The organism is Clostridium sp. CTA-5 (assembly GCF_054768135.1).
On record NZ_BAAAAT010000003.1, the window covers coordinates 230,686 to 288,356 of the forward strand.

A 57,671-nucleotide genomic window follows, 5' to 3' on the forward strand; every position below is an offset into this window, starting at 1 on the left:
ATGATTGTAGGTTCTCCATCTATATATTTTGAAGCATATCTCCATTTTAATGTAATATATTCCATAGAGTATCCTAACAGAGCCCAGACTAAAAGTCCTATAAAATGAGGCCAAGCTCTACTGGATAAATCTGTTGTAAGACTTGCAGCAATGGATCCAATTGTTATTCCAAGTACATAATCAAAAAAACTTAATTGACTTATTTGTTGTTTGCCTAATATTTTAGCAAAAATAAGTAAGGAGAAAAAACCAATAATAGAACGCACTAAAACTACTAATCCTTCATTCAATTTTTTTATACCTCCCAATATTAATAATATATATTTATTGTTTGATTTAAAGTAAATTTTATACTATTAAAGTTATTTATATTTAATTATGAATAACTTTAATAGTATAAAATTTAATAAAAAAATTAAAAAAAATTAAAGTATAAATATATACTTATAAAGGTTTAAAACAACATAAAAACTAGGTTAATTACTAAACAATTATTAATGATGGGTAAAAATTTCAAATTTAAATAATAAATATAATGCTAAGTAAATTGACATAATAAGATTTATTAAATATAAATTAGAAAAGGAGTTTTGTTATGAAAAAGAAAATTAGTCTAATTATTACTTTAACTCTAATGATGTCATTATTTAATATCATTGGTTTAAATTGCTATGCACATGCACAAGTTACAAATTTAGAACAGAAGGAAGAAGCTGATGAGTTAAAGGATATTGTTGATATTGCCAGTGGTGACAGCAGATTTAAAACTTTAGTAACTGCCTTAAAGGCTGCTGGATTAATTGAAACACTTAAAGGACAAGGTCCATTTACAGTATTTGCACCAACAGATGATGCATTTGCAAAAATTCCTAAAAATACACTTGATGATCTTTTAAAACCTGAGAATAAGGAAAAACTTGCAAAAATTTTGACTTATCATGTTGCACCAGGAAAGTTAACAGCAGAAGAAGTAGTAAAACTAAATGGTACGGAATTAAAGATGTCAAATGGTGAGAAAGCAAAAATAGAAGTAAAGAATAAAGAAGTATATATTGATGGAGCTAAAATTGTAGTTACTGATATTAAAGGTAAAAATGGGGTAATACATGTAATAGATACAGTAATGATGCCATAAATTAGTTCTAAAAATTAAAAGTTCTCTAAAAATATTTTAGAGAACTTTTTAAATTTTATCGTTTAATAATATTAGTAATTTATAAAATAATTATTTATGATATTGGATACTTTCTTAAACGTACACCATGAACAGGAAATTTATATTGTTTGGCAGTAGGAATTGCCTCATAGAGTAAATTATCTATTTTAATAACAGGAACTTTTCCTTCATGTATCACACTAAATGTATGTCCATAATGTTCTAAACGTGTCTTTAAATCTATCAAACGGTTTTCTTTATTAGAAAAAAATGTTTCTGTTTCAATAAAAATTGATTGAGAACGCTGAAAAATAGGAAAAACAAAATTTATACCTGAACCAATGGGAGTAGACATAATTTTCTTTTTCTTAGTTAGAAAATTTTTAATTGATATTTCTATTGATTTATGAATATTTATAGGCAAAAAGTATTTTGCACATGAGTTATTTTGAAGTAATCTATTTATTAAAATATTTATCTTTTCTAAATTTTCTTTAGAGAAAATGTCATGAAGGCATCCGCTTTCATGTAATAACCAAAGCATAAGAATGTTTTCATCTTTGAGAGACATATTTTCTAAAATTTCAGTATGAATATTTTTTATTAGGCTTGTATAAATTTCAGAATTACTTCTATATTCTTTCATTAAAATGCCAGATGTATGAAACTCCAAATCACATCCTAGTAGACTTGGAATTTCTTCTAAAACGTCAATTTCTTTAAGAGAATCTACAAAAGCATGTTCGATTTCTTTTAAATCTTTATTTGACAATTTTATAACATAAGTTAGATAATTTTTAAGAGTGTCACTTAATGATTCTTTACCACCTAGAATAGATTTTAGAACTGTTTTTTGACATAAGGTTATTGAAGAATATTCTAAATCATTTCTAGTTAAGGTGAGTACCTCTCCATTTATCGTAAATTCATGATTTAAATATAATTCTAAAATATATGCAGCAGCAATACAACGTAAGGAAACTTTCTTTGTTGTAGTTAAGTGAAGACTATCTTGTGAATTAAGTGATATAAGAGAAAACTTTTGAGCAAAACTAAGTTTCATTATAATAAATCCTCCTTATTCAGAAATTTAAATATAGTTTAATAGTTAAGATAAAACTTAATTACAATATTTTAACATATTAAACATTATACAACAAAAAAACAGAGCTTATAATTAAATTTATTTAATATTGTGGGAATTTGTTTTAGTTATAGAATATTACTAAAAGTAAAATATAGTGTATTATATTAATTAGAATTAGGCAGGTGGTGAAATATATGATATCACGAGAGAAAATAATTAAGAATATTAATTTACAAATAAAAATTAATAGTCATATTATCGGTGTTGCAACAGGATCTGGAGTTACAGCTAAATATGCTCAAAATGGAGGAACAGATTTATTACTTACTCTTAATTCAGGGAAATTTAGACAAATGGGTAGGAGTTCACTAGCAGGATTATTACCATTTTCTAATAGCAATGATATGGTAATGGAATTTGCATCAAAAGAGGTTATTCCACTTATAAAAGATATTCCTGTTATATTTGGGTTAAATGCAACAGACCCAACCAAAAAATTAGATGAATATATAGAGTTGATTAAATGCAAAGGATTTTCTGGAATTAATAATTATCCTACTGTTGGAATAATAGATGGAAAGTTTAGAGAAGCTTTAGAGGAAAATGGATGTAGTTATAAACTGGAAGTCGAAGCTATTAGAATTGCACATGAGAAAAATTTATTTACTATTGCTTTTGTTTTTAATGAAGAACAAACAAAAGAAATGTTAGAAGTAGGAGCAGATATTATATGCGTTCATTTAGGATTAACAGAAGGCGGGATTCTTGGCGCTAAAAAAATGTTATCTTTAGAAGCAGCTAAAGATAAGGCAAAATTAATTTTTGATTTATGTAATGAAATCAGACCTGATGTAATTAAGATGATATATGGTGGACCAGTTAAAACACCAATAGATATTCAATATATGTACAATAATTGTGATGTTATGGGGTATATTGGGGGGTCAGCTTTTGAAAGAATCCCATCTGAAAAATCTATAACTAATATAACAAGAGAATTTAAGTATTCGGGAAACTTAGAGAAAGATGATCTTTTAAATAAAATGTTAGATGGAATAACAAAGCATTATGATTATGTAGAGTTTGTAAAAGAGTATGTAGCAAAAAATTATATGAATGATATATCATTTGTGGAATTATCTATGGTTGCCCATATTTCTAGAACACATTTAAGCTATTTATTTAAAAAAGAAGTTGGATGTAGTTTTCCTGAATATTTAGTTAAATTTAGAATTAATAAAGCTGCGGATATAATAAAAAGGGAAAATATACGATTAGTAGATGTTGCAGAATTAGTTGGATATAATGACTACGCACATTTTAGTAAAATGTTTAAAAAATACATAGGAAAATCACCAAAAAAATATAGAGAAAATACATAAACACAATTTTAAAATACATAACTACATTTACTGTTGCTTTAATAAACGTTATCATTAATTTGTAATCGATAACGTTTATTTTTATCTAATAAAAAATAATTTTATATAAACAAGATTTTATAATATATAAATTAAAATTAATTTATGGGGGAGGAGCTTAATAATGACTAAAACAATAGCAATTGCAGGGACATTTGATTCAAAAGGTGTTGAGTATACTTATGTAAAAGAGTTAATTGAAAGCTTAGGATTAAAAACATTTACCATTCATACTGGTGTATTTGAACCCAAATTTAAGCCTGATGTTTCAAATGAAGAAGTAGCTAAGGCTGCTGGAGCAAATATTCATGAAATTGCATCTAAAAAAGATAGAGCATTAGCAACAGAAATTCTCTCAAAGGGAATGGAAAAATTAGTACCGGAATTATATAGACAAGGAAGATTTGATGGAATAATTTCATTTGGTGGCACTGGTGGAACATCACTTGTTACACCAGGGATGAGAGCATTGCCAATTGGAGTACCAAAACTTATGGTATCAACAATAGCTTCAGGAAATACAGAACCATATGTTGGGGTAAGTGATATAGTTATGATGCCATCAGTAGTTGATGTGGCTGGGCTTAACTCAATATCAACTAAAATATTCACAAATGCAGCATTTGCAATAGCTGGTATGGTGAAGTTTGAAAATAAAAAAGTTATAAAGAAGAAACCATTAGTAGCTGCAACCATGTTTGGTGTAACAACACCTTGTGTAAATTATGCAAGAGAATATCTTGAGGAAAGAGGATATGAAGTATTAGTATTTCATGCAACTGGAGTTGGTGGGAAATCAATGGAACACTTAATTGAAGGTGGATTTATCAAGGGGGTTTTAGATTTAACAACTACAGAATGGTGTGATGAAATAGTTGGAGGAGTATTAAATGCAGGACCTAATAGATTAGAAGCTGCTGGTAAGAATCATATTCCACAAGTAGTATCCGTAGGAGCATTAGATATGGTTAATTTTGGTTCGATAGATACTGTTCCTAAAAAATTTGAAGGAAGAAACTTTTATAAACACAATCCAACTGTAACGCTTATGAGAACTACAGTTGATGAAAATAGAATGCTTGGTAAAAAAATAGCTGAAAAATTAAATATGGCAACAGAAAAAACTACATTATTATTACCTTTAAAAGGCGTATCAATGTTAGATGAAATAGGTCAACCATTTTATGGAGAAGAAGAAGATAAAATGCTTTTTGACACTTTAAGAAATGAGGTAAACACAGATATTGTAGAAATAGTAGAACTTAACCTTACATTAAATGATAAGGAATTTGGAGAAGCAGCAGCTCAAAAACTTATTGATCTAATGACTAAATAATATGTAATTAAATTTATAATACTAAATAGTATTTTTGCAATATTGTTGAGATGCAAATGAAATATTATTCGGCTAAAAAATATTATTAGTATTTAAAAATAATAAAAAATAGAAGTAGGAGAAATTAATTATGAAAAGAACAGAAATTATTAAAAAATTTAAAGAAGAAGTAGCTAATGGAAAAATTTTATTAGGTGTTGGAGCTGGTACAGGAATTACAGCTAAAAGCAGTGAAGCAGGTGGAGCAGACATGCTTATTATTTATAATTCTGGAAGATACAGAATGGCAGGTCGTGGCTCATTAGCAGGGTTATTATCATATGGTGATGCAAATCAAATTGTTGTAGAAATGGGCTCAGAAGTATTACCGGTAGTAAAACATACTCCAGTACTTGCAGGAGTTTGTGGTACAGATCCATTTAGAGTAATGGATGTATATCTAAAGCAACTTAAAGAACAAGGATTTTCAGGAGTTCAAAATTTCCCAACTGTTGGTTTAATTGATGGTGTTTTTAGACAAAATCTTGAGGAAACAGGAATGGGTTATGATTTAGAAGTAGAAATGATTAGAAAAGCACATGAACTAGATATGCTTACAACTCCATATGTATTTGATCCAGAACAAGCAAAAGCAATGGCTGAAGCAGGTGCAGATATTTTAGTAGCACATATGGGATTAACTACAAAAGGAACAATTGGAGCTAAAACTGCGTTAACACTTGATGATTGTATTGAAAATATTGAAGCTATTATAAGAGCTGGTAAAGCAGTTAATCCAGATATAATGGTTATATGTCATGGTGGCCCTATTGCAGAACCAGAAGATGCTCAATATGTTATTTCTAAGACAGAAGGAATTGATGGATTTTTTGGTGCATCAAGTATTGAAAGATTTGCAGCTGAAAGAGGAATTAAAGGACAAACAGAGGCTTTCAAAGATATAAAAAAATAAATAAAACTTACAAAAAGTAATAAAATTTACCCTATAGTATGGATATTAAAAAATCTATCTATAGGGTATATTTTAATTGTAAAATAAAACTGTAGGTTATAAGTACACGTAATAAAGTTATATATTTAATTATAGTTTTTTATAAATATATTTTTCTAGCTGTATATAAGTTATTATCTAAAATATTTTAAAAAAGAATTATTATGATTTTTTTGGTAAAGATAAATCATGAATATAGCTATAAAATTTTAATTGTAAGGAGTAATTTGAAGATATGAATAATGTTTTTATGATGACTATTATAAAAGGAATTGTAGTATACTTTTTAGCGTTATTTTTAACTAGAAGAATAGGAACAAAACTTATTTCTCAAATGAATTTTTTTGATTTTGTAATGGGAGTTTCTATGGGATCTATAATTTCTGCGACTATAGTGGATAAAGATTCATCAACAATGTCTGGGATTACAACATTAATACTATTTTCAATTTTAACGATATTAACCAGTTATGTAAGTATAAAAAGTTTTATATTAAGGAAAATAGTAAATTCAAAACCAATTGTATTAATTGAAAATGGAAGAATTATAGATAAGAATATGAAAAAGCTGCGAATAACAATAAACGAACTTATGATGAAACTTAGAGAAAAGGATACTTTTAATTTATCAGATGTTGAGTATGCGATAATGGAAAGGAATGGACAATTATCTGTACTGATAAAGGCAAATAAGAAGCCGATAGTTCCTGATGATATGAATATAGAAGTAAAAAGTGGAGGTTTATTAAGAGATATAATAATAGATGGAAATATAATAGAAAAAAATCTATCTGTAGCAGGTATAAATAGAAAGTGGTTAGAAGATAACCTTAAAATTAATAATATAAGCAATATTTCAGATGTGTTTTATGCAGGTATAGATAAAAATAAGAAACTTAATATATCAAAAAAATATTCTAGTAATTGCCTTAATAATGATAATTATGGAATAGATTGATATAATTAATATTATAATGATTACTTATTAAAAAAAGTAAGTAAATGTTTTACAGTTTTATCAACTTACTTTGGCTTCATCGCCAAAAAAGCCGTACTGTGAGTATAGTACGGCTTTAACTATTTACAATTGTAATTATCTGTAAGGGTACATTCATTACAGGTTTTTTCACAAGGTTCAAAATGTATCAATATTTCAGTATTTTTTAAAAATTTCTCTATATCAGTTTCTATTTCATTACATAAATCATGTGCAATCTTAATAGACATATCTTCAGGAAATACTAGATGTAAATCAATATATTTTGTAATTCCAGATTTTCTTGTTCTGAGATTATGAAAATTACAAAAAACAGAATTATGTTTATTAATTTGATCAGTAATAATTTTAATTTCTTCTTCAGATAATTTAACATCTAAAAGAGGAGTAAAAGCTGATATTAATAAATGATAAGCTTCTTTAAGGATAAATAGTGCTATAAGAATAGCAACTACAGGATCAAGATAATTAAGTTTTGTAATCCAAATTAATAAAAGTCCTACACCAACACCTAAAGACGTATAAACATCTGCTTTAAGATGAAGAGCATCTGCTTCAAGAGCAATAGAATCCTGTTCTTTAGCTACCTTATATAATTTTTTAGAAACCATATAATTTATAAAGGACGATATAAACATAACAATAAATCCCAGACCTATAGACTCTATATCTTTTGGATGAAGGATTTTATCAATACCTTCAACTATTATCCATATAGAAGCTACAAAAATAAGCAAAGCTTCTATTACACCGGATACATTTTCATATTTACCATGTCCATATGGATGTTCTTCATCAGCCGGTTTAGATGATGCTTTAACTGAGAAGAATGCTATAATAGCTGCTAGTAAATCCATTGTTGAATGTATTGCTTCAGAAATAATGCTAACGGAACCACTTATAAGTCCTACTATTAGTTTTAATATAATTAAGGTTGTATTAGAATAGATAGACAATCGTGCAACTTTTAATTTTTCATTCATAAAAAATTATTGCCAAAAGACTATAGTATTTTAATTTTGGCAAATTTTCCTCCTTATCTATGTAATAGTGCATATTAAAATATACGTAAATTCCATCAATTTCTTAAGTGCTCTGTAAAATAATTATAATATATTAATTTAGTTAATTATTTTTCTTTAATAAATGTAGTTTTGACTATAAAATAATATAGTTATTTTATCCTATTTTTTCTTATATATTCTATACTAACATTATCTTCTTTTTTATTTAATGAATTATTATATATGTTGCAATAATAATTGTTCAATAAATTAAATAATTGTATATTTTTTTGTTAAATATTTAAATTTGTAATATGTAAATAAACTAAATATATAAGTTCCAATAAAGTTTGTTCATTAACATAAATATTAGAATATTTATAAAGAGTATGCCTTACCAACATAGTGAGGAATTTATATAGAAAATTTATGATATATATGATTCTAAGTTGATATTATCTCTTTGATTATAAATGTATTAACTTAATTAGAACATATATAATGTAGAATTATTTTATAAATAAAATTAAAAATACCCGTATATAGTTTTAATAAAATTAAATCATATGCGGGTTTCTATACTAATTAAATTTTTTGGGGAACTGTTTAATTATACCATCAGAAATTTCATCAGCAAACATAATCATGTGATCTTCACCTTTATCAAATGCTTCAATGTTTACTTTCCAGTCTTTGTTTAATCGAGCCACTACCTCATCTGTAATTAGTTTCAAGTGTTTATGTAACATGTCTTTTAAAGTTTTATTTGAATAATTAGAGTTAGCAGAACTTAAAAAATCAGCTATTTTATCTGCATTTTCGTACCATAATTTATTATATTTGTCTAAGTCATCTTTATTATTATTTTTTGCAGCATCAACAACTTGTCCGGCTATTTTTATATGTTCCTTTAAAAGAGTAGAAAGTTTATTTCCAGCTTCTTCTCCATAATATGGTTTTATTGAATTACCAATATCGTTTTGATTTTTAAGAAGCCTTTGAAGTACAGCATCTTTGTCTTCAAGTGAAGCTAAATCACTTATAATAAAATTTCTAGTCCATAAAACATGCTCTATCCAAAGCTTCCTCTCTAACATTTTTAAATCACATGTAGAGTTCTTAGATGCAACACAATTACAAATTGTATTTTCCATAGCATAAGTTTTAAATGGCATTAAAACTAAAATTAATAAAAGTAACGATGAGATTAAATTTTTAAAAAGTTTATTCATTATTATATACTCCTTTGTCTTATTAAAATTTAGTTTTAGTTTGTTCAAAATTATATATATGTATACTATTAATTGAAAGTAACATTATACTCATAAGAATTACTAATGTTTAAAATAAATTCATAAAAATTTAAACTATTTATAGATGAGTAAAAGGAGTAGTAGTAATAGGAAAATGATTATTATATAATGATTATTATAAAAATAGGAATTTTTGTTAGGAGGATATTTATGTTAGGAACTATTGTAAATGTAAGTGCTATCATTTTTGGAAGTACAATTGGAGCATTATTGAATAAAGGTATTAAGGAAGAATATAAAGTAACAATTACCCAAGCTTTAGGACTAGTAGCTATTTCATTAGGAATGACTTGGATAGTAAATAATATATCTAATAGTAAAGAACCATTATTATTTATAATTAGTTTAGTATTAGGAGGATTAATTGGTGAAATATTAAATTTAGAAGAACGGGTAAATAGGTTAGGAGAAAAATTTAATAAAAATTCATCTCATAAGAATAATTTTATTGAAGGTTTAGTTACAGCAGTATTACTTTTTTGTATAGGCACCATGTCAATTTTAGGTCCTATAGAAAGTGCATTAAAAGGGGATAATACTCTTTTGTTTACAAATGCACTTTTAGATGGAATTACATCGTTAATTTTAGCATCTACATTTGGAATTGGAATAATTATAGCATCTTTTATATTATTTTTATGGCAAGGAAGTATATATTTATCAGCACAGATTATAGCACCTTTTGTTACATCGGAAATTTTAGGACAAGTATCTATAATAGGTGGAATCTTAATTTTTAGTACAGGAATTAATATTTTAGAAATAAAAAAAATTAAAACTTTAAATTTATTACCCGCATTAATAATTCCAGCATTATATTATATTCCTTTTATTAATAATATGTTACATAAAGTGGTCTCCATATTTAAGTGATTTTAAAGTATATAAAATAAGGGCTTTCATATTAAAATAAGTTAGTTTCTTATGAGATAAAATAGATAAATAAAGAAAGTATTCATATTAATTAAAGTTATGACATTTAATAGCGATAATATATAATGAATTTATAATTAACTTTAAAAGGGAGATGTATAAAATGGATAATGATTGGGAATTTGAAGTAAAGAAAATACATAGAGTAAATTATATTACTATACTAGCAATATGTTTACTTATGACTATTACTACTCTAGGAATTGAAAATTTTAAAGTAAACATTGATGATTTATTACCATTCATATTAGTATGTATAATTTCAACAATAGTATATTTTTCACCTATAAAAGATATGATAAAAGCAGTAACATTTAGTACAGTTATAATACTTTCGAATTTTGGATATTTTTTATCTTCAAACTTTAATGAAACAACTATAGCATCAGATGTACTAGTTTTTATTGCAGGGGTTGTATGTGCAACATTATATTTTAGAAAAAAGTTAATAGTTATAAATGCAATAATTTTAGACATTTGTATTATCAGTTTATTTTTTATTAATCCTAGTAGTATTTTAAGTGCAAATTTCTCATATTCTAATATGTTAAACCTTTTTGTAATTTTAAATGGTATTATAATTTTAATTTATTGTCTTACTAGTTGGGGTGGTAAATTAATTGAATCGGCTAATAATAAATCATTAGAGAGCAGAAAATTAGTAGACAAGTTAGATATACTTTTATCAAATATTAAAGACACTAGTGATAATTTAGATAATAATATAGAGATTTTCTCTGACGATATTAAACTTGTAAATAGAAATAGTGATGATATAAATGATTCTATGAAGCAAATAAATATTGGAGTTCAAGAAATAGTAAAAAGTATATCAGATATAAATATAAGAATAAATAAGTCAACGTCTTCATTAAATAAGACTAATAATATATCTAATCAGGTATCTATAATAACAAGTGAAATGAATAATGATGTTAAAGATGGAGCTGAGAAAATCAATTCTATGAATAGTACTATGGAAACCATAAAATCAGCTGTAGGGGTATCTTTAAATACTGTTAATACATTAAAAAATAGTATTGATAAGATAAACTCTGAAATTAATAGTATATATGAAATTTCATCTCAAACTAATTTATTATCATTAAATGCAAGTATCGAAGCATCTAGAGCTGGTGAACAGGGAAGAGGATTTGCAGTCGTTGCAGAAGAAGTTAAGGAGTTAGCAGATCAAAGTACTAAAATAGTAAAAAATATTTATGAGATAATTACTGAAATTAATTCAATTACTGATGATGCAGTCGTTAAAGTGTCAGAGGGTAACATGGCGGCTGAAGATGGAACTAAAGTTGTTAATGAAGTGTGCAATTCTTTTAATAATATTGAAGAACATTTTAAAGGAATGAATAAGTATATAGAGGAAGAACATACTCTTATTAAAGAGGTTGTAGAGAACTTTATTCCTATAAAATCAGAACTTGAAGGTATAGGAAGTGTAACAGAAGAACATTCAGCATCTACAGAAGAAATTGATAGGACAATTAATGAGCAAAGTCAAAAGATTAACTCAATGACTTTATCTGTAGATGAAATTAAAGAATTAAGTAAAAATTTAAAATTACTTTCTTCTAATAGATAATATTAAAACAGAAAAAATCATTAAGCTAAGTGTAAAAACGCTTAGCTTTTTTTGTATAAAAAAATATTCATTATAAGTTGAAATATAAGATGAAAATATTTTTTCTTAATATTATAAATTAATAAATATATTTATTAATTTATATAGAATAATTTGTTAAATAAATTTCAATATAATAACAATTCATTATAAATAATATAAAAATGTCATCAAAATAACTGTAAAGTTATTAAATTATCGATACGACAATTAATTACAAATAAATTAATGTCGCAAAATATTATGATTAAGGAAGTGAAAAAATGAAGAGTAAGAAAAAAATTTTTTGGGGAATGAGAGCTAAATTAATTTCTAGTTTAATGAGCATATGTTTAATACCACTTATTATTTTCAGTTTAATAACTTATTTTAAATCAGCCCAAATAGTTAAGAATAATTTGGAAAAAACAAGTCAAGAGAATTTAAATCAGATAAGTATTAGATTAGATAATTATTTTATATCTATTCAAAATCCAATAAATATATTAAGTAAAAGTTATGGTTTTAAAAATATAGATAAAGATATTAATACTGAGGCATTAGTTAAAGAACAACTACAAGAATTAAAAAATATAGATAAGGATATAATGGGAACATATTTTGGAACGGAATCAGGTAAATATATAAATTACCCTGAACAAGCTATGAGTAGTGATTATAATCATAAAGTAAGACCTTGGTATAAGTTGGCTTTAGAAAAGAAAGGTGAGGTTGTTATAACAGATGTGTATACTGATGCATCTACAGGAAAGTTAGTATTAACATTAGCTAAAACAGTAGAAAATGAAGCAGGAACAGTAGGGGTAATAGGATTAGACTTATCATTAGATAGTTTAACTCAAAGTTTATCTTCAATAACAATCGGAGAAACAGGATATATATATATAGCTACTAAAGAAGGAAATATGTTACTTCATAAAAATAAAGATTATATAAATACAGATATAATAACTAAACAAAGTTATTGGAATGAAGCAAAAAATAGTGGAGAAGGTATAGTTGAATATAATTTTGAAGGACAAGATAAATTAGCAGTATATAAAGATAATAGTGTAACTGGATGGAAAATATTTTCAAGTTTAAACTCAACAGAAATAACAAAAGATACAAATTCTATTATGCTAGTAATGGCTTTAATTATGTTAATAGTATCAATTATAGCAATAATATCAGCAATTATTATTAGTAAAGGGATACTTAAAAATTTAAATACCTTAAAAGAAGCATTTTCAAAAGCTGCAAAGGGAGATCTTAGTGTTGATGTAGAAATTAATTCAAAAGATGAATTTAAAGAAATGGGACAATATTTTAATTATATGATTAATAATATTTCAAATCTTGTTAGTAATGTTAAAAAATCTTCTAATATAGCATTACAAACATCAAGCCAATTGGCATCTATGTCAGAAGAAACTAGTGCATCCTTAGGTGAAGCATCAAATGCAGTTAATGAAATAGCACAAGGTGGCACAAGACAAGCACAAAATGCATTAAATTGTGTAGAAAATATGGATGATTTATCTAAGAGATTAAACAATGTTTCTGATGTAACTATGGAACTTTCAAATACGTCTGATAGTACTAAAAATTTAAGCACTGATGGAATTGAAATGGTGAAAACTCTTATAGAAAAATCTATGAGAACTAAAGAAGCATCTATTGAAGTTGGAAAAATTGTTATAGATGTTAATGAGAATATGGAAAAGATAAATAAAATATCTGAAACAATAGCAAGTATAACAGAACAAACTAATTTATTATCTTTAAATGCTTCTATAGAAGCGGCAAGGGCAGGAGAGGCAGGAAAAGGATTTGCAATTGTTGCTGAAGAAATAAGAAAGTTAGCAGATGAATCAAGTAAATCAACAGAAGAAATTAAAAAGATAATAGGAGAAATTAAAGGTAAATCAAAAGTTGCTGTTAATGCTATTGAGGAAACAAAAGATATTGTTGAAGAGCAAGAAACAGCAGTTTCTAAGACAGAAGAAATATTTGATAGCATAACAAATCAAGTAATGATTTTAATAGATAAGATTCAAGAGATAAAAGAACATACTATAGATATAAATGGAAGAAAAGAAGCTGTGTTAACTGAAGTTGAAGAGATATCAAGTATATCTGAAGAAACTGCATCTGCTAGTGAAGAAGTTTCAGCAGCTACACAAGAAATAACATGTTCTATGGTTGAATTTACAAAATGTGCAGATGAACTTCAAAATACAGTTAAAGAATTAGAAACTGAAATAGGAAAATTTAAAATTAAATAATAATGGTGTATTAAATAAGTACTTAGATTAAATAAAAATAGATAGATTTGTGTAAAATAAAACTAATAATAAAAGAGTATCATTTTGAATAAAATGGTACTCTTTTATTTATATATATGTTCTAATTAAGTTAATACATTTATAATATTTTATATAAAGTTATATATTTAATTAACAATATTGATTTAGAAGCATATACAGAATAAATTTTATATATAAGTTCTTCACAATACTGATAAATAATATCATTTATAAATATTCTAAGATTTGTATTAATGAACAAATTTTATTGAAACTTATATATTTTCTATTTTAAATTAAATAAAGATAGTGGTTAATTTTGTTTTTACACAAAATTAACCACTATCATATTTTAAGAGTAAAGTTATATATAAATAAGATTTGTATTATAATATAAATACTATTTTAAAACATAGTTTATATTTTAAATCTATTTACATTTTGAGTCATTTCATTACTCATATTATTTAATAATTCCACAGAATTTGATAACTCTTCAGTAGACTTATTCATTTCTTCAGTTGATGCTGCTATTTCTTCAGCAGAAGCAGAAACTTCTTCAGCAATTGAAGATGATGTTTCTATTTTAATTAAAATACTTTCCTTATTTTCGTTTAAATCATTAACAGAATTATTAGCTAATTCAATTTTAGGTGTTATATCATCAACTGCAACTGTAATTGTTTCAAAAGATTTCATTGCAGTGTATATGTTATTTTCTTGAGCTTTAAGTTCATCTTTCATAGTATCAGTAGTATTAATCATAAGGTTTGTGTCTATAGATATTTCTGATATTAAGTTAGAAATACTTAAAGAAGAATCTTTACTTTGCTCAGCAAGTTTTCTTATTTCATCTGCTACAACAGAAAAACCTCTACCAGATTCACCAGCTCTTGCGGCTTCAATGGCTGCATTTAATGCAAGAAGATTAGTTTGCTCAGATATACTATTTATTAAATTAGTTATTTCATTTATTTTTGTAACATTAGAACCAACACTTTGTATTTTTATAATTAACTCATTAAATGCATTATTAACATTATTAACAGATTGAATAACAGTTTCCATATCTGTATTACTAGAATAAGCCTTAGATTTTATATTATTTGTATTAGAGTCTATATCATTTATAACTTTAACCATATCATCTAATTTAGCACTGAAATTTTGTAATATAGCAGTGATATCTACTAAATCTTGAGCTTGTCCTACAGTTCCTTTAGCAACATCATTAGTAGCAATTGAAATGTTGTTACTTGAACATGACATTTCATTAGATAATGCTAATAAAGTATTACTTTGGGTGTCTATGTTAGAAGAATTTGATTTTATATTATCAATCATATCAATCATAGAAGTTTTCATAGTTTCTATAGATTTTGCCATTTCTCCAAGTTCATCAGTTCTATCTAAAAGTTTTTTTGAAATATTTAATGTTAAATCACCTTCAGATATAGATTTTAATTGTTCCATTGATGATTTTATAGGTTTTATAATAGAAGATGATAGAAGTAATACTATAAAACAACCCAATAAAACAAATATAGTTAGGGTTATTCCTATAACTAATTTTAAAAGACCTATTTCACTTAAAACTTCATCTTTTTCAGCAACAATAGCTACAGACCAACCCGTAGTTTTAATAGGAGCATATCCAACATATTTATTTTTTCCTTTGTAAGAATAATCTCCAGAACCAGCTTCACCATTAACCATTTTTTTCTCTATTTTAACTATAGATTCTAGTGAAGGATCGCTTTTTATATTTTCAAAATCATTATCTTGATTAATTACTAGTTCTTTGTTATTATGTGCAATTATAGTACCTTCTTTATTAATCATATAAGCAGTACCTGTTGTTCCAAATTTAATATTATCAGTATACCCACTTAACTCATTACCATCTCTAACGGCAGTTAAAACACCAATGATAGTATTATTATTTTTTATAGGTACACTATATACAACTACTAAACTATTATCAGCTTTACTTATTATTGGATCAGATACATAGTTTATGCCAGAAATAGCTTTTTTAAAGTAGTCTCTATCACCTAGACTTAATGGTTGCTTATCAGTATTAAAACCATTTCCATGAGCATCTAAAATAGTCATCTTTAAATAACTATTTTGTTTTGCAATTTCTGAAAGTAATACTAATTTTTCTTCTATTGGTGTAGTTTCATTTTTAATTTTATCGTTATTAGCTAAAGTTTCTAAAATCTTAGTTTGAGTAGTAATTGCATTTTCTACAGAAGAACTTGCTTGTTTAGCAACTTCAGGTAAAGTAATATTAACAGTTGAAATTAAGGCTTGTTTTGATATGTACATAGAAATTAATGATATGCCTGTACACATAATTACTATTAGTGCTATAAAACATAGTAACAATTGATGTTTTAGGCTTTTAAATTTAAATTTTTTCATTAAAGTTTCCCCCTGCTTAGTTATTTAATAAAGTATACAATTATCTATCGTAATATTTAATAAAATCTTAATTAAATACTAGAATTTTAGAAAAAATATTTTTAAAAGTATCCTTTAAATACAAAATATAGATTAGTATATAAAAAAAATTATAAAATTGCAAATAAAAAGTCGAAATATGCATTGCATAAAATAATGAATTATACTACATATTTGGAAATTTATTATAAAACATTTTTGTGCCACAAATATAAAAAATATTTCCTTTTTACTGGAAAAAAATGGTATAATATAAAACATGAAATTAAAATAATATTTATATTAATGAACAAACTTTATTGAAACTTATATTACTTTTAATAATTACTGTATAGTTAGTACTAATTTAATTTTTGGGGGGATATTTAATGGCAAGGATAACAATATTTAATAAAATTTATAAATGGAGTATAGTTTTTATTTTTAGCACATTTTTTATATTTAACCTGTCTATTTTAACTAATACTATTGGTGTTTCAGCTAAAACATTAGATAAATATAATGATGAAATATCATCAGAATCATATACATTGACATTAGAAGAAAGGGGAGGAATAATAGAAGAGATTCATGGAAATGATATAGGATTAAAATATAGTGAAGATATTCCTAAAGTAATTTCTTATGATGAAAATTTATTAAATCAATGTTTAAATAAACTATCTTGCTTTGATAATAATAAAATAATTCAACCTCAAAATGCTAAACTTGAATATAATAATAATTCATATGTACTTACAAAAGAGATTTATGGGAATAAAGTTAAAAAAGATATACTATATGCTAATGTAGTAAAAGCAATTTTAAATGGAGATACATCTATAAGTTTAGAATATAGTGATTGTTATGAGAATCCTAGATTTGTTGAAAATTCTCCAATAGTTTCATATGCATATAATGTTCTTAATAAATATATATCTTCAAACATAACTTATAATTTTGCTGGAAATACTCAAATTTTAGATGCTTCTATAATAAAAGATTGGATTGGAATAGACGAAAATTTTCAAGTTATTTTTGATGAATCTAAGGCAAAAGCTTATGTAGATGCTATGGCATATACTTATACTTCATTGTTAGGAAATACAATAAAGGTTAGTGGAGGATATGATGGTAATAACCATAGTTGGAAAATTGATAGTGAAGAGGAAACAAAAGCATTAATTGAGAATATAAAAGATGGACAAACTATATCAAAGCATCCAATATATTATCAAACATCAGCAGCAAGTTATTTTAGTAATATTGGAGAAACATTTGTAGAAATTAATATGGCAAATCAACATTTATGGTATTACAAAGACGGATATCTTATTGTAGAAGGAGATATTGTTACTGGTAATTTAAGTAATGGATGTGCAACACCAGATGGAGTTTATAGATTGTATTATAAACAAAAAGACACTGTTTTAAGAGGCACTGGCTATGCTTCACCTGTTTGTTTTTGGATGCCATTTAACGGAGGTATTGGACTTCATGATGCAAGTTGGAGATCAGAATTTGGAGGCGAGATTTATAAGACAAATGGTTCACATGGATGTATAAATGCACCATACTATGTAGCAAAGGCAGTATATGATAACATTAGTTCAGGAACACCTATTATTTGCTATAATTAGCAATAGAAAAATAAACATTTAAAATATAAAAACATTGTACAAAAAAAGTATAATGTTTTTTTATTTCTTAAATATTAGTAAGGATTTGAATATTTAATTATATAAAAAATATAAGAACTGTTTTGAAAATCTAATTTTAAAACAGTTCTTTAATTATGTATTTTGAAAACTTAGATAAAATTTAGTTATAATGTATTAAGTATATAAGTTCCAAAATATAAATATTAGAATATGTATAAATGTTTTAACTCATCAGTATAGTTAGGAACTTATATAGAAAATTTATTATATATATGCTTCTAATTAGATATTATTAATTAAAGATAATATTTTCTATAAAAATTATATAAAATATTATAAATGTATTAATTTAATTAGAACATATATATTAATTACATAGAATATATATCTGAAAATTCTACATTGAATCTCTCAATTTTTGCATCTAACACCTTAGTTTCAAATTCTATGCCATCTTGATTTTCAATTTCTTTAATTGGAAGGGTAAATATTATTTCAGCACCTTCTTTAAGCGTTGTATTAGCCCAAATAGTACCGCTATGTAATTCAACTAAAGATTTCACTAGTGATAAGCCAATACCACTACCTTCACATTTTCTATTTAATAAATTTTCTACTTGGGTAAATCTATCAAAAATAGATTTTGCATATTTTTCATCAATTTTAACTCCATTATCTTTAACAGATACAAATATTTTTTCTTGTTCTTTGTCTACATTTAAAGTAACATTAATTTCACCATTTTTCTCTGTGTATTTTACTGCATTTGATAATAAGTTTAATATTATAGTTTCAATTCTTTCAGGATCACAAGCAAGTATTAATTCTTCCTCATTTGTATCAAATATTATAGTTCTACCTTTGTTACCAATGTGGTCAGCAACTGATAATACTATTTCTTCAATAAGATCAATTATATTGCAATTTTTTAGTTTTAATTCATAATAGCCACCCTCTATTTTGGTTATATCTAATAAGTTATTTACAAGTTTTAATAATCTGTAAGCATTTTGTTTTAAGCCTTTTATATATTTTATTAATTTTGCTTTTTCTTTAAAGCAAGTACAATTATTATGTAAATTAACAGAAAGCAATTGGACAGTAGTAAGTATTATGTTGATTGGAGTTCTAAATTCATGCGATATATTAGCAAAAAATTCTGTTTTTAAGGTTTCTAAAGCAATAGCATCTTCTAAAATCTTTTTTTCTTCTTCTAATTTTTTTTGTTCGGTTCTATCTTTTCCAGTCAAAATAATAGAATCAGATTTCTCTATATAATTCCAACTCCACTCAATAATTTTATATTCTCCATTTTTACAACGAAATCGATTTGTTAATACAGAGCTTTTATCTTTTATAGAATATAGGTCTATTATTTCAAGTGATTTATCTATATCATCTTCATGAATTAAATCTGTAAGTTTCATTTTTAATAATTCATCTTTATTCCATCCTAATGTTTTTGTCCATTTACTAGTAACTTTTTTATAAGCTCCATCTGTAGATATTATTCCACATAAATCAGTAGCAGTTTCTAAAAATAATTCTAACTCTTTTTCTGTTTCAAGACCTTTTTCAATTTCAGATTTTAGTATATTATCTACTTTTTTATATAAACTTATTTCCCTTGAAAAAGACATAATCCAATCAGAATTTTTATCTTGTGCTTTAAACGGGAGTTTATGAACTTTAAACCATTTTTCATCTCCGTTAATATTTAATTTATCTTCTTGTAAAATACGTATTTTATTGTTTATTACTTTTTGATCATTTTTATTAAATGTTTGAATTATATTATTTTGTTTAAAATCTATATCTTTTTTTCCTATAATTTCTTCTTTAGAAAGTTTTACTCTTTGAGCAAAAGCTTTATTAATAAATTTATAATTTCCGTCTGTATCTTTAAGCCATACTTCGTATGGAATATTATCTAAAATATTTTCTAAATCATGCATTGTATAATCTTTTTTCATATGTATCTTTTTATGATCCATAATTTCACCTCAAAATTGTTATTAAAAAAGTATATTTATATATAATTATATGGTAATTTTTGTAGCTTCTCAATAATATATTCGAAATTATGTAATATTATGTACAAATTAAGAAAAATTTTAAGTTATTCAAGTAATTTATTATAAAATTATAATCTATTTAAGTAATTTGGAATGTAGTTTATTATTTTTATTAAATAATAAATGGAGAAGACCATATTAAAATAGAAAATATAAAAGGGATATTTATACAGATTTTAAATAAAGCAACGTATATTTCAGCTATATCAAAAGAGAATTCTGCATTTATATAAGAAACATTAGCTATAACTGAAGAACAAAACCAAAGAATAAATAAAATTTCTATATCAATCAAAGATATGCAGTGATTAAATGAAAAATTAAGAACAGTAATACATTAGAATTAGCTATATACTTAATGGATATTATATCAAAATATTGTAAAATAAGGGAAACGAAATAATGCTTGACCTTGGTTGTTGACACTGATATATTTTTATGATAAAATAATAATTTTATAAAAATAATTAATTGTGTTATACTATAAGAATAGTATATAAGGAGGTTGATTATTTGTTTAACGTAGGAGATATAGTTGTTTATCCAAATCAAGGTGTAGGAATGGTTGATGTAATAGAGGAAAGAACGTTTAAAGGGGAAGCTCAAAGTTATTATAAAATACATTTATTTAATAATACAATGAAATTAACATTACCATGTAGTAAAGCAGAGATATCTAATATTAGATTGATAAGTGATTCAAAAATTTTAGATAATAATTTAAAAAACATAAATGAATTTGTAACTAACATAGATGACTTAAATAAATCTAATTTTAAGGAAAGAGCAGCTATTAATAATACTAAAATAAAATCGGGAACTTTGGAGGACTATCTAGAAGTTTTCTGTAATCTTACTCAAATAAAAATACAACATCAATTAAATTCAAGTGAAAAAGATATGTTACGTAAAACAAAAAGGATGTTAATTGAAGAAATAAGTCAATCTAAGAATCTTTCTAATGATGAAGCAAGTAATTTGTTAGATAAATCTGTTGCATTTTAATACTAACGTATATAAAATAAAAAAAGCTTGCTATTTATTTTATATATGTTAGTATAAGAGTACAGATGAAATATAAAAAGGTTTTTTATAGATATGTAAATTTCTCCTTTTAGAGAATTATATGAATCAATATATTAATCTTTGATCAAAAGGAGGAACTTAATATGACAGATAAAACTTTAGTATGCAGAGATTGTGGCAAAGAATTTGTTTTTACAGTAGGTGAACAAGAATTCTATAAAGAAAAAGGATTCACTAATGAACCTGTAAGATGTGTAGATTGTAGAAGAGCTAAAAAAGAACAAAATAGAAGATAATTTTGTTTAGTATAGGGTTAATTCTTAATGGAAATTGATTTTTATTAAGAATTAACCCTTGTTTTTGTTATAAGAAATTATATTATTAATAAAATTTAATTTGTTTCTAGAATAATAATATATAATTTATTTTTATAAGTATAAAGTATTAATGACTATATGAATTTTAGATTATAATTGTAAAAATAATAGATAAGATTATTTATGATTATATTTAAAGCAAATATAATAAATTTCACAATTATATAAGTGAATTTAATAAAAAAAATATAGCATTTTACTTAATTAATATAAACTTATTATCTTTAATATAAAATTTTAAGTTAATTTGAAACTAAGAAATAGTTATTTATGCTAGTTTAGCAATGATATATTACTTTGATAATTAATAGGATTGCTTAGAATAAATATATAATTAAATTAAATATGTAAAGAATTGGTTAAAATATTCTAATTTGATAAAAAAAGGATTTGTTTTAACTTGAAAAATATATAAAAACTAAAAAAGAATATAATTTTTTATGAAAATATTAAAAAAATAAGCGCAATATTGACAGTGAGTCAATGAAGGTGTATTCTAATTACAAATTAAAAACAAAATTCTAAGAAGAGAAAAAGTAAGTAATATTTACTGTTCTACAGAAAGTTAGCGTATGATGAAAGCTAATGTTCAGGGTATAACTGAAAATCATCTCGGAGAAGTGAGGCTGAACTATGTTTAAAGTAAGTCTCAACGGAATTTCACCGTTAAAAGAAAGGCGTATTATTTAGTACGTTACTAAGAGCTATAAAATGATTGAGTTTTTATATAATTATTTTATAGAATTAGGGTGGTATCGCGATTAAACCTCGTCCCTTTTATTGGGACGGGGTATTTTTATATTTAAGGGGGCATTTATATGAGTATTGAAAGTGACATTAGAAAGAAGTTAATTATTATAAAAAAAGAGGTTATTTATTATAAAAAAGGGGGATTTTAAAATGAAAAATTTATCAAGAAAAGATTTAGGACTTATAAGCTTAATGCTTTTTTCATTATTTTTTGGAGCAGGAAATTTAATATTTCCACCATTTCTTGGACAATCAGCAGGGGGGGCAACTTGGGTAGCTATGCTTGGATTTTTTATAACTGCAGTTGGTTTTCCAGTTTTGGGAGTAATTACAGTAGCTAAATCTGGTGGGTTAAAAAATTTAGCAAGTAAGGTTAATCCAATTTTTGCAATAGTATTTACTGTATTAATATACTTATCAATAGGTCCATGTTTAGGTATTCCAAGAGCAGGAAGTTTGCCTTTTGAAATGGCTGTAGCACCATTTTTACCAGAGGGATTAATTTCAATTACATTAGCAAGATTTATATATACATTAGTATTTTTTTCAGTAGCTTATTGGTTATGCTTAACACCATCTAAATTAGTAGATCGTATGGGTAAAGTTTTAACACCTATTTTATTAACTTTAATATCAATAGTATTTATAGCTGGTGTATTTAAACCGCTAGGAGGTTATGGGGCTGCTAGTGGGGAGTATTTATCTTCACCATTTGTTAAAGGATTTTTAGAAGGATATTTAACTATGGATACTATTGCAGCATTAAACTTTGGAATAGTAATTGCTTTTGCAATAAGGAGCAAAGGGATAAGCGAGGAAAAAGTAGTTATTTCAACATCTATAAAAGCGGGAGTAATAGCGGGAGGATTATTAGTAATAATTTATTCTATGTTAGGTCATTTAGGAGCAACATCAGGAGGTAGATTTGGAGTAACTGAAAATGGAGCTCAAACTCTTACAAATGTTATGACTTATTTATTTGGAAAACCAGGAGTTATATTACTTGCACTTATTTTTACAGTAGCTTGTTTAACTACTTGTGTTGGCCTTATAACTTCTTGTAGTGAATATTTCACAACATTAACATCAAAAATAAGTTATAAAACTTGGGTTAGAATACTTTCTATTTCAAGTATGGTGCTTGCAAATATGGGATTGACAAAAATTTTATCAGTATCAGTTCCAGTATTAAATGCAATATATCCAATAGCAATAATGCTTATAGTACTTGGAATAACAGATAATATTTTTAATGGGAGTAAGATTGTATATTGTTCAGCAATTTTATTTACAGGAGTAGTAAGTGTTATTGATGCATTAAGTCAAGCAGGTGTTAACGTAGAAGTTATGGTTAAAATATTTTCTAATTTACCTCTTTATTCTAAAGGACTTGGTTGGGTAGTTCCAGCAGTAATAGGGATTGTTTTAGGTGTTGTAGTTAAATTTGTTAAAGAGTATTTTGATAATAAAAAGTTAATAGTTGAATAAATTAAATTAGTGTAGTAGTGTATAAAGAAGTACTATTTCAAATTATTATAATGTATTTTGAATAGTACTTCTTATTTATACAGCAAGTTATAGAATTTTCAGTAACTAAAAGATTGATTTTATCTAGCTTTAGGATTATCTTGTTCTATTTTGAATAGAAAATAATTATTAATATAAAACATAGTCAAAACTATAGATTTAGTAGTAAATTTTTTCTACATTGGTTAGGAGGCTTCTTATTTTTAATATGGAAAATATAATAATGAAAATTAAAGAAAATGAATTTTTTAAGGGTATTAGCGAAGAGAATATAGAAAATGTAATATCTAATATACAATATTTTTTAAAGTCATATGTTAAGGGGGAAGTTATTGCATCAGAAGATGATAAATGTAATACTTTGGGGATAATTTTAGATGGAATAGTTGAAATTCAAAGAATATATTTAAGTGGAAAGTATATTGTTTTAAAAAGATTAAAGAATAACGATGTTTTTGGAGAAGCTTTAATTTTTTCAAAAAAAGGTAGTTATCCAGCTACTATAATGGCTTTTAGTAATTGTACAGTATTATATATAAAAAAAGAAGATATTATAAAATTGTGTTTAAAAGAAGAAAAATTTTTAGAGAATTTTATGTCTTTATTAAGTAATAAAGTATTGATGCTTAATTCAAAAATAAAAAATATATCATTTAAGAGTATTAAACATAAGGTTATAAATTTCATATTAGAAGAATCTAAAAAACAAAAAAGTAAAACTATAGTATTAAAAGAGAGTAAAGAAGAAATATCATCTAATATGGGGATACCAAGACCATCTTTATCAAGAGAATTAATGCAACTTAGAGATATGGAATATATAGAATTTGATAGAAATACAATTAAGATTATAAATATAAATGGATTGGAAGAAGAATTATTTAATTAAGTGTCTGTTTAGTTATTATCATAAAAATAAAGATATTTAAAAATAGCCTGATATTTGTAATATAAGATCAAAAACCATGCATAAATAGGAATCTAAACTCCTGTATATGCATGGTTTTTATTTATAAAAATTTATAAATATCTGTTTTGTAATATTTAATTGTATGAAATTAAGAATGTTATTTATATGATAATGCTGATATCTAATTAAAATATAGTATAATCTTAGGCACAATAAAATTTGGACTTGTTATTTACTTCGATGTGCCCTAAACAATAATTAATTTTATTCCTAGATTTTGAATATGTTCAATCCATTCTTTAGGAATATTAGAATCAGTTATAATAGTATTAAATTCATTTAAATTAGCAAAATACGAAGATTTCACTATGCCAAATTTTTCAGAATCAACAAGCAATATTTTTTCTAAAGAAGATCCTATTATAGCTCGTTTTGTTGGTACCTCATAATTATTTGAACAGGTTACACCTAATTGTTCATGTATACCAGCAGCAGAAATGAATACTTTTGTTGCTCTTATATTTTTAATTAAAGAAATTCCTTCTGTACTTTCAAACATTTGAGTATTAGGATGAAAATATCCACCAGAAAAAATTAATTTAATATTTTGTTTATTCTTTAATGCTAATAATATATTTATATTATAAAATAAAGCCGTTAATTTTATATCATCATTAATACTTTGCGCTAATTTTTCAGTAGTAGTTCCAGCATCTATAATAATGATATCACCTTCCAGTATTAGGCTTGCAGCAGCTTTACCTATTTTAGCTTTTTCCTTTTCCTGTCTTATTAATTCATTATTAATATCATAAGAAGTGCTTAATTTTTCAATATTATTTGCTGGATTATATATAGTAGCACCGTATACATTGCTTACAATATTATTTGCTTTTAATACATTCAAATCACGTCTAATAGTCATTTCAGAAACACCTAATATTGCTGCTAATTCTTTGACAGAAGCTCCGTTTTTTTCCTTTAATATTTCTATAAGCTTATTTGCTCTTTGAAATTTTTTATTCATTAATTAATCACCATTTCTTCAAATATTTAATGTTAATTATTATTTAAATATAAGTAAATTTGTTTATATTCTAACATTATTTTATGTATAATACAAAATATTTAGTATATCTTATAATTATTAAGAATAAAAACATGATAATTATAAGATATACTTTAACAAATGTTTGAACTTTAACAAAAAATGTTGACGTTATAACATTATGATATTAAAATAAAGTTAAAGAGAATTATAATATATTACGATTAAATTTTAAAATTAATATATTAATAAATCATTATATGACCAGTGACATATAAATAAAATAAATTTTAAGTTAAAAATAATTTGATATCACTGGAGAAGTGAGGGTATTTATGACAAATTCAGAAATTTTAAAACATGTAGATCATACACTATTAAAGGCAGTTGCAACATGGGAGGATATTCAAAAAATATGTGATGAAGCTATTGAATATAATACAGCATCAATATGTATCCCAGCTTGTTATATTTCTCGTATACATGAAAAATATGGTAATAAGGTTAATATATGTACTGTAGTTGGATTCCCTTTAGGTTATTCTACAACAGAAGCTAAAATAGTTGAAACTAAAAAGGCTCTTGAGGATGGAGCTAGTGAAATTGATATGGTAATTAACATTACAGATGTTAAAAATAAATTATATGATAAAGTTACAGAAGAAATAAGAGCATTAAAAGAAGTTGTTGGAAATAAGATATTAAAGGTTATAATAGAAACTTGCTATTTAACTGAAGAAGAAAAAATAGCTATGTGTAAATCAGTAACAGATGCAGGTGCAGATTATATTAAAACATCTACTGGTTTTGGTACAGGTGGAGCAACACTTGAAGATGTAAGATTATTCAAGAAACACATTGGTCCAAATGTAAAAATTAAAGCAGCAGGTGGAGTAAAAAGTGTTGAGGATCTTGAAATGTTTATAAGTGAAGGCTGTGACAGAATTGGTACAAGTTCAGCAGTTAATATGATAAAAGGAAAAGAAGTATTAGGATATTAAGTTACATTAAAAATAATGAACTAATATAGAAAATTAATGATATAGATGCTTCTAACTATATATTATTAATTAAAGATATAATTTTATATAAAAATTCTATAAAATATTATAAATGTATTAACTTAATTAGAACATATATATGTATAGTTTATATAATTATATGGAGATGTTTAACTAGTTTTTAAATATCTCCATAAATTATATTAATTTTAGGACATCAGAGAAAACGTTTCCGTTAAAGGAAAAATAGACTTATGGGTTTGGGAGGATTAAAATATGCGTTTTGTAGATATTATTGATAAGAAAAGAGAAAATTTAGAATTAAGTAATGAAGAAATACAGTTTTGGATAGATGGTGTTGTAGATGGTTCTATTCCAGATTATCAAACTAGTGCATTATTAATGGCTATTGTATTAAATGGCATGACTGATAAAGAAACTGCATATTTAGCAAAAGCTATGATGCATAGTGGAGATGTTATAGATTTAAGTAGTATAGAGGGAATAAAATCGGATAAGCACTCAACTGGTGGTGTAGGAGATAAAACATCTATGGCTTTAGGACCAATGGTAGCAGCATGCGGATTAAAAGTTGCGAAGATGTCAGGAAGAGGGCTTGGACATACTGGTGGTACATTAGATAAATTAGAATCTATAGAAGGATTTAATTGTTTTTTAAGTGAAGAAAAATTTATTAAACAAGTAAAAGAAATAGGGGTAGCTATTATCGGTCAAACTGGTGATTTAGTACCAGCAGATAAGAAATTATATGCATTAAGAGATGTTACATCAACAGTAAGGTCTATTCCATTAATTGCATCATCTATAATGTCTAAGAAACTTGCATCTGGATCAGATACTATACTTTTAGATGTTAAATATGGAGAAGGAGCATTTATGCGTACTGTTGAAGAAGCAACAGAACTTGCAAATGCAATGATTTCAATTGGTAATAGTCTTGGAAGAAATACAATGGCTATGATAACTGATATGAATCAACCTCTTGGTAACACTATAGGTAATTCGTTAGAAGTAATTGAAGCAATAGATACTTTAAAAGGAAATGGTCCAAAAGATTTTACTGAATTATGCATGCAAGCAGGAGAAATTATGCTAATGCAAGGAAAGATTTGTAGTACTAAAGAAGAAGCACGTAATATATTACAAGATGCAGTTAAATCAGGTAAAGCATTTGAAAAGTTTAAAGAAATGGTGACTTATCAAGGTGGTAATGTGAGTATGGTAGAAGATACTACACTACTTCCAAAATCAAAATTTATAACAGAAATTAAATGTAGAAAAGAAGGATATGTAGAAAAGATACATTCTGAGGAACTTGGAATACTAGCAATGTTGCTAGGTGCAGGAAGAGCTAAAAAAGAAGATAGTATTAATTATGGTGTAGGCCTTAAAATTAATTGTAAAAAAGGTGATAAAATTACTACAGAAGATACTATTTGTTATGTACATCACGATGAAGAATTACAAGATGAATGGATTGAAAGATTATATGAGGCATTTTTAATTAGTGATACTCATGTAGAAAATGATCCTCTTATTCAAAAGATATTAAAATAATATAGTATTTCAATTTAAGACTATATTTTAAAATATATAAGACAAGCCTGATAAATATAGAAATTTTAAATTTACTTAGAATACAGAGAAATAAAAAAGAATTAATTCGAAAGAGTTAATTCTTTTTTATTTTACGCTATGTTTTAAAACAGTGCTGATATTCTAGAGTTCTTAAAGCAAATTCCCCTGTCCATGAGCTTTATACTACAATATCAACATTCACTTAAAACATAGCCTTATTTTAAAATATTTTAATTTTTGTAACGTATGTTACCGAAGTTTAACTTATTTAAATATAAAATAAGCACATAAAGCAGATTTCAAGAAATTAATAAATTTTATAAATATATAAGATAAAGGAGATTTAAATTATGGATAATAAAATGTTTTGTTTTCAATGTCAAGAGGCAGCAGGTTGTACAGGCTGTACAATAAAAGGGGTATGTGGTAAAACGCCAGAACTTGCAAAACTTCAAGATTTATTAATATATGTAACAAGAGGTTTATCAGAAGTAGCAACAAAAGCTAGAGAAGAAGGAATAAAGGTATCAAGAGCTATTAATACTATAGTAACTATGAATTTATTTACTACAATAACTAATGCTAATTTTGATAATGAAATTTTTTATGGAAGAATTAAAGAAACATTAAATTTAAAGGAAGAATTATTATCACAATTAAAAAACAAAGAGAATCTAAGTTCAGCAGCAATATGGAATGCTGAAACTAGACAAGAAATGGAAGCCAAGTCAAGTTCAGTTGGTGTATTAGCAACTGAAAATGAAGATATAAGAAGTTTAAGAGAACTTATAACTTATGGATTAAAGGGATTATCAGCATATATGAAACACGCTAATGCACTGGGATATGAAGATGAAGAAATATGTGCATTTATGCAAAAAGCATTATCATTAACAGCTGATAATAGTGTAACTATAAATGAATATATAGCTTTAACATTAGAAACAGGTAAAATTGGTGTTAATGGAATGGCATTACTTGATAAAGCAAATACAGAAAGCTATGGTAATCCAGAAATAACTAAAGTTAATATAGGAGTAGGTAAAAATCCAGGAATATTAGTTTCAGGTCATGATTTAAAAGATTTAGAACAATTATTAATACAAACTGAAGGAACTGGAGTAGATGTATATACTCACTCAGAAATGTTACCAGCTCACTACTATCCAAATTTAAAAAAATATTCGCATTTAGTAGGAAATTACGGAAATGCATGGTGGAAACAAAGAGAAGAATTTGAAACTTTTAATGGTCCAATACTTATGACTACAAACTGTATAGTTCCACCAACTGATAAGGATAACTATAAAAATAGAATGTATACTACAGGAGCAGCAGGATTTGAAAGTTGTGCTCACATTCAATCTGATGAAAATGGAAATAAAGACTTTTCTGTAATTATAGAACAAGCTAAGAAGTGTTTACCACCTACTCAAATTGAAGAAGGAGAAATAATTGGAGGATTTGCTCACAACCAAGTATTATCATTAGCTGATAAGATTGTAGAAGCAGTAAAAACTGGTGCTATAAAGAAATTCTTTGTTATGGCTGGATGTGATGGAAGACACAAGACTAGATCATATTACACAAATTTTGCAAAAGCATTACCAAAAGACACTGTTATATTAACAGCAGGATGTGCAAAATATAAATACAATAAATTAGATTTAGGTGACATAGGTGGAATTCCTAGAGTTCTAGATGCAGGACAATGTAATGATTCTTATTCATTAGCATTAATTGCATTAAAGCTTAAAGAAGTATTTGAACTTGAAGATATAAATGAATTACCGATTGCATTTAATATTGCATGGTATGAACAAAAAGCTGTAATAGTTCTTTTATCTCTATTACATTTAGGTGTAAAGAATATTCATTTAGGACCAACACTTCCAGCATTCCTTTCACCAAATGTAGTTAATGTTTTAGTAGAAAACTTTGGTATTGGTGGAATAACAAATGTTGAAGATGATATAAAAATGTTTTTAGATTAGGCTATGTTATAAAAAATAAATTCCAATGTTAGTTCACCCTGATACTATAATATTAACAATATTAATTTAAAATATAGCATTAAATTCATATAAAATAGAGGATGAGACTTTATAAGTACTTATCCTCTATTTTTATATTATTTTTTTGAATGTGCCTTAAGTAAATATAATTAATTTATGCAACTGATTATATAATTAAGATTTATAGATTTGATTAATTTTATAAGATAGTTACTATAACTTAGTTTTAAAAATATATTTGCAAAAATATAGTGTTATTAGCTAAAATATATAAATAACTTAATATGAAACGAGGTATGTATAAATGGAGGATAATTATATAAATGCTTTAGAGGCTGCAAAAGAATATGGTTTATATTTAAAAGTGGTTACTTCAATAAAGTCTTTTGAAAGTTATAATAGCTTTTTTAATATTTTTGCTGAACAAGATGAAGCATGCAGAAGAATTGTGGTATTGACAAAAGATAAAGAATTAGAAGAAGTTTATGATCAAGACTCAACAAAAGAAATAGAGTCTAATATTATAGTTGATGGAGTTATATGGCTTAAAAGTGTTTCACTTCTTACTAATCCTGAGAAAATTGATCTAAATAATATAATGGTATCAAGAAGTTTAATTGAAAAAATAATTTAATATATATTTGAATTAAGTTAATAGATTTATAATCTTTTATATAATTTTTATAGAAAATTATATCTTTAATTAATAATAATAAGCATATATATCATAAATTTTCTATATAAGTCCCTGACTATAGTGATTAGTAGTATGATTTATAAATATTCTAAGAGTTATATTAATGAATAAACTTTATTGGAATATATATATAAATTCAATATATATATAATACTATTAATTTAGAATTATATATAATAAACTTGCCAATTTATATGCAAAATATTTTTGCTGATAAATTGGCTTTTGTTTTATAAATATTAAGTTTACTAGGAGATAAAATTTTAAAAAAATATATAAGATAAACAATATCAATAAAATTATATTTTAAATTTATTATCAAATTTAGAAAAATATGGTAAAATAATATTAAGGGTATAATATAGAGTAATTTAAGGGAGTGGGATTATGTTAGGAAAGAGTTTTTGTAAGAAAAATGATGCTGAATTAGAGACAGCAAAAATGTTTAATGAGATAAGTGAAAAAAAAGAAGTTGAAAATAAAGAATATCAAAACAATATAAAGAATAATAGCTTATGTATACTTGATAAGGAAACTATTAAATATATAATTAATAAATTTTCACCAATGTCTGTTGAGATTAAAGAATCATTAAATGGTTTATCTAAGACATTAGAAAATACTATAGATTATATTGAAGACAAATCAAGTAATATAATAAAGACAGAAAGAAATTTTGAATTAAGTAATTATTATAGAAAAATATCTGTAGAAGTCTATGATATGATTAAAAATATTAATGAGTATGTAAAATGGATGGAAACAGAATATGAACATGAAAATAGTAGTATTAAAGAAACTATAATTAATGGTGTTGAAGAGATAGATGAGAATGTAGAAGAAATTGGAAATAAAAATATAGATAATGATCTTAATTTTGAAAATGGTATAGAAATATATAAGGATTTTTCAGCTAAAGAACCTAAAGCATTTAAATTAAATAATGATATAGTTAAAGTTGATGATTGGGATGATTTATTAGTAAAAACAGCTGAAATATTAACAAAAAAATATAAAGAAAGTAAACATAGTAATAAAACTGTTAATAAAAATATTAAAATTTCAGAAAAGAAATCTAATGAAAATACATTTAGAAATACAGTTATAGAGATGCTAAATGAATATAAAATAAGTCTTAACGATTTTCGACTTTATTGTCAATAAAAATTTAAAAAATGGCTTTATTTTCAAGTAATCGATTGAATGAAAATGATTACTTTTGAATGTTTTTGACAAATTCAGTCTTGTAATGTAAAATACTTTTATGCCTATATAAATATAGAAAAGAAATATAATATTAAATGTAATATGGTTAAATAAAGGGAATTTTGAATATTAGTTGTAATAAAGATTTTAGAAAAGGATGGAAAGTATGAACAAAAAAAACTTAATAACAAGACTAATTTTATTTTTTTTAGGAATGACAATAATTCAATTTGGAGTAGGTCTATCACTAGTAACTAATATAGGATCGGATTCGTTTACTGTTTTTACTCAAGGGTTATCTAAAGTGTTGCATAGTACACCTGGAATGGCTAATATGTTAATATTATTTGTATTAACTGCTATAATTTTATTGGTTGATAGAAAACGTATAAACATTGGAACATTTATTTGTCTTATAGGTGTAGGGCCAGTTATAGATTTTTCAATAAAAATATTTTCAATGTTACCAATTGATTCTTATAATATAATTATAAAAGCTTTATTAATTGTTTTAGTACAATTTATTATAGCGGTAGGTTTTTCAATACTTTCAGCAACTAATTTAGGAGTTGCGCCTAATGATATAGTACCATTTATTATACAAGACAAAACAAAATTCCAATATCGTTGGATTCGTATGAGCTTAGATGCAACATACTTAATAGTAGGATTTTTACTAGGTGGGAAAGTATGGATTGGAACAATAATATCTATGTTAACAATCGGACCATTTATACAATTATGTCTTCCTTATGGAACTAGGTTAGTTGAATTTATTGTTAAAACTGAAGACAAAGAAACTATTGGACAAGTAATTGAAAATTAAATAGATATTTGTTTTTATTAAGGTGTTTATTATTAATAATAATAAGCGCCTTTTTTATGTCTAGAAAAGTATAAAATTTAAGGTAAAAGAGATATTTTTGAATTGACAATGGACGATTGATAATTTAAGAGTGAAATCACCTTGTGATTTCTAAAATATATATTTTTAAGAAAGCTGTGGTTTTCAACCAGAATTATCTAATATAAATCTTAGAATATTTATAAATCCTATCACTAACTAGTTTAGTAATTAGAAGATATATATTTAAAAATTGTGTGTAATTTAAATATATAATTTTAATAAAAGTTAAGAATTATCTCCTAAAGAGTAAAAGATTATTATATGTTATACGAATAAATTCAAAGTATTTTAAATAAAGTATTTTTTTACTTAAAATGTATAAAAAATATAGAATTTCAAGAAAATTGTTGTATTATATTGAATAATATGTAAAAAAAGTATACAATATAACATAAGGATAAAAAATAGAAAAGATGGTAAAAAGAGTAATGGTGAGACAAGTTATAAAAAAAGGTGTAAAAAATATATCAGATTACAATGGATATGATAAAGAACAATGTGAGCAAATGCAATATATAGCTACACTATTGTTTTTTGAATTAATAAAATTAATTTCTATAATAGTTATATTCTCTATATTAGGATATTTTAAAGAAAGTGCTATCATTATTGGAATAATGTGTGTTACTAAGCCTTTTATAGGAGGATATCATGAAGAAACTCAAATAAAGTGTTTAATAGCTTCATTGCTAATAACAACTGGAGTTATAGAATTAAGTTTACATTCTAAACTTAGTTTTATAAGTAATTGTATTTTAATTGCAATCAGTCTATTTTGCATATGGAATACAGCTCCAGTAATAAATTCTAAAATGCCAATTACGCGTCCTTCAATTATTAAAAAAAATAGACTATTAGGAATTACAATTTCCACAATGCTTGGAATAATATCAATAAGTTTATATAAATATAGTAATTTATATGAACTTATAACATGGACAATCCTATTTCAAGCTATGCTAATGTTTAGTAAAAGACAAGTTTAATAATATTTATTAAACTTAAAAAATTATACTTAACAATATGATTTATACTTAAAAAATTTAAAGTTTATAGGGGGAAAAAACAATGATAAGAAAACTTTTAGGAAAATTTTTAATGATGATGACAGAAGGTATGGTTACTGCTAGCCCAGCATCTATGGCTTCAGTAGGTGTTGAAGAAATGCCAGAATCAATGAAAAAATTAAGATAATACAGAAATAATAAGGAGGACTTGTTTTGGCAATAACTATAATTGACGCTGTGAACTCATTTATACAAGCATTATTGTTTGTTTATATATGTGATTATTGTTTAGAAGATGTATATAGAAAATCTAAAGTGGAAAAGTCAATTATTATTTTAATAATGTTTTTAATCATGGGATTTTTTACAAATATAATTGGTAATTTATCAATATGTGTTTTTTTTGTACATATATTTGAAATAATTATAATTGGATTATTTTACAAGAAAAATTTCAATAGTATATTGATTAGTTGTACATTAATTTATTTTTTTATAGTAACTAATTTAACTATATTTGGAAATCTGTTTTTCGGGTATTTAAAAAATATAATATATATACAAAGTATTGAAAACTTAATGATTGCTATTGTATATATTCCACAATTTATAATGGCAATTACATGCTTATTGTTTAAAAAAAATATTTTAGATATTCATAATTATATTAAAAGTATTGGCCCATCAATGAGTACTTTAATTATAATAAATTTTTCTCTTGACTTTGTAGTGGCTTTTTATTTGATTTTTTATAAAGAAGAATCAGAGTTATTAAAAAATATTGCACTTGTAAGTTCTTTGATATTTGTAGGAATGATAGTAACATATTTTTTAAAAATACAAATGAAATCTAATAAAATTTTGGCATTAAATAAGGTCTTAGATGAAAAAAATTCTGAACTTAGAAAAATAAAAAATAATTATTCAAATCAGATTTCGTATATGTATGATTTATATTCTAGAGAAAATTTAGATGAGGTTGGACAAATACTAAAAAATATAATAAATAAAAGTAATCCCAATATTAATAATGAAACATTAAATAATACTTCAAATAATACTTTAATAAGTTCTATCATAAAAAATATAAAATCAGAAGATCTTAATGTAATAATTGATGAAACAGGCTCTATGGATAAGATTGAAATGCAAGAAATAGAATTATATAGAGTTATTTCAAATATTATAAATAATGCTATTAAAGCTATGGATGGAATCGGAATTATAATTGTTAAAACATATAATAATATTGATAATTTAATAATAAGTATAGAAAACAATGGTCCTAGAATTGAACCAGAACATATATCAAAAATTTTTGAAGCAGGTTTTACGACTAAAAAAGATTTAGATAAAAATCATGGATTTGGTTTAAATATTGTTAAGGAATTAATAGAAAAATATAATGGAAGAATAAGTGTAGAAAGTACAGATGCTTCTACAAAATTTGAAATAAAATTGCCGTTTTTAAAATAAAGTATTTAAGAATATAAGGTGTTAAAATAAACACCTTTTTTTAAAATTATTAGGTGATTAAAATTGAGAATAGGAGGAAGTTTATGCTTATAAGAATAGAGAGTATAATTGATATAGTTCTACAATCTATAATGACAATTATTATTATAAACTCCTGTGTAAAAGAAATACATAGAAAAAATAAAAAAGAATTAATAATAATTACTGCAATATTATCATTATCATTTATATTAATTAAAGGTTATAATCATAGTAATTATATATATATGGTATATAATTATATAATTTATGTCTTTGGAATACTTATGTTGTATAGAAAAGATATTGTAAAAGCAGAATTGGCTTATTTAATAATTTATATTCTTATAAGATTATCGGATTTAGTAGCAGTTAATATATTAACTCCGTGTATTGATTCTCTTATATTTTCAGAAAAATATATAATGATTACAAATTTCTCAATAATATATATAGTACATTATATTGTTATATTTTATTTACTAATAAAAAAAGAATATGTGCTTAAATTACATAAATTTATAATTGATGATAAATTACTTATAGGAGTAATTACATTAATTAGTATAATTAGTAATTATGATATAATTTTTTATTATAGAAATATGGAGTTTAGTTATCCATTAGTAAAAAATATAATAATAATAAATATTTTTGTATTATTTACATTAAGTACATTTTATTTTAGTAAAATGAAAAAAGAAACAGAACAAATTAATAAGTTAAATGAAGCATTAGATACAAAAAATGGTGAACTTAGGAAAATTAAGCATGACTATGGGGCACAAATTTCATATTTATATGGTTTATATCTTATGAAAAGAAAAGAAAAATTAGGACAATCATTAAAATCTATTATGGATTCAAATAATAACATAAAAAGTGCAGTACAAGTTAATTATAACATTAAAAATAATGTTATTTCTAATATTATAAAGCCTATTATGGATAAGGGAATACACATTATTATAGAGGATAATGCTGATATAGATATACTTAAAATGCCAGAAAATGAATTATATAAGGTATTAGATAATATAATAGAATGTGTTGATAATGTTAATGGATTTATAATAATAAAAACATATAATACATTAGATAAATTAATTATTAATATAGAAAATAATATACAGGGAAAACGTAATTTTTTATTTAGGAATAATAAAATTAATAGAGATTTATTGATAAAGTCAAAAGAGTTAATAGAAAAATATGATGGTTGTTTATATATAAGTAAGACTAATTTGTTAACAGAATTTGAAATTATTTTGCCTATAATTAATGGTATATAATTAAATGAAAAATAATTTTAATTAGTATTGACAAATATGAAATATAGATTTATAATTCTAAAAAAGACGTTAAAATTTAATAATTGATATCTTATCAAGAGTGGCGGAGGGACTGGCCCTATGAAGCCCAGCAACCGATTTATTGGTTCATTTACCAATTCTACGGTGCTAATTCCTGCAGTTTTTTATAACTGATAGATGAGAGGGTAAATTTTATGCCGCTATTTATGCGTTAGAGATTTATTCTCTAACGCTTTATTTATTTTATCGCGATAAATTATATAAATAGAATTTTTACTTTTAGTTATTAATCTATATATATTATCTTCTAATTAAGTTAATACATTTATAATCTTTTATAAAAAATTATATTTTTAATTAACAATATCTAGTTAGAAGCATATATATCATACATTTTAATTAAATATTGATATTTCAAAATTTGGTTAAAAATAACAAAGGGGGAAGTGTAATTGATAGAAATTAAAAACATAGTAAAAAGTTTTGGGGAAACACAAGTTTTAAATGATATTTCAATAAGCATAAAAAAAGGGGAGATTTATGGAATAATTGGACATAGTGGGGCTGGAAAATCTACTTTATTAAGATGTATAAATGGTCTTGAGTCTTATAATGAGGGATCTCTTAAAGTAATGGGGCATGAGGTTTTAAGTTTAAAAGATAAAGATTTAAGAGAATTTAGAAAAAATTTAGGGATGATTTTTCAAAATTTTAACCTTATGAAAAGAAAAAATGTTTTTGAGAATATTGCACTTCCACTAGAAGTATGGGGATATGATAAAAAAGAGATTAAAACTAGAGTATTAGAACTTATTAAACTAGTAGGCTTAGAACATAAATTATATAGTAAACCATCAGAACTTAGTGGAGGACAAAAGCAAAGAGTTGCTATTGCAAGAGCCTTAGCATTAAAGCCAGAAATACTTCTTTGTGATGAAGCTACATCAGCATTAGATCCTAAGATAACTAAAGATATTTTAGCTTTGCTTTCTCAAATAAATAAAGAACTTGGAATAACTATAGTTATGGTTACACATCAAATGGAAGTTGTTAAGGAAGTGTGTCAAAAAGTAGCTTTGATTGAGGGTGGAATTATTAAAGCTGAAGGAAAAGCAGAAGATTTATTTTTAAAACCAGGATTATCATTAAAGAAATTTTTAGGGGAAGAAGAGGAAGAAACTCTTCCTGAAGAAGGAATTAATATTAAGTTATTTTTCCCAAGTAATTCTTCAGAAAATGCTATTATCACTAAAATGGCCAGAGAATTAAATATAGATTTTTCAATTGTATGGGGTAAGCTCGAAAAGTTTAGAAGTAAGATTTTAGGTGGGCTTGTAATTAATATAAAAGAAGAATATAAAGAAAGAGTAATAAGTTATTTAGAAAGTAAAGATATATTGTTGGAGGTAGTTGAATAATGGGAGATATAATTTTAAAAGCATTATGGGAAACATTAATTATGGTTTTTGCATCAACAATATTCTCTATAATTATAGGATTTATACCAGCAATTTTACTTACAGTTACTTCTGGTGATGGATTAAGACCCAATAAAGTAATTTATAGTGTGTTAGATTTTATAGTAAATACATTAAGGAGTTTTCCATTCATTATATTAATGGTAATAGTTATGCCTTTAGCTAAAATATTAGTTGGAAAAACTACAGGTACATTTGCTACAATAGTACCACTTACAGTAGCAGCAGCACCATTTGTTTCAAGAGTGATTGAATCTTCTTTAAAAGAAGTTGATAAAGGCGTAATTGAAGCAGCAAAGGCTTTCGGGGCATCTGATTTTCAAATTATATTTAAAGTGATGTTAAAAGAAGCAATTCCTTCAATAACATCAGGAATAACTCTTATATTAATAAGCATTGTTGGATATTCTGCAATGGCAGGAACTCTTGGAGCAGGAGGTCTTGGGGATGTTGCAATTAGGTATGGATATCAAAGATTTGAAACAGATATTATGATGGTAACTTGTATAATTTTAATAATAGTTGTACAAGCATTACAATTTTTAGGTAATTATTTTTATAACAAATTATCAAAATAATATATTTATATTATTAAAAAGTTTAAATAAGTAAATAATCATTAGGGGGTAACAAATATGAAAAAGAAATCAATTTTATCAATAGTTTTAGCAGGAGTACTTACATTTGGACTAGTAGGATGTGGGGCATCAAATGGTTTAAGTAATACATCAAAAGATGATAAAACAATAAAAATTGGGGTATCACCAGTACCACATAAAGAGATAGTGGAAGTAGCAAAACCATTACTTGAAAAAGAAGGCTATAAAGTAGAAATAATAGAATTCACTGATTATGTGCAGCCAAATACTGCTTTAGCTGAAGGAGATTTAGATGCAAACTATTTTCAACATATACCTTATTTAGATGAACAAAATAAATCAAAAGGGTTAAATTTAACTTATACTGCACAAATTCATTTAGAACCTATGGGATTATATTCAAAGACAATTAAAAGTTTAGATGATATAAAAGAAGGAGATTCAATTGCTATTCCTAATGATCCATCAAATGAAGCAAGAGCTTTAAAATTATTAGCTTCACATGGTGTGATTAAAGTTTCAGATGGGGAATTAATTACTACTAAAGATATAACAGAAAATCCTAAAAATTTAAAATTTAGCGAATTAGAAGCTGCAAGTATTCCTAGAGTATTAGATGATTTCAATGCAGCAGTTATAAATGGTAATTATGCACTTCCAGCAGGATTTGAACCAGCAAAAGATGCAATTATAATAGAGGATAAAGACTCAGAAGCTGCAAAACCATATGGTAATATACTAGCTATAAGAAAAGGTGACGAGGAGAAAGAAAAGATTAAAGCATTAACTAAAGCTTTAACATCTTCAGAGGTTAAAGAATTTATAGAAACTAAATACAATGGAGCAGTTATTCCAGTTTTTTAATAAAATAGTTATGCTTTAAGTGAATGCTGATATTGTAGTATAAAGCTCATGGACAGGATTGAAATAGGAAACTCGACTCATGTACATTCGCTGAGTAAGTTCGAGTGGCAAAATATAAAATTTTGACTCTTACTTAAGAGTTCTAAAAAGCAAATTCCAATGCCAGTTCGCTCTTATACAACAATATCAACACTGTTTTAAAACATAGGAAATAAAAGAAAAATTTTAAAGAACTGAAAAAAGCTAAGTGTTGGAGGAAGCCTCTAAATACTTAGCTTTTTACATTTAGGATAAAACTTTAATGTTATATTAAAATAAGGTATACTTTTAGTTAGGCACATAAAATAATAAATCAAATGCAGTATATGGGTCTATTATTTTTTGAATGTACCTTATATAGATTAAAAGAAATGCTTTTAAAGGGGAATATATTATGAGAGTATCAAGTGTAAAGGTTAAATTAGTTGGAGAAGATATATTAAGTATTATCAATGAATTCGTTAAGATAGATGGATTAAATTTAAATAAAATTACTATATCTGATGGAATTTTAATTGAAGGAAATTTTAAAAAAGGGTTTAATGTGGATTTTTCTTTAAAAGTTAATATATTAGAATGTTCAAATGGAAATATTATTGGAAAGTTATCTAATCTTAAAGTTATGAAATTAGGATTATTTAGAATGATAAGAAGTTTAATATTAAAGAAATTAATTAAAGAGTTTAATGATAAAGGGATAATTACTGATAGAGATAAAGTTATTATTGATATAAAAAAAGTGTTAAAAGATGTACCTTTTGTTGATATAGACTTACACGATGTATTTATTAAAAAAGATGAATTATGGGTAGAAGCAGAAAATATTAATGTTTCATTAAAAGGTGAATTAGTAAAAGAAATAAATGCAGAGGATAAAGTAGAGGATATAGAAGAATCTAAAGAAATTATTACTATTAATAAAGTTAACGATAATTATTCTAAGGGAAGAGAATTTCTAGTAAATAATCTTCCTGAAAAGTCAAAGAACTTTAAGGACTATATATTTCTTTTACCAGATATTATTTCTTTAATATATAGATTATTAAAAGATGAAAGAGTACCATTAAAAACTAAGGTGATTTTATCATCATCAATTGCATATATAGTATTTCCAACGGATATAATTCCTAATAATATACCATTTATAGGAGTAATTGATGAATTAGGAGTTGCTTTTTTTGCATTAAATAGTGTAGTTAATGATGTGCCTATGAATATTATTATGGAAAATTGGGAAGGGAAAAACAATATTCTTTTAGTTCTAAAGGGTGGTCTTGAATATTTAATTAATTTTACAGGAGCAAAAAATGTTGAAAGATTATATCAAGTTGTAAATGAAATGTCTACGTTATAGGTCATAGATATTTATTATAAATAGAGTTTTTAGGCAAAGGGACTTGTTATTTTTTTGATTGTGCCTTAATACCAAGTATATATGTTGCAAATTTAAATCTTCAAAAAAAGAATATATAGTTCTTTAATTTATTGAATAATTATTACAATATATATAAGTTTATTTTAAATTTTTAAATCAGTATTATTTAAGGTGAGATATACTAGCATTAAATAAAAATATTATTTTATTATGAAAGGAAAAATAATGTGGGTAAAAAAGTTTATGCAATAAAAGAGGGATTTGATTCTAAAAATAATTTAAAAGTAGAAAATAAGATAGTTAATACATGGGCAGAATGTTTAAGTTATGTTAAAGGTGTAAAAGGTGCAAAATATAAAAGTTTTGAGAGTATAGATGAAGCAAAAAAGTTTTTGGATGATAGTGGAGATTTGTTAAAAAAAGAAGATAAAAATTATCCTGAAGATTGTTTACATATATATGTTGATGGAAGTTACAATATGGATACACAGGAATATTCATATGGAATAGTAGCTGTTAAAAATAATGTTGTAGAGTATATTGATAGTGGAATAGGAAAAAATGATTCAGATAAAAATATAAGACAAATAGCTGGAGAATTAAAAGCTGCAATAGAAGGCGTTAAATATGCATTAGAAAACAATGAAAAAAAAGTTGTGATTTTTCATGACTATGCAGGAATTTGTTATCATGCAACTGGATTTTGGGAACGAAAAGAAGAATCATCAAAAAGATATTATGATTCTATGCAAGAATTTATGAATAATGGAATAGAAATTATTTTTGTTAAGGTTGATAGTCATACAGGTGATTTTTTTAATGAACTTGTAGATGAAAAATGTAAAGAGGTATTATTTATAAAATCAGATAAAGTAGTTGAAAAATGGCTTAAAAAGAACCAGTTAAATGTAGCCAATATATCATTAAAAAATCAAATATTAACAATAGCTGCTAATTGTGAAGAAAATATAGTAGTAATAAACAATTCGGATTTAAAGATTGATAAAAAAGAAGATATAAAAAATGATTTTGAATATATAATTAAAAGTTATAATGATAATAAAAGCCAGGGAAAGAAACTTATATCAAAATTATTAAATAAAGAAAAGGAAAAATTTATTTTATACTTATTAGAAAAATAGTTAAAAATATTAATTTGTTAGGCACATGAAATAAAATAATAGATCAAAGAGGCGTTGTATATTTTGTGTCAGACAAGGAAGTAAATTTAGTTAATTTTAATTATAAAAAAGAACTAATAAACCAATAATTTCATAGAGTAAATTTTCTTAAATTACATAACTTAACTATATAAGTAGGGTTCTTAGTTTTATATGAAATTTTAATTTCATTTTAGGAACATGAAATTAAAATAATAGTTCAAAGATGTTCAGTATATTTTGTTTTAGACAAGGAGATAAATTTAGTTAATAGGGGCTATTAGCTAATTCTCTGATGAAGTATATGACAAAATATACAAGCGTACTCGGTTATTATTTTTTTATGTGCCTTAAGACTTAGAATTCATTATCCGAAGCCTACTGCTGTTGGCTAAGGATAAAAATATAATATATGTTAAAGAGGTGTTTATTATGGGAAAATTTACAAGAGGAGTTGCAGCAGGAGCACTAATTGGAGCTACAGTCGGAATGATGGTTATGCCTCAATTAGATAGAAAAACTAGAAGATCTATGAGAAGAACAGGCATGAAAATGAGAAATATGGCAGAAGATGCATATGATGATATGATGCATCATTGGACAAAATAAAATAATTGTAAAAAATATCTTATCTATAATAATAAAAATAAAGTTCATTTAATGAATTTTATTTTTATTAGATAAGGTATTTTTTTTTTATTTATAAATATTTATAATTTAAAATATTTATAAAAAGTTAAATTTTTTTACAATTTATACGACAATATAATTATAAAAGTAGATAGATAGCATATGAGAAATATTTTATATTAATTTATTTAGATATATATGGAAGATAAATATAAATATTACTAAAAATTAATATTTTGGTGTAGTTTATTGTGATTTTATGCTATAATTATTAATAAAATAATTCTTAATATAGAAAAGAGTTGAAAATTGTGGAAATTCTGTCGTTGGGAGAAAAAATAAAAACAAGAAGAAAAGAGCTTAATATGACATTAAAAGATTTAGCTAAAAATAGAATAACACCTGGTCAAATAAGCTTAATTGAATCTGGAAGATCAAATCCTTCAATGGATTTACTTGAGTATTTAGCATTAACATTAAATATAAGTGTAGAACATCTTATGGAATCTGAAGAAAGTCAAGCAGAGAAGATAAGCATTTATTATGAACAAGTTGCTGAATCTTATATATTATCAGGTAATTATGATATTGGACAAAGATATATTGATAATGCATTATATTATTCTGAAAAATATAATTTAGAATATAGAAAAGCTAGACTTTTATTTATAACTGCTCAAATACATGAATACAAAAAAGATTTTCCAATGGCTCAAAAATTCTTTTTATCTTCTAATGTAATTTTTATTAAAAATAATAATTATGAAGAAATAATAAGAACTTTTTTAAACTTGGCAAAGATCACAATAGATTTAAAAGCTTATCATTCGGCTAGCAGTTATTTAAAACAAGCTGAAAAAGTGTATTTAGATAATAATATTGCAGATGACTTTTTACTAGGAGAAATATATTATAATATGGCTAGAACATATTTTAATATAGAGGACTTTGATAACGCTTTAAAGTACTCATATCTTTCTAAAAGTAGTCTTGAAAAAACATACAGCAATAAAAGTTATGCTAAAACTTTACTTATGTTGGCAGAAGAATTTAATAAAAAAGGTGATTTAGTTAAGGCTACTCAATATTCTAAAAAATCTTTAGAGGTTTATAGAAAAATAGAATATAATAAGGATTTGTCTAATATAGAACATAACTTAGGAAAATTATTTTATGAATTAGATGACCTAGATGAATCATTTATACATTATGAAACATCTAAAAAAATAAGTAATCAAAATGAGATAGACAATGAACTAGATATACTTATAGATATGTGTAAATCTCATTTAAAACTTAAGAATATAGAAGAATGCAAAGTTATAGTAAAAAAATTAAATAATCTTATACATTCAAATGATAATAATAGAATGATAGAATGTAAAATCATGGAATATACAATTCTAAATATTTTAGAAAAACATTTAGAAGCAGAGGAAACATTAATAGAAGCATATAATATAGCTAAGGATAGCGGAGATTTATTAAAAGCAGGCGAACTAGCTATGAAGATAGGTAAACATTTTATGGACAAGAAGGAAGAAGAAGAAGCCAAAAATTATTTGGAACAAGGAATTGTGTTTTTTGAAAAATTAGGGCTGATTAAATAGTATCTTATAAAAATAGAGAAATTAATAAATGTAAATGGGTGATGTGAGTGGAAATATTATCTACAGGTGAAAAAATAAAAAGAGCCAGGATATTTAAAGGTATTACATTAAAAGATTTATGCGGAAATAAAATATCAATTTCAAAAATGAGTTGTATAGAGAATGGTAAAGTCAAAGCAGACAAAGATTTATTAACATATATAGCAGATAAAATAGGTATTGATTTAAATTATTTGACTGAAGATGTATATGAACAAATATACAATAATTTAGAGATGATAAAAAAGACAATATCTTCGGATGCTGAATGTGAAAACAAATTAAAATATAATTTAGAATATTGTATTAAATATGAATATTATGATTTGGCATTTGAATTAATGCATATATTATTTTCTTATTATATTGAACAAGGAAAGATAGAAAATATTCAATTAATAGTATCACAATATTATGATTTATATCAACGTAATAATACAATAGAAAATACACTTATATACTTTAAGGATATGGCTAGGTATTTTTATGAAAATAAAGAGTATATGGAATCAATAACATATTATAATAAATTACGAGAAATATTAACCCAAGAGAAAAAAGCATTAGATAAAGAAGAATATTGTTTAATAGCTTATAATGAAGCGGTATGTTATCAAAAGTTAAATAAAGTAGAAGAAGCATATGAACTTTTATCAAACATAATAAAAGATGTAGATAGTATTAAGAATGATGCAAGTAAAGGAAAAGTTTTTCATTCTTATTCAACTCTATGTATTAAATTAAAAAAAGATTTTGCAGATCAGTATAAGAAGAAAGCTTTTGAATATCAACAGCATAATCCTATAGTTTTAGCATTATCTAAAGGGGATTACGGAAAATATTATTTTGAAGTAAATGACAGAGAGAAAGCTATTAATGAAATAAATGAAGGAATAAAGATATTTCCAAACTATAATAGTGAAAAATATGTTGAATTCCTTAACTCATGCACTAAGATTTTAATAAAAAATTCTGAATTCGAAATTGCTTCTGAAATAGCAGATGAATCTTTAAACATTGCAATTTCAACTGATAATATAATACTATTAAAAAAATCGTATTACTTAAAAGGAACTATTCTTCAAAGGCTTGGAGATTATTCACAAGCGGAAAAATACATGAACATATCATTAGATGCTTTATTTAAATCAGGAACACGAGAAGAACGTAAAGAAAGATATATAGATATGGGGAATATGTATTATAAATTAGGCTCAATATCAGATTCGTTAAAATATTTTAATTTGGCTTTTGTTGCAAATAAAAAAATATAGAGCTATTATTTCTAAATGTAGCAGAAATATAAATCTGTCTCAAAAATTTAATTTGAGACAGATTTTTTTGTTTATAGAACCTCATTAATCAGTATTAATATAGCACCATATCCTTTAAGTCTAGTAACTATGTTTAATATAGAACTATTTTTACTATATTTAAACTCTATTTTAGGAAAAGAAGCTTTATATAGAATTTCCTTTTCTTCTTTATTTAATCTATTAGGTTTTCCCATAGCTATCCAATAATTAAATGAAGAACCGATTTTTTCATTTATTTCATAAGTTGTAGCTCTTGTAGCGGAATTTATATCAGAAATATTTAGTGAAAATTTTTTTTGAACAGGCTTTTTTAATCCACGTTTAATTGATATATCATCGATGTCAATTAAATCCATAATATAATCATCATATGAATATAGAAGTATACTATAAGAATTATTTTTTTTAGTTACAATATATCCATTTTCCTTTGCGACAATATCACCACTCATTTTACTTAGTAAATAATATGCATAATAAGAAGGTTTTTTAATTCCCATATCATTAACAAGACCTGATGCACCAATAAAAACTTCATTAGTTAAAAAGACTTGTTTTCCTAATACATCAAAAGCATTTAAAAAATCTAATTCATCTTTATTCCATATATAATTATGAATTATATATGGAAGCATATACGCTGTATCATAAATTTTATTTAGTATTTTTTTTGAAGTAAAACTTTTTTCGATAATATGGAAATTGTATTTTTCTTTTAGAATTTTAGATAAATATAATTTGGTGCTTTTATTTATTTTAGAAGAAAACTGAAATTGTAAGTCTTTTAAATCTACTATATCAGATGAAGAAAAATATTCATAAAAACTTTTTAAAATATTTTCAAAATCAGAAGATGAAAATATTTTAAAATCATCAATAACAATTAAGGGTTTTAAATCTATATAGTTCAAAAATTCTAAAACAGAATTTATTTTATTCCAATTAAAAAAACTATTTTCAGGGAAAATTCCCATATCAGGATGAAAAAAATTTTCTAATCGTCCATAATTAAAATGGATTTCTTCTTGAATTTCTTCTAGAATATCTTTATTATCTTCTATTAATAAATCAAATGCCTCTCCTAAGCCTATAGTTTCTCTAAAATTTTCATTAAATTCTCCCAGTGAATCATTCATGTTTATATGAATTTTCCAAAGCTTATTTTCATAGTTAAATCTTTCATAATCTTCTAAATACCTTATAACTAAGTTAAGACTTTCTTTTACTGGATAGTAATCTACATCTTTAAGTTTTTCAAGAGTTTTCTCATCAACTTTATATTTTTTTCTATATTGAAATGGTGTGCAATTATAATAGAATTTAAAATTTTTATTATAATAGCGTATATGAGAAAAACCTATTTCATCTGATATTTCTGATATACTCATATCAGTATCTAAAAGTAACTTTAGTGATTCTTCAACTCTAGTTAAGTTAATTAAATTAGTGAAGGTATACCCTGTAGCAGATTTTATTTCATGAGATAAATAATGAGGACTTAAAAATTCTTTTTTAGCGATTTCTTGGAGTGTTATATTATTATTGTAGTTATTATATATATATTTAGATATTCTGTGATATCTCTCAAGTTGTTCACTATTTTCTTTAAGATCTTCTTTTTCATAAATCAAATAATGGAAATGATTTAGTAAATGATAAAGAAGATTAATTAAATTAGATTCTATTTCTTTGTTGAAATCCTCTTGTTTTTGAATAAACTCACATAAAATTCTAGATAAGAGTTTTCTAAGTTCTTCATATTCTTCACCTTCTTGTGCGCTATCATCAGAAGAGTTTGTATAAAAGAACATATTTTTAATATCTTTATAATATTTTTCAAAAAATGTAGAATCTATTTGAAATATTAAAACTTTATTATTTTCATCATTGCTATAAATACTATGAGTTTCTTCAACATTTATTATTTCTAATTCATTTTCGGTTAATTGGAAATTGTCAGTATCAATAGTAATATTTAAATGTCCTTTTAAAACATAAATAATTTCAATACTATTGTGCCAGTGGAGAGGATATTCTTTTATTGATACATAAGAAATAAGTATAGGTAGATTCTTTTCGTAAGAAATATATTCTCTTCTCATTTTTGTTCACCTTTCACTAATATATAGTATGAATAAATTATAACAATTTATTTATATTATATAAACTTATTTAGAATTATGATTTAATAAGAAAAAATTAACGATAATTATAACAATGTGAATTAAATAAAAAATATATTCATAGATATAGATTAAGAAATGATAAAATTAAAGGAGCGATTGCATGAAAATGATTTCAGTTTATCCTTCATCTATATCTGTTATTAGTAAAAAATTTAATAAAGAAAATTTTTATGAAAATAAGTATTTACCCATTGGGAATACGAAAGGGGCTGATGGTAATGTTTTTAGAACACTAATGAGTTTTGATATACGAGAAAATATACCATATAATGCTAAAATAAAGAGTGCTAAATTAAATTTATATGTAGAAAAGAATATATATACTCATTGCACATTAAATAGCAATGAAGTATATATAAACTATAATACAGAGGAATATAATCCTTTAGGAGTAAATTGGGATAATGCACCTAATTTTATATACTTAGGGCAGAAGGCAAGTATAAAGGGAAATAAAACTGAATATTTTATAACTATAGATCTTATGGATGAATCAAATAAATGGACAGATTATTATAAAGACAATTATGGAATAACATTAGCAGGAATAGAAAATATGAATAACTCTATAAGCATATTCTCGTATAATCATAATAGAAGAAAACCATATATAACGTTAGAAATTGAAGACTAAATAAAATCTTTGGGGTAATTAGTTTAAAATTTTATAAAAGTCATGTGAAAACTTTTTTAGTTTTAGCATGACTTTTTATATTTGTTTTTGGTTAGATTTTAAGTGAATGTTGATACTGTAGTATAAACAAAGTTCTTAGTCTCAGTGAAACTTGCTTTCAACTGAGGGTTAGAAATTGTTATCCAGGAGCGTGTAGCTGTTATGAAGTTACAGATGCTAGCTATCGGATAACGCTCATGGACAGAAGTGTAATAGGAAACTTGACTCATATACATTCATCCAGTAAGTTCTAGAAACAAAATATAAAATTGCACTCTGTGAAAGTTCTAAGAACCAAATATAAAATTTGGATTCTCACTTAAGAGTTCTAAAAAGCAAATTCCAATGCCAGTTCGTTCTTATACCACAATATCAATACTGTTTTAAAGCATAGCCTTGTATATATTGCAATTTAGATTCTACATTTATTTAAATCATCTTGTTAAAGATAATTCCAAACTAAATTCTAATACTAATTTACCTTTATATTAAAATATCAAAATTTATTTAGAAGATAAAGATAAATATGCAAATAAACTTTGACTTTCTTTGACCTTTGTATTAATATATATTTATACAGAAAAAATATATATGTTCTAATTAAGTTATTACATTTATAATCTTTTATATAATTTTTATAGAAAATTATACATTTAATTAACAATAGCTATTTAGAATCATATATATCATAAATTTTCTATATAAGTTCCTCACTAGAGTGGTGAGTCATATCATTTATAAATATTCTAAGATTTATATTAATGAACAAAGTTTATTGGAACTTATATATATTTTTTTAGGAGGTAGAAGAATGAATATCGATAAAATGACTTTAAGAGTACAACAAGCTTTAAATGATGCAAATGTTACAGCCGTTAAATATAATCATCAACAAATAGATATAATTCATCTTTTTTCTGCCCTTGTAGAACAGGATGATGGATTGGTACCTAATATTTTAATTAAAATGGGTATTGCGATTAAGAGTTTAAAGGAAAGTTTGAATAGAACTCTTGATTCTATGCCAAAAGTATTAGGTGATGGTGCCTCAAATTCTGGAGTTTATATCACAAGAAGAGTAGATGAAGTACTAATTAGAGCGGAAGAAATTTCAAAAAAATTTGAAGATTCATATATAAGTGTTGAACATTTGATGCTTGCAATAATGGAGATTGATAATAATGGTGATGTTTCAAAAATATTAAATAAATTTAATATTACAAAGGATGGTTTTTTAAAAATTTTATCTGAAGTTAGAGGAAGTCAGAGAGTTGATTCTCAAGATCCAGAAGGAACATATGACGCTTTAGCTAAATATGGAACTAATTTAGTTGATCTTGCGAAAAAACATAAATTAGATCCTGTTATCGGAAGAGATGAAGAAATAAGAAGGACTATAAGAATACTTTCTAGAAGAACAAAAAACAATCCTGTACTTATAGGAGAACCAGGTGTTGGCAAGACAGCTATAGTTGAAGGATTAGCAGAAAGAATTGTTAGAGGAGATGTTCCAGAAGGACTAAAAGACAAAATTATATTTTCACTTGACATGGGGTCACTTATAGCAGGTGCTAAATATAGAGGAGAGTTTGAAGAGAGATTAAAGGCTGTTTTAAAAGAAGTTCAAAATAGCGAAGGTAAAATAATTTTATTTATAGATGAAATACACACTATAGTAGGTGCAGGAAAAACAGATGGTGCTATGGATGCAGGAAATTTAATAAAACCTTTATTAGCAAGAGGAGAACTTCATTGTATAGGTGCAACAACTTTTGATGAATATAGACAATATATCGAAAAAGATAAGGCTTTAGAAAGAAGATTTCAACCTGTAATCATAGAGGAACCAAGTGTAGAAGATACTATTTCTATATTAAGAGGATTAAAAGAAAGATTTGAAATACATCATGGAATCAGAATTCATGATTCAGCAATAGTTGCAGCAGCCAAACTTTCTAATAGATATATTCAAGATAGATATTTACCAGATAAAGCAATTGACTTAATTGATGAAGCTGGAGCAATGATAAGATCTGAAATTGATTCTTTACCAACAGAATTAGATATTATAAGAAGAACTATTTTTAAACTTGAAATTGAAAAAGAAGCTTTATCAAAAGAAAAAGATGATGGATCAAAAAATAGATTATTAGATTTAGAAAAAGAACTTGCTGAATTAAAAGAAAAAAATGATGAGATGACTGCTAAATATGAAAAAGAAAAAGAACATATTGTGGTTATTAAAAATACTAAAAAAGAATTAGATGAAGCAAGAGGAGAGTTAGAAGTAGCTCAAAGAAATTATGAATATAATAAAGTTGCTGAAATTCAATATAGTAAAATTCCTGCTTTAGAGGAAAAACTTAAGAGTATGGAAAGTGAAGTAAAAGAAAACTATGAAGGAGCTCTTTTAAAAGAAGAGGTTACAGAAGAAGAAGTATCACAAATTCTTTCTAAATGGACAGGAATACCTGTAAGTAATATTCTTGAAGGGGAAAGAGAAAAACTTTTAAGATTAGAAGATGATATGAAAGAAAGAGTTATAGGTCAAGATGAGGCGATTGAATCAGTTACAAATGCAATTCTTAGAGCAAGAGCAGGACTTAAGGATATTAATAGACCAATAGGATCATTTATATTTTTAGGACCAACAGGAGTAGGTAAAACAGAACTTGCAAAGACTTTAGCGAGAAATTTATTTGATTCTGAAGAAAATATTATTCGTATTGATATGTCGGAATATATGGAAAAGCATTCTGTATCTAGATTAGTTGGAGCACCTCCGGGATATGTAGGATATGATGAAGGAGGACAATTAACAGAAGCTGTTAGAAGAAATCCTTACAATGTAATACTTTTTGATGAGATTGAAAAAGCTCATGAAGATGTATTTAATATATTTCTTCAAATATTAGATGATGGTAGATTAACTGATAATAAAGGAAAAACTGTAGATTTTAAAAATACTATAATTATTATGACATCAAATATAGGAAGTAATTATCTGTTAGAGAATAAAAGTGAAAATTATATTGAATCAAATATAAAAGAAAGTGTTATTAATGAATTAAAATTAAGATTTAAACCAGAATTTTTGAATAGAGTTGATGATATAATTATGTTCAAACCATTAACAGAAAATGGTATTAAAAAGATTATTGATATATTTTTACAAGAGGTAAAAAATAGATTAAAAGATAGGAATATAGAATTAGATGTAACAGATGAAGCTAAAGTAATAATGTCAACAGAAGGATATGATCCTATATATGGAGCAAGACCTTTAAAGAGATATATACAAAATACTCTAGAAAATAATCTTGCAAGAATGATAATTAGAGGAGATTTAATTTATGGATCTAAGGTCAGAGTAGAAGGAAATGATGAGAAAATAATATTAAATCCTATAAATAATTAAATATTATTTATTAATGTAAAGACTATCTTAAAAATATTTAGGTATTTTGAGTAGTTTTTACTATAAATAATTTCTTGTATTGATTAATTAGAATAAAAGAAAGAGATAGGATACTTAATATTTCATAAATATCCTTGATGTCCCTTATTTTAAATAAGAATTTATTATTATCTGAAAAATTTTCAGTTTTTATAATTCTATGTGTAAAACAAGAAATGATCAATTAATTCATTAATATTATAGTATACCTATCTCTCCCTTTGGTACATCAGTCAGAATACTATTTTATGCCAGATTCGTATTGTTGTACCATTCTTTTTACCATTTCTCCACCAACGCTTCCACATTGTTTAGAAGAAAGGTTACCATTGTAATCAGTGAATGGAACACCCATTTCGCTTGCTACTTCATTTTTGAATTTTGCTAACCCGTTTTTTGCTTCTGGTACTAATGAATTTGCCATAATATATTCCTCCTTTATTTAATAATTTTTATTTGCTAAGCATTTCTGCTTTGCATTATTATTGTGTGCAATAGTGAAATTTATAATCTATGTAATGTGAGGAATATAAGTAAAAAAAGAATAGATAAGGAAATTTATTCTTTTTATGTTTTTATAAATTTTTTATCTCTGAATAACTAGGAACTCCAAATAAAGATTTGGCAGATTTAACCCCTCGTAGTATAGCTTTTTCCATAACATTTGCTGCAATCATTCCAACTGTAGTAACATCAGATTTAACTTTATTAGTACACATTGTAAATATAGTATCGCCATCGAACATTGTATGAGCAGGACGCATAGTTCTAGCATAACCATTATGAGCCATAGAAGCTACCTTATTTGCTTCAGCTTTTGTAAAATCAGCATTAGTTACGATAATTCCTATAGTAGTATTGCCTTTAAATGGATTTTTAGGATTATTTAAATTAGATAGAATAATATTTTCAGTATTAAAAAAAGTATTATTTTCTCTATCATAAGCTCCAGAAATTATATTTAAATTTTCTGGATTAATTACATCACCTAAACAATTTACAGCAACAATAGCACCTACTACAAGATCGCCTATTTTTACAGCATATGTTCCAAGTCCGCCTTTCATCGCAGTATGAGGCCCTAAAAATTTACCTACTGTAGCACCAAATCCAGCACCTATGTTTCCATTAATATCATCATTATAAATTTCAGAATTTTTACATGCATCAATTCCCATTTTTTTATCTGGTCTTATTTTAGGATCACCAAAAGATAAATCAAAAAGTACTGCCTGACAAACTATTGGTACTTTTGCTACAGTTACGTCGAATCCTATATTTTTATTTTCTAAATATTCCATGACTCCACTTGAAGCATCTAAGCCAAAAGCACTTCCACCAGATAATACTATAGCATGAATTTTATCTACCATTTCCATTGGGTTTAATAAATCAGTTTCTCTAGTCCCAGGAGAACCACCACGCACATCAACACCAGCAGTCGCTCCAGATTCACAGATTACAACTGAACATCCAGTTCCACCTATTTTGTTTTCTGCATGACCAAGTTTAATTCCATATATATCACAAAATTTAATCTCATTCATAATTAATACTCCTTTCTTTTTTAAAAATATATAAAATGACCAATGATAGTAAAATTATATATGTATTTTACATCATTGGTCATTAATATATCATAATAAAATTTATTTTTATAAATTTTATGTTTATTACATTTTTTTAATTTTTATAAGTGTTAATACTACAGGAATTGAAATTGCAGCACTTACTATTGCTTCAATAGAACCATTAGTTACAATTACACCACCTATTCCTATTTTAGCAGCAGTTGTGCTAATACCTAAAGCTTGGGCATATTTTTGTAAATAAATAATATATGTTAATCCCATAACCCCGATTGTATTAGTTAGTGTACCTAATATTGCTGAGATACCTATACTTAAACTTTGCTTTTTAAAATACTTTTTACAAAATACATATACATAGTATGATACAACACCAATTAGAATTCTAGGTAATAATGCAATTATAGGATTCCAAAATATAAATGATGTTGGTAATGGGGTAGTAAATGCTTGATACATTGAAAATAATCCAAATACAGAGCCAACTAAAGCACCAACGACAGGACCTTCAATAATTGCTCCTATTATAACTGGAAGATGCATTATAGTTGCTTTAACAGGTGGTATTGGAATAAAGCCTAATCCTGTTAATCCTAAAAAAATTGAAATAGCAGACAACATTCCTACCATTGCCATTTGTCTAGTTGAGAATTTTGATTTTACAGTAATTTTTTCCATTAATTTGCCTCCGTTCTTATTCCTCTTAGGGATATAATTCAGAAAAATGTACATACCAAATTTTTTCGTTCAGTTTCTATAAAAATAGAATACCGACACTAGTAATTTTATCATGTTTATAAAAATATTCAATAAGAAATTGTTAAAAATTTATCTAACTTAAAAAATTTTTTTATACTTTTATTTTAATATGTATTTTAAATGAAGTATAACATTTTAGAAAAGTTCATTAAACCGAGTTTTTAACTGTATTAATGAGATAAATAAGATTAATTTTGACTATAATGTTAATATATAAGAAAATAATATAGGATTATATGAAATTTATTTTTTGATATTATAAATTTTAATGGTAAAAGAGCATTGTATATTATAATATTGTTAAATTTTGAACATAAAAACAATATGTTTAATTAATATAAAATAATATAAATTTGTCTAATATTTATAATAAAAATAATTGATAAATATTTAAATTGTTATTTAAATATTTAATTTTAAATTCTTTAAATTGATGATATAATTACTATGAAAAATGAGGTGTTTATAATATGAGTACAATTGCAGGTAAAGGTTGTCCAACAATTATACCGGACGAAGATAAAAAACCATTAAAAGATATTGAAAGAAGTATAGTAAAAACTTATAGAAAGCATATATGGTCAAAGTTTATTAAAGCTATTAAAGACTATAAGTTAATCGAAGAAGGGGATAAAGTTGCTGTTGCCATATCTGGGGGAAAAGACAGTATTTTAATGGCAAAATTATTTCAAGAACTTCAAAAACATGGTCAAATTAAGTTTGATGTAGAATTTATAGCTATGGATCCAGGATATCATCCACATATAAGACAATTATTATTAGATAATTGTGAATATTTAAATATACCAGTTAAAATTTATGAGTCAGGAATATTTGATGTAGTTGATAAAATGGCGAAAGACTATCCTTGTTATTTATGTGCTAGAATGAGAAGAGGGTCACTTTATAATAAGGCACAAGATTTAGGTTGTAATAAACTTGCTTTAGGACATCATTATAATGATGTCATAGAAACTACAATGTTAAATATTTTATATTCAGGTAATTTTAAAACTATGTTACCTAAACTTAAATCAGCAAATTTTGAAAATTTAGAACTTATAAGACCTCTTTATTATATCGAAGAAGATTATATAAAGAAATTTATAAAAAATTCAGGAATTGCTCCATTAAATTGTGCATGTATGGTTGCAGCAGAGAGAACTGGTAATAAAAGATATGAAATAAAAGATTTAATTAAACAATTAAAAGAAACATTTGATGGTGTAGATAAATCTATATTTAGAGCAGCACAAAATGTAAGTATGGACTCTATATTAGGATGGCAAAAAGGCGATAAAAAATATTCGTTTTTAGATATTTATGATGAATAAAACAAGGGGATTGTCTAAAAGCGGGCAATCCTTTTGTTAAGTGTAAAGAAAATTATAAAATTTTTGAAGCTTAAAAATTTAAGTTGATTCTTTATTAAAGGGGTAGGTAACCACTTTATTATAAAGTATGATTATATTTTATATGTTAAATTAATAAAATATATAAGTCCAAATAAATTTTGTCCATTAAGATAAATTTGATAATATTTATAAATGGTATCACTAATCAGTATAGTCAGGAACTTATATAGAAAGTTTATGATATATATATGCTTATAAGTTGAAATTGTTAATTTAAAAATATAAAAATTATATAAAAGATTATAAATGTATTAACTTAATTAGAATATATATAAAATAATTGAATTTAATACTATAAAATTATAAAATTGTAAGTATAATATTATAATAGACATATTAATTATATTATTAAAAAGGATGATAGAGATGATAATAGGTGACATAAAAAGTATGGATTCTAATATATTGGTTAGTATTATCAATATGAAATTAAGAGATGAGTATAACTCATTAGAATCGCTTTGTTATGATTTAAATCTTATACAAGAGGACATTATAAATAAATGTAAGAGTGCAGGATATAAATATATTAAGGAACAAAATCAATTTAAATCAATTTAAAAGACATAAATATAATGATTAAATGTATAGTTAAGATAAGGAGGCGTATATTTAGTGAATTTAAAAAAATCAGCAAAACTTTTTGGCGTTTTAGCAGCAACTACAGCTTTAGTTTTATCATTAGTGAATGACAAAAAAGACAGCAAAGCACAAGAAGAAAAGTAATTAAGGCACATTCAAAAAAATAATAGACCAGTATGCTCGTCTATTTGATCTATTATTTTGTTTCATGTGCCTAAACTAAATATTTTGTGAAGGACTGTTTAGTTATGAATATAGAAAATTTAAAATTAAATTATAAGGATGTATTTAAATGTTTCAATGTTAATGGAATAACAATGTTTTGGAATCCATTAAAAAAAGAATTAGTATTTGAATATAAAATAGTTGACTTTTTAAGTGACTATAGAGTCGAGAACAAGAATGTTAATCAATTTTTAAATTTAATATATCCAGGAGATTTAAAAAAGATAGAGGAGTTATTTGATAAAGACTTAAAATCAGTTTATGAAAAAAAAGAACATATAATTAATCATTATAGAATTAAAGATAAAGATAATAATATTTTAAATTTTGTTTTTATGGGCAAATCTATAAAACAAAGTAATGGATATAATCTTGTAGGAACACATTATTGCTTTGATAAGAAAAATATATCTTCAGAAGATGAACTTTTTGATATTTCACAATATGAGGAA

Annotated in this window: 47 protein-coding genes, 1 riboswitch and 1 other annotated feature (2 of these 49 only partly in view); of the genes, 36 read left to right on the forward strand and 11 right to left on the reverse strand. The window is 24.8% G+C overall.

Annotated features, from left to right (window positions below):
- Nucleotides 1-290, reverse strand: the beginning of a protein-coding gene (locus ACYUET_RS09085; RefSeq protein WP_460278997.1) for a DUF421 domain-containing protein. Its footprint begins 439 nt before the window's first position; the window shows 290 of its 729 coding nt (coding positions 1-290); the start codon lies at nt 288-290; its stop codon lies beyond the left edge, outside the window.
- Nucleotides 291-595: 305 nt separating this feature from the next.
- Here ACYUET_RS09085 and ACYUET_RS09090 point away from each other — a divergent pair, with 305 nt between their 5' ends.
- Nucleotides 596-1,135 (forward strand): fasciclin domain-containing protein, encoded by a 540-nt coding sequence (locus tag ACYUET_RS09090; RefSeq protein ID WP_460278998.1) that lies wholly within the window; start codon nt 596-598, stop codon nt 1,133-1,135.
- A gap of 94 nt (nt 1,136-1,229) precedes the next feature.
- On the opposite strand, the gene ACYUET_RS09095 is transcribed toward ACYUET_RS09090, so the two are convergent.
- Nucleotides 1,230-2,219, reverse strand: a complete 990-nt coding sequence (locus ACYUET_RS09095; protein ID WP_460278999.1) for a hypothetical protein — start codon at nt 2,217-2,219, stop codon at nt 1,230-1,232.
- Between the two features lie 218 nt (nt 2,220-2,437).
- Here ACYUET_RS09095 and ACYUET_RS09100 point away from each other — a divergent pair, with 218 nt between their 5' ends.
- The 4 genes from ACYUET_RS09100 (at nt 2,438) to ACYUET_RS09115 (ending at nt 6,949) form a co-directional block, all read left to right on the forward strand.
- Complete coding sequence (locus ACYUET_RS09100; RefSeq protein WP_460279000.1) at nt 2,438-3,625, forward strand: phosphoenolpyruvate hydrolase family protein; 1,188 nt, start codon at nt 2,438-2,440, stop codon at nt 3,623-3,625.
- Nucleotides 3,626-3,788: 163 nt separating this feature from the next.
- A complete protein-coding gene (locus ACYUET_RS09105; protein WP_460279001.1) occupies nt 3,789-5,000 on the forward strand; it encodes a Tm-1-like ATP-binding domain-containing protein in 1,212 nt (403 codons plus the stop codon).
- 130 nt (nt 5,001-5,130) lie between these two features.
- Nucleotides 5,131-5,952 carry a phosphoenolpyruvate hydrolase family protein gene (locus ACYUET_RS09110; RefSeq protein WP_460279002.1) on the forward strand — a complete coding sequence of 274 codons (822 nt, stop codon included), beginning with the start codon at nt 5,131-5,133 and terminating at the stop codon, nt 5,950-5,952.
- A 274-nt stretch (nt 5,953-6,226) separates the two neighbouring features.
- Entirely contained in the window at nt 6,227-6,949 is a 723-nt protein-coding gene (locus ACYUET_RS09115) for a DUF421 domain-containing protein (protein ID WP_460279003.1), read from the forward strand.
- Between the two features lie 119 nt (nt 6,950-7,068).
- Here ACYUET_RS09115 and ACYUET_RS09120 read toward each other — a convergent pair whose 3' ends face one another.
- Nucleotides 7,069-7,971 (reverse strand): cation diffusion facilitator family transporter, encoded by a 903-nt coding sequence (locus ACYUET_RS09120; RefSeq protein ID WP_460279004.1) that lies wholly within the window; start codon nt 7,969-7,971, stop codon nt 7,069-7,071.
- Nucleotides 7,972-8,573: 602 nt separating this feature from the next.
- Nucleotides 8,574-9,224 carry a glycosyltransferase gene (locus ACYUET_RS09125; protein WP_460279005.1) on the reverse strand — a complete coding sequence of 217 codons (651 nt, stop codon included), beginning with the start codon at nt 9,222-9,224 and terminating at the stop codon, nt 8,574-8,576.
- A 231-nt stretch (nt 9,225-9,455) separates the two neighbouring features.
- Here ACYUET_RS09125 and ACYUET_RS09130 point away from each other — a divergent pair, with 231 nt between their 5' ends.
- The 3 genes from ACYUET_RS09130 to ACYUET_RS09140 all read left to right on the forward strand — a co-directional run bounded on the left by ACYUET_RS09130 (nt 9,456) and on the right by ACYUET_RS09140 (nt 14,144).
- The gene (locus ACYUET_RS09130) at nt 9,456-10,178 is read left to right on the forward strand and encodes a DUF554 domain-containing protein (RefSeq protein ID WP_460279006.1); all 723 of its coding nucleotides are present in this window, start codon (nt 9,456-9,458) and stop codon (nt 10,176-10,178) included.
- Between the two features lie 163 nt (nt 10,179-10,341).
- Nucleotides 10,342-11,838, forward strand: a complete 1,497-nt coding sequence (locus ACYUET_RS09135) for a methyl-accepting chemotaxis protein (protein ID WP_460279007.1) — start codon at nt 10,342-10,344, stop codon at nt 11,836-11,838.
- 302 nt (nt 11,839-12,140) lie between these two features.
- The gene (locus ACYUET_RS09140) at nt 12,141-14,144 is read left to right on the forward strand and encodes a methyl-accepting chemotaxis protein (RefSeq protein WP_460279008.1); all 2,004 of its coding nucleotides are present in this window, start codon (nt 12,141-12,143) and stop codon (nt 14,142-14,144) included.
- 438 nt (nt 14,145-14,582) lie between these two features.
- Here ACYUET_RS09140 and ACYUET_RS09145 read toward each other — a convergent pair whose 3' ends face one another.
- On the reverse strand, nt 14,583-16,592 hold the full coding sequence (locus tag ACYUET_RS09145; RefSeq protein ID WP_460279009.1) for a methyl-accepting chemotaxis protein: 2,010 nt from the start codon (nt 16,590-16,592) through the stop codon (nt 14,583-14,585).
- A 407-nt stretch (nt 16,593-16,999) separates the two neighbouring features.
- On the opposite strand from ACYUET_RS09145, the gene ACYUET_RS09150 reads away from it, so the two are divergent.
- Nucleotides 17,000-18,250: a L,D-transpeptidase family protein gene (locus ACYUET_RS09150; protein ID WP_460279010.1), complete on the forward strand. Its 1,251-nt coding sequence runs from the start codon at nt 17,000-17,002 to the stop codon at nt 18,248-18,250.
- Nucleotides 18,251-18,642: 392 nt separating this feature from the next.
- Here ACYUET_RS09150 and ACYUET_RS09155 read toward each other — a convergent pair whose 3' ends face one another.
- Nucleotides 18,643-20,265 (reverse strand): sensor histidine kinase, encoded by a 1,623-nt coding sequence (locus ACYUET_RS09155; protein ID WP_460279011.1) that lies wholly within the window; start codon nt 20,263-20,265, stop codon nt 18,643-18,645.
- Between the two features lie 594 nt (nt 20,266-20,859).
- Here ACYUET_RS09155 and ACYUET_RS09160 point away from each other — a divergent pair.
- The 4 genes from ACYUET_RS09160 to ACYUET_RS09175 all read left to right on the forward strand — a co-directional run bounded on the left by ACYUET_RS09160 (nt 20,860) and on the right by ACYUET_RS09175 (nt 24,915).
- Complete coding sequence (locus tag ACYUET_RS09160; RefSeq protein ID WP_460279012.1) at nt 20,860-21,351, forward strand: CarD family transcriptional regulator; 492 nt, start codon at nt 20,860-20,862, stop codon at nt 21,349-21,351.
- 164 nt (nt 21,352-21,515) lie between these two features.
- Complete coding sequence (locus ACYUET_RS09165) at nt 21,516-21,668, forward strand: zinc-ribbon domain-containing protein (RefSeq protein WP_460279013.1); 153 nt, start codon at nt 21,516-21,518, stop codon at nt 21,666-21,668.
- A gap of 595 nt (nt 21,669-22,263) precedes the next feature.
- Nucleotides 22,264-22,528: a binding site (T-box leader), on the forward strand.
- A gap of 121 nt (nt 22,529-22,649) precedes the next feature.
- The gene (brnQ, locus tag ACYUET_RS09170) at nt 22,650-23,987 is read left to right on the forward strand and encodes a branched-chain amino acid transport system II carrier protein (RefSeq protein ID WP_460279014.1); all 1,338 of its coding nucleotides are present in this window, start codon (nt 22,650-22,652) and stop codon (nt 23,985-23,987) included.
- A gap of 247 nt (nt 23,988-24,234) precedes the next feature.
- The gene (locus tag ACYUET_RS09175; protein WP_460279015.1) at nt 24,235-24,915 is read left to right on the forward strand and encodes a Crp/Fnr family transcriptional regulator; all 681 of its coding nucleotides are present in this window, start codon (nt 24,235-24,237) and stop codon (nt 24,913-24,915) included.
- 268 nt (nt 24,916-25,183) lie between these two features.
- Here ACYUET_RS09175 and ACYUET_RS09180 read toward each other — a convergent pair whose 3' ends face one another.
- The gene (locus tag ACYUET_RS09180) at nt 25,184-25,963 is read right to left on the reverse strand and encodes a DeoR/GlpR family DNA-binding transcription regulator (RefSeq protein ID WP_460279016.1); all 780 of its coding nucleotides are present in this window, start codon (nt 25,961-25,963) and stop codon (nt 25,184-25,186) included.
- 356 nt (nt 25,964-26,319) lie between these two features.
- On the opposite strand from ACYUET_RS09180, the gene deoC reads away from it, so the two are divergent.
- The 18 genes from deoC to ACYUET_RS09270 all read left to right on the forward strand — a co-directional run bounded on the left by deoC (nt 26,320) and on the right by ACYUET_RS09270 (nt 46,291).
- Nucleotides 26,320-26,985, forward strand: coding sequence for a deoxyribose-phosphate aldolase (gene deoC / locus ACYUET_RS09185; protein WP_460279017.1), 666 nt, complete (start codon nt 26,320-26,322; stop codon nt 26,983-26,985).
- Between the two features lie 276 nt (nt 26,986-27,261).
- Nucleotides 27,262-28,563, forward strand: a complete 1,302-nt coding sequence (locus tag ACYUET_RS09190) for a pyrimidine-nucleoside phosphorylase (protein ID WP_460279018.1) — start codon at nt 27,262-27,264, stop codon at nt 28,561-28,563.
- 371 nt (nt 28,564-28,934) lie between these two features.
- Complete coding sequence (gene hcp, locus ACYUET_RS09195) at nt 28,935-30,578, forward strand: hydroxylamine reductase (protein ID WP_460279019.1); 1,644 nt, start codon at nt 28,935-28,937, stop codon at nt 30,576-30,578.
- Between the two features lie 325 nt (nt 30,579-30,903).
- Entirely contained in the window at nt 30,904-31,233 is a 330-nt protein-coding gene (locus ACYUET_RS09200) for a hypothetical protein (protein WP_460279020.1), read from the forward strand.
- Nucleotides 31,234-31,683: 450 nt separating this feature from the next.
- Nucleotides 31,684-32,460 carry a viral A-type inclusion protein gene (locus tag ACYUET_RS09205; RefSeq protein WP_460279021.1) on the forward strand — a complete coding sequence of 259 codons (777 nt, stop codon included), beginning with the start codon at nt 31,684-31,686 and terminating at the stop codon, nt 32,458-32,460.
- 208 nt (nt 32,461-32,668) lie between these two features.
- On the forward strand, nt 32,669-33,328 hold the full coding sequence (locus ACYUET_RS09210) for a YczE/YyaS/YitT family protein (RefSeq protein WP_460279022.1): 660 nt from the start codon (nt 32,669-32,671) through the stop codon (nt 33,326-33,328).
- Between the two features lie 494 nt (nt 33,329-33,822).
- Nucleotides 33,823-34,395, forward strand: coding sequence for an accessory gene regulator ArgB-like protein (locus ACYUET_RS09215; RefSeq protein WP_460279023.1), 573 nt, complete (start codon nt 33,823-33,825; stop codon nt 34,393-34,395).
- A gap of 82 nt (nt 34,396-34,477) precedes the next feature.
- Nucleotides 34,478-34,603, forward strand: coding sequence for a hypothetical protein (locus ACYUET_RS09220; protein WP_460279024.1), 126 nt, complete (start codon nt 34,478-34,480; stop codon nt 34,601-34,603).
- Nucleotides 34,604-34,629: 26 nt separating this feature from the next.
- Complete coding sequence (locus ACYUET_RS09225) at nt 34,630-35,892, forward strand: sensor histidine kinase (protein WP_460279025.1); 1,263 nt, start codon at nt 34,630-34,632, stop codon at nt 35,890-35,892.
- Between the two features lie 83 nt (nt 35,893-35,975).
- Nucleotides 35,976-37,202 carry a histidine kinase gene (locus tag ACYUET_RS09230; protein ID WP_460279026.1) on the forward strand — a complete coding sequence of 409 codons (1,227 nt, stop codon included), beginning with the start codon at nt 35,976-35,978 and terminating at the stop codon, nt 37,200-37,202.
- 88 nt (nt 37,203-37,290) lie between these two features.
- Nucleotides 37,291-37,407, forward strand: a riboswitch (SAM riboswitch).
- A gap of 268 nt (nt 37,408-37,675) precedes the next feature.
- On the forward strand, nt 37,676-38,641 hold the full coding sequence (locus tag ACYUET_RS09235; RefSeq protein ID WP_460279027.1) for a methionine ABC transporter ATP-binding protein: 966 nt from the start codon (nt 37,676-37,678) through the stop codon (nt 38,639-38,641).
- Nucleotides 38,641-39,279 carry a methionine ABC transporter permease gene (locus ACYUET_RS09240; RefSeq protein WP_460279028.1) on the forward strand — a complete coding sequence of 213 codons (639 nt, stop codon included), beginning with the start codon at nt 38,641-38,643 and terminating at the stop codon, nt 39,277-39,279. The genes ACYUET_RS09235 and ACYUET_RS09240 overlap by 1 nt, the downstream gene beginning before the upstream one ends.
- Before the next feature lie 57 nt (nt 39,280-39,336).
- Complete coding sequence (locus ACYUET_RS09245; protein ID WP_460279029.1) at nt 39,337-40,164, forward strand: MetQ/NlpA family ABC transporter substrate-binding protein; 828 nt, start codon at nt 39,337-39,339, stop codon at nt 40,162-40,164.
- 433 nt (nt 40,165-40,597) lie between these two features.
- Nucleotides 40,598-41,557 carry a YkvA family protein gene (locus ACYUET_RS09250; protein WP_460279030.1) on the forward strand — a complete coding sequence of 320 codons (960 nt, stop codon included), beginning with the start codon at nt 40,598-40,600 and terminating at the stop codon, nt 41,555-41,557.
- 248 nt (nt 41,558-41,805) lie between these two features.
- A complete protein-coding gene (locus tag ACYUET_RS09255) occupies nt 41,806-42,720 on the forward strand; it encodes a ribonuclease H1 domain-containing protein (protein ID WP_460279031.1) in 915 nt (304 codons plus the stop codon).
- Nucleotides 42,721-43,170: 450 nt separating this feature from the next.
- Nucleotides 43,171-43,347: a YtxH domain-containing protein gene (locus tag ACYUET_RS09260; RefSeq protein WP_460279032.1), complete on the forward strand. Its 177-nt coding sequence runs from the start codon at nt 43,171-43,173 to the stop codon at nt 43,345-43,347.
- A 332-nt stretch (nt 43,348-43,679) separates the two neighbouring features.
- A complete protein-coding gene (locus tag ACYUET_RS09265) occupies nt 43,680-44,978 on the forward strand; it encodes a helix-turn-helix domain-containing protein (protein ID WP_460279033.1) in 1,299 nt (432 codons plus the stop codon).
- 47 nt (nt 44,979-45,025) lie between these two features.
- Nucleotides 45,026-46,291 carry a transcriptional regulator gene (locus tag ACYUET_RS09270; RefSeq protein WP_460279034.1) on the forward strand — a complete coding sequence of 422 codons (1,266 nt, stop codon included), beginning with the start codon at nt 45,026-45,028 and terminating at the stop codon, nt 46,289-46,291.
- 71 nt (nt 46,292-46,362) lie between these two features.
- On the opposite strand, the gene ACYUET_RS09275 is transcribed toward ACYUET_RS09270, so the two are convergent.
- A complete protein-coding gene (locus tag ACYUET_RS09275) occupies nt 46,363-48,435 on the reverse strand; it encodes an AraC family transcriptional regulator (protein WP_460279035.1) in 2,073 nt (690 codons plus the stop codon).
- Between the two features lie 184 nt (nt 48,436-48,619).
- On the opposite strand from ACYUET_RS09275, the gene ACYUET_RS09280 reads away from it, so the two are divergent.
- Together ACYUET_RS09280 and clpB are read left to right on the forward strand one after the other, a co-directional pair.
- Entirely contained in the window at nt 48,620-49,153 is a 534-nt protein-coding gene (locus ACYUET_RS09280; RefSeq protein WP_460279036.1) for a DNRLRE domain-containing protein, read from the forward strand.
- 850 nt (nt 49,154-50,003) lie between these two features.
- Nucleotides 50,004-52,610: an ATP-dependent chaperone ClpB gene (gene clpB / locus ACYUET_RS09285; protein ID WP_460279037.1), complete on the forward strand. Its 2,607-nt coding sequence runs from the start codon at nt 50,004-50,006 to the stop codon at nt 52,608-52,610.
- Between the two features lie 280 nt (nt 52,611-52,890).
- Here the strand turns inward: clpB and ACYUET_RS09290 are convergent, their stop codons facing one another.
- The 3 genes from ACYUET_RS09290 to ACYUET_RS09300 form a co-directional block, all read right to left on the reverse strand.
- A complete protein-coding gene (locus ACYUET_RS09290) occupies nt 52,891-53,073 on the reverse strand; it encodes an alpha/beta-type small acid-soluble spore protein (RefSeq protein WP_460279038.1) in 183 nt (60 codons plus the stop codon).
- Between the two features lie 151 nt (nt 53,074-53,224).
- Nucleotides 53,225-54,196, reverse strand: a complete 972-nt coding sequence (locus ACYUET_RS09295) for a P1 family peptidase (protein ID WP_460279039.1) — start codon at nt 54,194-54,196, stop codon at nt 53,225-53,227.
- Nucleotides 54,197-54,322: 126 nt separating this feature from the next.
- Nucleotides 54,323-54,916, reverse strand: coding sequence for an ECF transporter S component (locus tag ACYUET_RS09300; protein ID WP_460279040.1), 594 nt, complete (start codon nt 54,914-54,916; stop codon nt 54,323-54,325).
- 551 nt (nt 54,917-55,467) lie between these two features.
- On the opposite strand from ACYUET_RS09300, the gene ACYUET_RS09305 reads away from it, so the two are divergent.
- From ACYUET_RS09305 to ACYUET_RS09315, 3 genes are all read left to right on the forward strand, one after another.
- Nucleotides 55,468-56,331: a tRNA 2-thiocytidine biosynthesis TtcA family protein gene (locus ACYUET_RS09305; protein ID WP_460279041.1), complete on the forward strand. Its 864-nt coding sequence runs from the start codon at nt 55,468-55,470 to the stop codon at nt 56,329-56,331.
- A 447-nt stretch (nt 56,332-56,778) separates the two neighbouring features.
- Nucleotides 56,779-56,973 carry a DUF4250 domain-containing protein gene (locus ACYUET_RS09310; protein ID WP_460279042.1) on the forward strand — a complete coding sequence of 65 codons (195 nt, stop codon included), beginning with the start codon at nt 56,779-56,781 and terminating at the stop codon, nt 56,971-56,973.
- A 269-nt stretch (nt 56,974-57,242) separates the two neighbouring features.
- Nucleotides 57,243-57,671, forward strand: the 5' portion of a protein-coding gene (locus ACYUET_RS09315) for a putative bifunctional diguanylate cyclase/phosphodiesterase (protein ID WP_460279043.1). The gene runs 1,326 nt beyond the window's last position; 429 of the gene's 1,755 nt are visible here — the first part of the coding sequence; the start codon lies at nt 57,243-57,245; its stop codon lies off the right edge, out of view.

Bases quoted from the DNA above. Each gene is read 5' to 3' on its own strand.
- ACYUET_RS09090 (WP_460278998.1), top strand. From the start codon at position 596: ATGAAAAAGAAAATTAGTCTAATTATTACTTTAACTCTAATGATGTCA.
- ACYUET_RS09095 (WP_460278999.1), bottom strand. From the start codon at position 2,219: ATGAAACTTAGTTTTGCTCAAAAGTTTTCTCTTATATCACTTAATTCA.
- ACYUET_RS09100 (WP_460279000.1), top strand. From the start codon at position 2,438: ATGATATCACGAGAGAAAATAATTAAGAATATTAATTTACAAATAAAA.
- ACYUET_RS09105 (WP_460279001.1), top strand. From the start codon at position 3,789: ATGACTAAAACAATAGCAATTGCAGGGACATTTGATTCAAAAGGTGTT.
- ACYUET_RS09110 (WP_460279002.1), top strand. From the start codon at position 5,131: ATGAAAAGAACAGAAATTATTAAAAAATTTAAAGAAGAAGTAGCTAAT.
- ACYUET_RS09115 (WP_460279003.1), top strand. From the start codon at position 6,227: ATGAATAATGTTTTTATGATGACTATTATAAAAGGAATTGTAGTATAC.
- ACYUET_RS09120 (WP_460279004.1), bottom strand. From the start codon at position 7,971: ATGAATGAAAAATTAAAAGTTGCACGATTGTCTATCTATTCTAATACA.
- ACYUET_RS09125 (WP_460279005.1), bottom strand. From the start codon at position 9,224: ATGAATAAACTTTTTAAAAATTTAATCTCATCGTTACTTTTATTAATT.
- ACYUET_RS09130 (WP_460279006.1), top strand. From the start codon at position 9,456: ATGTTAGGAACTATTGTAAATGTAAGTGCTATCATTTTTGGAAGTACA.
- ACYUET_RS09135 (WP_460279007.1), top strand. From the start codon at position 10,342: ATGGATAATGATTGGGAATTTGAAGTAAAGAAAATACATAGAGTAAAT.
- ACYUET_RS09140 (WP_460279008.1), top strand. From the start codon at position 12,141: ATGAAGAGTAAGAAAAAAATTTTTTGGGGAATGAGAGCTAAATTAATT.
- ACYUET_RS09145 (WP_460279009.1), bottom strand. From the start codon at position 16,592: ATGAAAAAATTTAAATTTAAAAGCCTAAAACATCAATTGTTACTATGT.
- ACYUET_RS09150 (WP_460279010.1), top strand. From the start codon at position 17,000: ATGGCAAGGATAACAATATTTAATAAAATTTATAAATGGAGTATAGTT.
- ACYUET_RS09155 (WP_460279011.1), bottom strand. From the start codon at position 20,265: ATGGATCATAAAAAGATACATATGAAAAAAGATTATACAATGCATGAT.
- ACYUET_RS09165 (WP_460279013.1), top strand. From the start codon at position 21,516: ATGACAGATAAAACTTTAGTATGCAGAGATTGTGGCAAAGAATTTGTT.
- brnQ (WP_460279014.1), top strand. From the start codon at position 22,650: ATGAAAAATTTATCAAGAAAAGATTTAGGACTTATAAGCTTAATGCTT.
- ACYUET_RS09175 (WP_460279015.1), top strand. From the start codon at position 24,235: ATGGAAAATATAATAATGAAAATTAAAGAAAATGAATTTTTTAAGGGT.
- ACYUET_RS09180 (WP_460279016.1), bottom strand. From the start codon at position 25,963: ATGAATAAAAAATTTCAAAGAGCAAATAAGCTTATAGAAATATTAAAG.
- deoC (WP_460279017.1), top strand. From the start codon at position 26,320: ATGACAAATTCAGAAATTTTAAAACATGTAGATCATACACTATTAAAG.
- ACYUET_RS09190 (WP_460279018.1), top strand. From the start codon at position 27,262: ATGCGTTTTGTAGATATTATTGATAAGAAAAGAGAAAATTTAGAATTA.
- hcp (WP_460279019.1), top strand. From the start codon at position 28,935: ATGGATAATAAAATGTTTTGTTTTCAATGTCAAGAGGCAGCAGGTTGT.
- ACYUET_RS09200 (WP_460279020.1), top strand. From the start codon at position 30,904: ATGGAGGATAATTATATAAATGCTTTAGAGGCTGCAAAAGAATATGGT.
- ACYUET_RS09205 (WP_460279021.1), top strand. From the start codon at position 31,684: ATGTTAGGAAAGAGTTTTTGTAAGAAAAATGATGCTGAATTAGAGACA.
- ACYUET_RS09210 (WP_460279022.1), top strand. From the start codon at position 32,669: ATGAACAAAAAAAACTTAATAACAAGACTAATTTTATTTTTTTTAGGA.
- ACYUET_RS09215 (WP_460279023.1), top strand. From the start codon at position 33,823: ATGGTAAAAAGAGTAATGGTGAGACAAGTTATAAAAAAAGGTGTAAAA.
- ACYUET_RS09220 (WP_460279024.1), top strand. From the start codon at position 34,478: ATGATAAGAAAACTTTTAGGAAAATTTTTAATGATGATGACAGAAGGT.
- ACYUET_RS09230 (WP_460279026.1), top strand. From the start codon at position 35,976: ATGCTTATAAGAATAGAGAGTATAATTGATATAGTTCTACAATCTATA.
- ACYUET_RS09240 (WP_460279028.1), top strand. From the start codon at position 38,641: ATGGGAGATATAATTTTAAAAGCATTATGGGAAACATTAATTATGGTT.
- ACYUET_RS09245 (WP_460279029.1), top strand. From the start codon at position 39,337: ATGAAAAAGAAATCAATTTTATCAATAGTTTTAGCAGGAGTACTTACA.
- ACYUET_RS09250 (WP_460279030.1), top strand. From the start codon at position 40,598: ATGAGAGTATCAAGTGTAAAGGTTAAATTAGTTGGAGAAGATATATTA.
- ACYUET_RS09260 (WP_460279032.1), top strand. From the start codon at position 43,171: ATGGGAAAATTTACAAGAGGAGTTGCAGCAGGAGCACTAATTGGAGCT.
- ACYUET_RS09275 (WP_460279035.1), bottom strand. From the start codon at position 48,435: ATGAGAAGAGAATATATTTCTTACGAAAAGAATCTACCTATACTTATT.
- ACYUET_RS09280 (WP_460279036.1), top strand. From the start codon at position 48,620: ATGAAAATGATTTCAGTTTATCCTTCATCTATATCTGTTATTAGTAAA.
- clpB (WP_460279037.1), top strand. From the start codon at position 50,004: ATGAATATCGATAAAATGACTTTAAGAGTACAACAAGCTTTAAATGAT.
- ACYUET_RS09290 (WP_460279038.1), bottom strand. From the start codon at position 53,073: ATGGCAAATTCATTAGTACCAGAAGCAAAAAACGGGTTAGCAAAATTC.
- ACYUET_RS09295 (WP_460279039.1), bottom strand. From the start codon at position 54,196: ATGAATGAGATTAAATTTTGTGATATATATGGAATTAAACTTGGTCAT.
- ACYUET_RS09300 (WP_460279040.1), bottom strand. From the start codon at position 54,916: ATGGAAAAAATTACTGTAAAATCAAAATTCTCAACTAGACAAATGGCA.
- ACYUET_RS09305 (WP_460279041.1), top strand. From the start codon at position 55,468: ATGAGTACAATTGCAGGTAAAGGTTGTCCAACAATTATACCGGACGAA.
- ACYUET_RS09310 (WP_460279042.1), top strand. From the start codon at position 56,779: ATGATAATAGGTGACATAAAAAGTATGGATTCTAATATATTGGTTAGT.